General features: G+C 65.1%; 57 protein-coding genes (1 of these 57 cut by a window edge). 25 read left to right on the top strand and 32 right to left on the bottom strand.

The genetic code is table 11. The annotated features are described in order from the left end of the window. The 8 genes in view from ACNI3R_RS17210 to ACNI3R_RS17175 are tightly spaced (at most 38 nt apart) and all read left to right on the top strand, a layout consistent with a single transcriptional unit that may run on beyond the window. Window positions 1–1,307 carry the 3' portion of an XrtA system polysaccharide chain length determinant gene (locus ACNI3R_RS17210; protein ID WP_426185587.1) on the top strand. Its footprint begins 217 nt before the window's first position, so 1,307 of the gene's 1,524 nt are visible here — the last part of the coding sequence; its start codon lies off the left edge, out of view; the stop codon is at window positions 1,305–1,307. Continuing rightward, entirely contained in the window at window positions 1,304–2,398 is a 1,095-nt protein-coding gene (locus ACNI3R_RS17205; RefSeq protein ID WP_426185585.1) for an AAA family ATPase, read from the top strand. Before ACNI3R_RS17210 ends, ACNI3R_RS17205 begins: the two co-directional genes overlap by 4 nt. After that, window positions 2,395–4,002, top strand: coding sequence for a porin family protein (locus tag ACNI3R_RS17200; RefSeq protein ID WP_426185584.1), 1,608 nt, complete (start codon window positions 2,395–2,397; stop codon window positions 4,000–4,002). The genes ACNI3R_RS17205 and ACNI3R_RS17200 overlap by 4 nt, the downstream gene beginning before the upstream one ends. Window positions 4,003–4,040: 38 nt before the next feature. Then, a complete protein-coding gene (locus ACNI3R_RS17195; RefSeq protein WP_426185582.1) occupies window positions 4,041–5,789 on the top strand; it encodes an ExeA family protein in 1,749 nt (582 codons plus the stop codon). 7 nt (window positions 5,790–5,796) lie between these two features. Next, window positions 5,797–6,642 carry an XrtA system polysaccharide deacetylase gene (locus ACNI3R_RS17190; protein WP_426185580.1) on the top strand — a complete coding sequence of 282 codons (846 nt, stop codon included), beginning with the start codon at window positions 5,797–5,799 and terminating at the stop codon, window positions 6,640–6,642. A gap of 2 nt (window positions 6,643–6,644) precedes the next feature. After that, window positions 6,645–7,694, top strand: coding sequence for a FemAB family XrtA/PEP-CTERM system-associated protein (locus ACNI3R_RS17185; RefSeq protein ID WP_426185578.1), 1,050 nt, complete (start codon window positions 6,645–6,647; stop codon window positions 7,692–7,694). Further along, window positions 7,691–8,884 (top strand): TIGR03087 family PEP-CTERM/XrtA system glycosyltransferase, encoded by a 1,194-nt coding sequence (locus ACNI3R_RS17180; protein ID WP_426185576.1) that lies wholly within the window; start codon window positions 7,691–7,693, stop codon window positions 8,882–8,884. Before ACNI3R_RS17185 ends, ACNI3R_RS17180 begins: the two co-directional genes overlap by 4 nt. Window positions 8,885–8,891: 7 nt before the next feature. Continuing rightward, window positions 8,892–10,790, top strand: a complete 1,899-nt coding sequence (locus ACNI3R_RS17175) for an XrtA/PEP-CTERM system amidotransferase (RefSeq protein ID WP_426185574.1) — start codon at window positions 8,892–8,894, stop codon at window positions 10,788–10,790. Between the two features lie 13 nt (window positions 10,791–10,803). Here ACNI3R_RS17175 and ACNI3R_RS17170 read toward each other — a convergent pair whose 3' ends face one another. Both ACNI3R_RS17170 and ACNI3R_RS17165 read right to left on the bottom strand, forming a co-directional pair. Further along, window positions 10,804–11,223, bottom strand: coding sequence for an FKBP-type peptidyl-prolyl cis-trans isomerase (locus ACNI3R_RS17170; protein WP_426185572.1), 420 nt, complete (start codon window positions 11,221–11,223; stop codon window positions 10,804–10,806). A 69-nt stretch (window positions 11,224–11,292) separates the two neighbouring features. Continuing rightward, complete coding sequence (locus ACNI3R_RS17165; protein ID WP_426185570.1) at window positions 11,293–11,958, bottom strand: FMN-binding negative transcriptional regulator; 666 nt, start codon at window positions 11,956–11,958, stop codon at window positions 11,293–11,295. Between the two features lie 112 nt (window positions 11,959–12,070). On the opposite strand from ACNI3R_RS17165, the gene ACNI3R_RS17160 reads away from it, so the two are divergent. Then, window positions 12,071–12,831, top strand: a protein-coding gene (locus tag ACNI3R_RS17160; RefSeq protein WP_426185568.1) for an IS5 family transposase whose coding sequence is annotated in 2 segments (ribosomal slippage) — window positions 12,071–12,395 and window positions 12,395–12,831 — 762 coding nt in all. Because the reading frame shifts where the segments join, the coding sequence is not laid out codon by codon here. Between the two features lie 48 nt (window positions 12,832–12,879). Here ACNI3R_RS17160 and ACNI3R_RS17155 read toward each other — a convergent pair. Further along, window positions 12,880–13,092, bottom strand: a complete 213-nt coding sequence (locus tag ACNI3R_RS17155; protein WP_426185566.1) for a hypothetical protein — start codon at window positions 13,090–13,092, stop codon at window positions 12,880–12,882. A gap of 93 nt (window positions 13,093–13,185) precedes the next feature. Between ACNI3R_RS17155 and ACNI3R_RS17150 the strand changes: the two genes are divergently transcribed. Beyond that, a protein-coding gene (locus ACNI3R_RS17150; RefSeq protein ID WP_426185565.1) for an IS5 family transposase occupies window positions 13,186–13,952 on the top strand; the annotation gives its coding sequence in 2 pieces (ribosomal slippage) (window positions 13,186–13,498 and window positions 13,498–13,952; 768 coding nt in all). Here ACNI3R_RS17150 and ACNI3R_RS17145 read toward each other — a convergent pair. The 4 genes from ACNI3R_RS17145 to fmt form a co-directional block, all read right to left on the bottom strand. Beyond that, window positions 13,949–14,758: an APH(3') family aminoglycoside O-phosphotransferase gene (locus ACNI3R_RS17145; RefSeq protein WP_426185563.1), complete on the bottom strand. Its 810-nt coding sequence runs from the start codon at window positions 14,756–14,758 to the stop codon at window positions 13,949–13,951. The two genes, ACNI3R_RS17150 and ACNI3R_RS17145, sit on opposite strands and share 4 nt — an antisense overlap. Before the next feature lie 20 nt (window positions 14,759–14,778). After that, entirely contained in the window at window positions 14,779–15,711 is a 933-nt protein-coding gene (locus ACNI3R_RS17140; protein ID WP_426185561.1) for a hypothetical protein, read from the bottom strand. Between the two features lie 69 nt (window positions 15,712–15,780). Continuing rightward, window positions 15,781–16,524, bottom strand: coding sequence for a tRNA pseudouridine(38-40) synthase TruA (gene truA / locus ACNI3R_RS17135; protein WP_426185559.1), 744 nt, complete (start codon window positions 16,522–16,524; stop codon window positions 15,781–15,783). Then, entirely contained in the window at window positions 16,521–17,429 is a 909-nt protein-coding gene (fmt, locus tag ACNI3R_RS17130; protein ID WP_426185557.1) for a methionyl-tRNA formyltransferase, read from the bottom strand. The genes truA and fmt overlap by 4 nt, the downstream gene beginning before the upstream one ends. Before the next feature lie 51 nt (window positions 17,430–17,480). Between fmt and recR the strand changes: the two genes are divergently transcribed. The 3 genes from recR (at window position 17,481) to def (ending at window position 19,145) form a co-directional block, all read left to right on the top strand. After that, on the top strand, window positions 17,481–18,077 hold the full coding sequence (gene recR, locus ACNI3R_RS17125) for a recombination mediator RecR (RefSeq protein ID WP_426185555.1): 597 nt from the start codon (window positions 17,481–17,483) through the stop codon (window positions 18,075–18,077). Between the two features lie 103 nt (window positions 18,078–18,180). Continuing rightward, complete coding sequence (locus tag ACNI3R_RS17120) at window positions 18,181–18,531, top strand: hypothetical protein (protein WP_426185553.1); 351 nt, start codon at window positions 18,181–18,183, stop codon at window positions 18,529–18,531. 83 nt (window positions 18,532–18,614) lie between these two features. Beyond that, window positions 18,615–19,145 carry a peptide deformylase gene (gene def / locus ACNI3R_RS17115; RefSeq protein WP_426185551.1) on the top strand — a complete coding sequence of 177 codons (531 nt, stop codon included), beginning with the start codon at window positions 18,615–18,617 and terminating at the stop codon, window positions 19,143–19,145. Between the two features lie 17 nt (window positions 19,146–19,162). Here def and ACNI3R_RS17110 read toward each other — a convergent pair whose 3' ends face one another. Further along, window positions 19,163–19,846: a Fe2+-dependent dioxygenase gene (locus ACNI3R_RS17110; RefSeq protein ID WP_426185549.1), complete on the bottom strand. Its 684-nt coding sequence runs from the start codon at window positions 19,844–19,846 to the stop codon at window positions 19,163–19,165. A gap of 7 nt (window positions 19,847–19,853) precedes the next feature. Next, window positions 19,854–20,585, bottom strand: a complete 732-nt coding sequence (locus tag ACNI3R_RS17105) for an energy transducer TonB (RefSeq protein WP_426185716.1) — start codon at window positions 20,583–20,585, stop codon at window positions 19,854–19,856. A gap of 138 nt (window positions 20,586–20,723) precedes the next feature. Here ACNI3R_RS17105 and ACNI3R_RS17100 point away from each other — a divergent pair, with 138 nt between their 5' ends. Further along, the gene (locus ACNI3R_RS17100) at window positions 20,724–23,030 is read left to right on the top strand and encodes a ribonuclease R family protein (RefSeq protein ID WP_426185547.1); all 2,307 of its coding nucleotides are present in this window, start codon (window positions 20,724–20,726) and stop codon (window positions 23,028–23,030) included. A gap of 24 nt (window positions 23,031–23,054) precedes the next feature. Here ACNI3R_RS17100 and dcd read toward each other — a convergent pair whose 3' ends face one another. From dcd to ACNI3R_RS17080, 4 genes are all read right to left on the bottom strand, one after another. Further along, the gene (dcd, locus tag ACNI3R_RS17095) at window positions 23,055–23,609 is read right to left on the bottom strand and encodes a dCTP deaminase (protein WP_426185545.1); all 555 of its coding nucleotides are present in this window, start codon (window positions 23,607–23,609) and stop codon (window positions 23,055–23,057) included. A 16-nt stretch (window positions 23,610–23,625) separates the two neighbouring features. Then, on the bottom strand, window positions 23,626–24,078 hold the full coding sequence (gene cdd, locus ACNI3R_RS17090; RefSeq protein WP_426185714.1) for a cytidine deaminase: 453 nt from the start codon (window positions 24,076–24,078) through the stop codon (window positions 23,626–23,628). A gap of 10 nt (window positions 24,079–24,088) precedes the next feature. After that, entirely contained in the window at window positions 24,089–24,571 is a 483-nt protein-coding gene (locus ACNI3R_RS17085) for a UPF0262 family protein (protein WP_426185543.1), read from the bottom strand. A 93-nt stretch (window positions 24,572–24,664) separates the two neighbouring features. Next, window positions 24,665–25,165: a MarR family winged helix-turn-helix transcriptional regulator gene (locus tag ACNI3R_RS17080; protein WP_426185541.1), complete on the bottom strand. Its 501-nt coding sequence runs from the start codon at window positions 25,163–25,165 to the stop codon at window positions 24,665–24,667. 135 nt (window positions 25,166–25,300) lie between these two features. Between ACNI3R_RS17080 and ACNI3R_RS17075 the strand changes: the two genes are divergently transcribed. Beyond that, complete coding sequence (locus ACNI3R_RS17075; RefSeq protein ID WP_426185539.1) at window positions 25,301–26,812, top strand: replicative DNA helicase; 1,512 nt, start codon at window positions 25,301–25,303, stop codon at window positions 26,810–26,812. Between the two features lie 266 nt (window positions 26,813–27,078). Here the strand turns inward: ACNI3R_RS17075 and ACNI3R_RS17070 are convergent, their stop codons facing one another. The 14 genes from ACNI3R_RS17070 to ACNI3R_RS17005 form a co-directional block, all read right to left on the bottom strand. Further along, a complete protein-coding gene (locus ACNI3R_RS17070) occupies window positions 27,079–27,843 on the bottom strand; it encodes a phosphoadenylyl-sulfate reductase (protein WP_426185537.1) in 765 nt (254 codons plus the stop codon). Continuing rightward, window positions 27,836–28,261 (bottom strand): DUF934 domain-containing protein, encoded by a 426-nt coding sequence (locus ACNI3R_RS17065; protein ID WP_426185535.1) that lies wholly within the window; start codon window positions 28,259–28,261, stop codon window positions 27,836–27,838. The genes ACNI3R_RS17070 and ACNI3R_RS17065 overlap by 8 nt, the downstream gene beginning before the upstream one ends. Beyond that, window positions 28,254–29,888: a nitrite/sulfite reductase gene (locus tag ACNI3R_RS17060; protein ID WP_426185533.1), complete on the bottom strand. Its 1,635-nt coding sequence runs from the start codon at window positions 29,886–29,888 to the stop codon at window positions 28,254–28,256. The genes ACNI3R_RS17065 and ACNI3R_RS17060 overlap by 8 nt, the downstream gene beginning before the upstream one ends. Window position 29,889: 1 nt before the next feature. Then, complete coding sequence (locus ACNI3R_RS17055) at window positions 29,890–30,186, bottom strand: DUF2849 domain-containing protein (RefSeq protein ID WP_426185531.1); 297 nt, start codon at window positions 30,184–30,186, stop codon at window positions 29,890–29,892. Beyond that, window positions 30,183–30,980, bottom strand: coding sequence for a uroporphyrinogen-III C-methyltransferase (cobA, locus tag ACNI3R_RS17050; protein WP_426185529.1), 798 nt, complete (start codon window positions 30,978–30,980; stop codon window positions 30,183–30,185). Before cobA ends, ACNI3R_RS17055 begins: the two co-directional genes overlap by 4 nt. 101 nt (window positions 30,981–31,081) lie before the next feature. After that, window positions 31,082–31,570, bottom strand: coding sequence for a glutathione peroxidase (locus ACNI3R_RS17045; RefSeq protein WP_426185527.1), 489 nt, complete (start codon window positions 31,568–31,570; stop codon window positions 31,082–31,084). A 5-nt stretch (window positions 31,571–31,575) separates the two neighbouring features. After that, window positions 31,576–32,085, bottom strand: a complete 510-nt coding sequence (locus tag ACNI3R_RS17040) for a MarR family winged helix-turn-helix transcriptional regulator (protein ID WP_426185525.1) — start codon at window positions 32,083–32,085, stop codon at window positions 31,576–31,578. Between the two features lie 89 nt (window positions 32,086–32,174). Continuing rightward, complete coding sequence (rarD, locus tag ACNI3R_RS17035) at window positions 32,175–33,065, bottom strand: EamA family transporter RarD (protein WP_426185523.1); 891 nt, start codon at window positions 33,063–33,065, stop codon at window positions 32,175–32,177. A gap of 93 nt (window positions 33,066–33,158) precedes the next feature. Continuing rightward, window positions 33,159–35,573, bottom strand: a complete 2,415-nt coding sequence (locus ACNI3R_RS17030) for a TonB-dependent receptor (protein WP_426185521.1) — start codon at window positions 35,571–35,573, stop codon at window positions 33,159–33,161. A gap of 247 nt (window positions 35,574–35,820) precedes the next feature. After that, window positions 35,821–35,982 (bottom strand): DUF5818 domain-containing protein, encoded by a 162-nt coding sequence (locus tag ACNI3R_RS17025; RefSeq protein ID WP_426185712.1) that lies wholly within the window; start codon window positions 35,980–35,982, stop codon window positions 35,821–35,823. Between the two features lie 32 nt (window positions 35,983–36,014). Then, window positions 36,015–36,695 (bottom strand): orotidine-5'-phosphate decarboxylase, encoded by a 681-nt coding sequence (pyrF, locus tag ACNI3R_RS17020; RefSeq protein ID WP_426185519.1) that lies wholly within the window; start codon window positions 36,693–36,695, stop codon window positions 36,015–36,017. Window positions 36,696–36,700: 5 nt separating this feature from the next. Further along, window positions 36,701–36,994, bottom strand: a complete 294-nt coding sequence (locus tag ACNI3R_RS17015) for a LapA family protein (protein ID WP_426185517.1) — start codon at window positions 36,992–36,994, stop codon at window positions 36,701–36,703. Between the two features lie 77 nt (window positions 36,995–37,071). After that, window positions 37,072–39,387: a patatin-like protein gene (locus ACNI3R_RS17010; protein WP_426185515.1), complete on the bottom strand. Its 2,316-nt coding sequence runs from the start codon at window positions 39,385–39,387 to the stop codon at window positions 37,072–37,074. 26 nt (window positions 39,388–39,413) lie between these two features. Beyond that, window positions 39,414–39,581 carry a hypothetical protein gene (locus ACNI3R_RS17005; protein ID WP_426185513.1) on the bottom strand — a complete coding sequence of 56 codons (168 nt, stop codon included), beginning with the start codon at window positions 39,579–39,581 and terminating at the stop codon, window positions 39,414–39,416. 152 nt (window positions 39,582–39,733) lie between these two features. On the opposite strand from ACNI3R_RS17005, the gene ACNI3R_RS17000 reads away from it, so the two are divergent. Both ACNI3R_RS17000 and ACNI3R_RS16995 read left to right on the top strand, forming a co-directional pair. Next, entirely contained in the window at window positions 39,734–40,282 is a 549-nt protein-coding gene (locus ACNI3R_RS17000) for a hypothetical protein (RefSeq protein ID WP_426185511.1), read from the top strand. Beyond that, complete coding sequence (locus tag ACNI3R_RS16995; protein WP_426185509.1) at window positions 40,279–41,112, top strand: hypothetical protein; 834 nt, start codon at window positions 40,279–40,281, stop codon at window positions 41,110–41,112. Before ACNI3R_RS17000 ends, ACNI3R_RS16995 begins: the two co-directional genes overlap by 4 nt. Before the next feature lie 236 nt (window positions 41,113–41,348). Here the strand turns inward: ACNI3R_RS16995 and ACNI3R_RS16990 are convergent, their stop codons facing one another. After that, window positions 41,349–41,819: a GFA family protein gene (locus ACNI3R_RS16990; RefSeq protein ID WP_459112868.1), complete on the bottom strand. Its 471-nt coding sequence runs from the start codon at window positions 41,817–41,819 to the stop codon at window positions 41,349–41,351. A gap of 130 nt (window positions 41,820–41,949) precedes the next feature. Between ACNI3R_RS16990 and radA the strand changes: the two genes are divergently transcribed. The 4 genes from radA (at window position 41,950) to ACNI3R_RS16970 (ending at window position 45,665) form a co-directional block, all read left to right on the top strand. Continuing rightward, window positions 41,950–43,317, top strand: a complete 1,368-nt coding sequence (gene radA, locus ACNI3R_RS16985; protein ID WP_426185505.1) for a DNA repair protein RadA — start codon at window positions 41,950–41,952, stop codon at window positions 43,315–43,317. A 12-nt stretch (window positions 43,318–43,329) separates the two neighbouring features. Next, window positions 43,330–43,881 carry a CvpA family protein gene (locus tag ACNI3R_RS16980; protein WP_426185503.1) on the top strand — a complete coding sequence of 184 codons (552 nt, stop codon included), beginning with the start codon at window positions 43,330–43,332 and terminating at the stop codon, window positions 43,879–43,881. Between the two features lie 55 nt (window positions 43,882–43,936). Continuing rightward, on the top strand, window positions 43,937–45,025 hold the full coding sequence (locus tag ACNI3R_RS16975; RefSeq protein WP_426185501.1) for a PA0069 family radical SAM protein: 1,089 nt from the start codon (window positions 43,937–43,939) through the stop codon (window positions 45,023–45,025). Between the two features lie 88 nt (window positions 45,026–45,113). After that, entirely contained in the window at window positions 45,114–45,665 is a 552-nt protein-coding gene (locus ACNI3R_RS16970; protein ID WP_426185499.1) for a hemerythrin domain-containing protein, read from the top strand. A 33-nt stretch (window positions 45,666–45,698) separates the two neighbouring features. Here the strand turns inward: ACNI3R_RS16970 and moaB are convergent, their stop codons facing one another. The 3 genes from moaB to ACNI3R_RS16955 are packed head-to-tail and all read right to left on the bottom strand — an operon-like array spanning window position 45,699 to window position 48,771. After that, window positions 45,699–46,226, bottom strand: coding sequence for a molybdenum cofactor biosynthesis protein B (moaB, locus tag ACNI3R_RS16965; RefSeq protein ID WP_426185497.1), 528 nt, complete (start codon window positions 46,224–46,226; stop codon window positions 45,699–45,701). A gap of 11 nt (window positions 46,227–46,237) precedes the next feature. Further along, a complete protein-coding gene (locus ACNI3R_RS16960) occupies window positions 46,238–48,007 on the bottom strand; it encodes a lytic transglycosylase domain-containing protein (protein WP_426185495.1) in 1,770 nt (589 codons plus the stop codon). After that, window positions 48,004–48,771 (bottom strand): uracil-DNA glycosylase family protein, encoded by a 768-nt coding sequence (locus ACNI3R_RS16955; protein WP_426185493.1) that lies wholly within the window; start codon window positions 48,769–48,771, stop codon window positions 48,004–48,006. The genes ACNI3R_RS16960 and ACNI3R_RS16955 overlap by 4 nt, the downstream gene beginning before the upstream one ends. A 109-nt stretch (window positions 48,772–48,880) precedes the next feature. Between ACNI3R_RS16955 and ACNI3R_RS16950 the strand changes: the two genes are divergently transcribed. Then, window positions 48,881–50,530, top strand: a complete 1,650-nt coding sequence (locus ACNI3R_RS16950; RefSeq protein ID WP_426185491.1) for an electron transfer flavoprotein-ubiquinone oxidoreductase — start codon at window positions 48,881–48,883, stop codon at window positions 50,528–50,530. A gap of 63 nt (window positions 50,531–50,593) precedes the next feature. On the opposite strand, the gene ACNI3R_RS16945 is transcribed toward ACNI3R_RS16950, so the two are convergent. After that, window positions 50,594–50,872, bottom strand: coding sequence for a hypothetical protein (locus ACNI3R_RS16945; RefSeq protein WP_426185489.1), 279 nt, complete (start codon window positions 50,870–50,872; stop codon window positions 50,594–50,596). An 89-nt stretch (window positions 50,873–50,961) separates the two neighbouring features. Between ACNI3R_RS16945 and ACNI3R_RS16940 the strand changes: the two genes are divergently transcribed. The 3 genes from ACNI3R_RS16940 (at window position 50,962) to ACNI3R_RS16930 (ending at window position 54,480) form a co-directional block, all read left to right on the top strand. Next, window positions 50,962–51,327 carry a hypothetical protein gene (locus tag ACNI3R_RS16940; RefSeq protein ID WP_426185487.1) on the top strand — a complete coding sequence of 122 codons (366 nt, stop codon included), beginning with the start codon at window positions 50,962–50,964 and terminating at the stop codon, window positions 51,325–51,327. A gap of 200 nt (window positions 51,328–51,527) precedes the next feature. Further along, window positions 51,528–53,585: a DUF3857 domain-containing protein gene (locus tag ACNI3R_RS16935; RefSeq protein WP_426185485.1), complete on the top strand. Its 2,058-nt coding sequence runs from the start codon at window positions 51,528–51,530 to the stop codon at window positions 53,583–53,585. A gap of 28 nt (window positions 53,586–53,613) precedes the next feature. Further along, a complete protein-coding gene (locus tag ACNI3R_RS16930; RefSeq protein WP_426185483.1) occupies window positions 53,614–54,480 on the top strand; it encodes an energy transducer TonB in 867 nt (288 codons plus the stop codon). The last annotated feature ends 343 nt before the right edge of the window (window positions 54,481–54,823 follow it).

The following is a 54,823-nucleotide window of genomic DNA, read 5'->3' as shown; positions in this document are numbered from 1 at the left end:
TGCGCCAGTCGCTGACGTCGACGGAAATGCTCAAGCGCGTCGTCAAGAACGTCTCCAATGGCGAACGGCCGCTGACCGCCTATGAAGCCCTGTCGCTGATCGGTGCCTTGCGCGGGGGGATCTCGATCACCGCCCAGGGTGAGGACCTGCTGGAGATCAAGACCCGCATCAGCCTCAATGGCATATCGGAGCAGCAGACCGCCTTCATCGTTCGTAGCGTGACACAGCAACTGATCGACATCTTCGTCCAGGAGAATGTGATCGGTTCGAAGACGAACAACGAAGAGGCCTTGCGCTTCCTCGACCAGGAACTGGCGCGGCGCGCCAAGGAACTGGCCGATGTCGACCGCCGCCGCGCGCAGATCACGCAGGACACGCTGGGCGCCCTGCCGGGCACCGGTACGCTTGAACAGCGCATGGACGCCGTTCGCAACGAGATGATCAGTCTCGAATCGAATTTGATGCAGGCTCGCAGTGCGCTCGCGGCGATGAACGGGCAGCTTGCGGCGACCCCCGCGCAGATCCCGGCGGGCAGCATCGGCGGGATGGACACGATCGACCAGCGCATCGCCTCTCTGGAAGGGCAGCTGTCGGAAGCGATTTCGCGCGGCTGGACCGAGAAGCACCCCGACGTCATCGCAACCCGGGCTCAGCTGTCGCAGCTCCGCGCGGAAAAGGCGCGAGGCGGAACCCGGTCGGTCCCGATGACGCCCAACCCGGTCTATGTCTCGCTCAAGTCGATGCAGGCCGAGCGCCAGGGCAATGTCGCGGCACTCGAGGCGCGCAAGCAGCAGCTCGATCAGGCCATAACCCTGATCGGCCAGCGGCAGATCACGGCGCCGGGCCAGCAGATCGACCAGTCCCGGCTCGATCGCGATTATGACGTGCTGCGCGACCAGTATAACAAGCTGCTCGAACGGCGTGAGTCCGCGAAACTGCGGTCGGATGCGACCGGCAAGACCGACGGCGTCCGCTTTCGCGTGATCGACCAGCCTTCCTTGCCGCGCGAGCCGGCTGCTCCGAACCGGACGATGTTGCTGACCGCCGTGCTGATCGCGGGGGTCGTGGTCGGTGCCGGTGTCGGCTTTGCCAAGAGCCAGCTGTCGAGCGTCTTCACCACCACACAGCAGCTCGCCAAGGCCAGCGGCCTGCCGGTGCTGGGTTCGATTTCGGAGGTCATCACCGCCGATACCCGGCTGGTGCGGCGCAAACAGATGATGTGGTTCTCATCCGCAGCGGCCGGTCTTCCCGGTATGTTCATGCTGTTGATGTTGATCGAGTTCATCAAGCGGATCATGGTGTCGTGACCGTGGATGACGACAGCTCCAAGCCGCCTGCCAGGAAGCGCCGCCGTCGCGGGTCGCTGATCGAGCGCGCGGGATCGGTCTATGACTTCGAGGCGGTGCTGCGCGCGCGCGTGGTGATGCCCGATCCCGGCAGCATGGGGCATCCGCCGGTGCTCGACGTGCCGCTGTCGCCTAGCCTTTCGCCCGAGCCGATCAGCCTCGGTGCGGGCGCGGCTCAGGCCCCGGTGCTCGAAGCGCCACCCTCGGTTTCCCTGCCTGCGCCCGAGCCGGAACAGCCCGCCACGCCGCCACCAGCGGCGACCCCATCGGTCCTGCCGGCCGCAGCGCCCGAACCGGTCGCGCTGGCGGCGCCCGAAATCGTCTATCGCACCGCCAAGGTGAATCGCGCCGATCTGATCGACCAGGGCTTTGTCATGCCCGACGCGGCGATCACCGCGCTCGCCGAGGAGTTCCGCATCGTCAAGCGGACGCTGCTGCTCAACGCGATCGGGCCGACCGCCCTGCCAAATGGTCGCCGCATCCTGATCTGTTCGGCGCAGGCGAACGAGGGCAAGACCTTCTGCGCGGTCAATCTGGCGCTGTCGATGGCGAACGAACGCGACATCGAGGTGCTGCTGATCGATGGCGACTTCGCGAAGCCCACTGTGTTGTCGACCCTGGGCATCGAGGGGCCGGTCGGACTGATGGACGCGCTCGCCGACCCCGATGTCGATGTCGAGACGCTGGTCATCAAGACCGATGTCGGCAATCTGTCGGTCCTGCCGTCGGGCAAATACACCAATGAGGCGACCGAACTGATCGCCGCCGACCGGACCCGGCAGATCATCGAACGCCTGTCGACCAAGCCGAATCGCATCATCCTGTTCGATAGCCCGCCGGCGCTGGCGGCGTCGCCGGCGTCGGTGCTGGCCTATCATGTGGGGCAGGTGCTGCTCGTCGTGCGCGCGGACAAGACCGGCGAGGCGGAGTTGCGCGACGCGGTGCTGCTGCTCGGCGGCTGCGAGGAGATCCAGCTTCTGCTCAATGGCGCGCGCTTCGCGCCCAATGCCCGTCGTTTCGGCAGCTATTACGGCTACGAAGCACCGCGATGAGGCGGCCGACAGCGCAAGCTCTGCTGGGTCTCTTCGCCGGAGGGGCCGCCTGTGGTGCTGCCCATGCCGAACGCCCGCAGATCGGCGCCTTCTTCGACATCCAGCAGGTGGTCCAGTCCCAACTCAGCGGGCAAGGCGTCGAAGATCTCACCTACACCGAGGTTTCGGGAACGCTGGCTGCGCAGATCACCAACCGTCGCGTGACCGTATCAGGGACCTATCGGCTCGCTTATCGCATCCCCGAAATGGGCGATACGCAGCAGTCTTTCGTGCAGGACGGGGTGATGCAGGCGCAGGCCGTCGTCATCGAGGAATGGCTCACGGTGCAGGGCGGCGGTATCGTCACGCGCAGCCGCATCGATCCGAGCGGCCCCGCGCCGCCAACCAATTTCGGCAGCGGCCGCAACCTCACCCAGACTTATTCGGGCTATATCCAGCCGATGCTCGCCCACCGGATCGGCGACCTCGGCTTCTCGGCCAATTATCGTTACGGCTATACCAAGAACAAGAGCGATGGGGGCACCTTCTCGACCGGTCCCGTTACCGATCGCTTCGACAGTTCTGTTTCGCAGCAGGCGCAGCTGTCGCTGGGCATGGAGCGCAGCGCGCTACCGTTCGACTGGAAGCTCAGCGGCGAGGTTCGGGCCGAGGACTTGTCGAACCTGGACCAGCAGCTCCGGGCTCTCAACATCATCGGCGAGATCAAGCTGCCGGTGGCGCGGACGATCGCGCTCGTCACCAGCGCCGGCTACGAAAAGACTCGCACCACCGAGCGCGAGGCGCTGATCGACAGCCTGACCGGCCTGCCGGTGATCGGTCGCGGCGGCGGCTTCGTCTCCGACGTCAGCAAGCCGCGCGTGCTCACCTATGACGTCAATGGTATCATTGCCGATGCGGGGGTGATCTGGCGACCCAGCCGTCGCTCCCGCTTCGAGGCGCGTGCCGGCTATCGCTATGGCGGCTTCTCCGTCACGGGTCTGGTCGAAATGAAGCCGAGCGAGAAGACCGGCCTCACCCTCATCGTCAGCGATCAGATCCAGAGCTTCGGGCAGGGGCTGACCAGTGGTCTGGCCAGTTCCCCCGTCAATCTCGATCTCGGCCAGGCGATCGATCCGACGAGCTCCTTCCAGAACTGTCTGTTCGGCAAGGCAGCGGGATCGGGGCGCTGCATCGGCGGCTCGCTCGGGCAGGCCTCCGCAAACATGTATCGCGAGCGCGGGGCCAGCATCATCTTCACCCGCGCCTTGCGCCAGTGGAATGTCTCCGCCGGGATGGGCTATACCCGCCGCAACTATATCGACGATCCGAACGCCGTGGTGTCGCTCGCAGGCGTCGTCGATCAGAGCATTTTCGGCAATTTTGCGGTCGGCGGACAGCTCACCCGGCAGTCGGGCGTATCCTTTTCTTTTACCGGCAACATGTTTAAGAACGGTCAGGTGGGGGCATCCGACGTGCTGTCGGGTTCCGCCAGTGCGAATTATTTCCGCACATTTGGGCGCGGGATACAGATGCAGGCGAGTGTGGCGGTAGATGCGTCGAAGCAGGATGGGCTCACGGCTGATGTCTCCGGGCGTGCGCAAGTCGGCCTGCAATATCGCTTCTGATATGATCGTTTTCCCATCCAGCAAGAGGGAGGGTCGCTTTGGACCATGATCCCTATGGCCTGACGGATCGGCCGTTCCAGCTGACGCCGGATCCGCGCTTCTATTTCGAAAGCGCGACCCACCGCAAGGCGATGACCTATTTGGGCTATGGCCTGGCGCAGGGCGAAGGCTTCATCGTCGTTACCGGCGAGGTCGGCACCGGCAAGACCATGCTGGTCGGTCGCCTGATGGCGACGATCGACCGCTCGCGCCTGACCGCGATCAACCTGGTATCGACCCAGCTCGAGGGGGAGGACATCCTCCGTATCGTCGCGCTGGCGCTGGGGGTTGCGACCGATGTCGCCGCCAAGGGCCAGCTGCTTGCGCGGATCGAGCGTTTCCTGCACGAGCAGGCGCGTGGCGGGAAGCGGACTCTGTTGATCGTCGACGAGGCGCAAAACCTTCCTATTTCCGCGCTCGAAGAGCTGCGGATGCTGTCCAATTTCCAATATGGCGGACAGGCCCTCCTGCAGATATTCCTGCTGGGCCAGCCGGAGTTCCGAGACGCGCTGGCGCAACCCCGGTTCGAGCAATTGCGCCAGCGGGTGATCGCCACTCACCACCTGACCGCCATGGGCCCCGAAGAGGTCGCCCCCTATGTCATGCACCGGTTGGCCTGCGCCGGCTGGAAGGGTACGCCGCGCTTCGCCCAGGATGCCTATGATGCCTTTCACCGGCTGTCGGGCGGCATTCCGCGCCGGCTCAATATGCTGGCCGGGCGCGTCATGCTTCAGGGCGCGATCGAACGCCTGACCGACATCGACGGCGAGGTGGTCGACGACGTCGCCTCGGATCTGGCCAGCGAAAGCATCATGCCCGCCCAGGGGCCGCAGCCGCGCGCGCAGGCGATGCCGTCCGATCTGGACCCGGTCTTCCCGCCTTCCGAATCCGAGCCTGCGCCGCAACCGGCGGTGTCCATGTCAGTGCCCCCGCTGGCGACGCCCTTCCCGGCTCCGGAGCCTGTGCCCTATGCGCCGCAGGAGCCTTCGGCGTCTTTCGTCGCACCGGTGCCGCCGGCGCCAGCCGAGCCTTCGCCACAGGCGATGCGACCATCTTATACCAGCTATGCCCCGCCGGAAGAGGAGGAGCGTCCCGGCTCTCCCTCAGACCCGTTGAGCGGGCTGGCTGCCGATCCCCTGGCGGCCTTGCGCGGACATTTTCCGCCGCCCACGATCGAGCAGCCGCCTCGTTTCGATGGTAATGTTCCGCCCGAGCTCAGTCGGTCGGTCGCGGCCGAACCGCCAGCCGCGCCATCGGTGCCGAGCTGGGCTGTCGAACAGCCCGCCGAACAGGCACCCGAATGGCCTCCGGTTTCCGCTTCGACGCCGGAAACCGCGCGGCAGCCGATACCCGAACCTGCGCGGCAGCCCGTCAATGCCCCCGTGTGGAAGGTCGAACAGGACTGGACGACGCCGTCTTCGGAGGCAGCTGCGCCTCCTGCCTCGGCGATGCCGCCCTTTCCCCCTCCGCAAATAGCCGAACCCCCGGTTCCGCAGCCCGCGCCGACGCCGGTTTCGCAACCGGTTAGCGTCGAACCGACGCCCGCCACCGATCCGGCGTTGGTCGACCATGCCGCGCGTAACGCAGAGCTGGAAACGCGCTTGGCCGAGCAGGAGGCGATCCTGCGTCGCACGCTGACCCTGCTTGTCGAACTGGTCGAGACGGATCCTCAGCTCAATCCGCAACCTGCCGCCCCCGTTTCGGTGCCGCTGCGGCGGCCGGACGGCGGAGGGCAGGGGCCGGCCTGACCGGGCGATGGTGACCAACGGCCTTTCGGTCGACATAGAGGACTGGTTCCAGGTCGGAGCATTCGAAAAATGCATCCGGCGGGAGGACTGGGATAATCTGCCGTCGCGTGTCGAACGCAATAGCGATGCCGTCATCGATCTGTTTGGCCGCGCCGGGGCCAAGGCCACATTCTTCACTTTGGGCTGGGTGGCGGAGCGCTGCCCCGGGCTGATCCGCCGAATCGTCGCAGCGGGCCATGAGGTCGCCAGCCATGGCTGGGACCATGTGCGCGTATTCACCATGACGCCGGCTCAGTTTCGCGAGGATTTGCGCCGTACGCGCGGGGTTCTCGAGGATCTCGGCGGCTGCCGGGTGGTCGGCTATCGTGCGCCGAGCTTCTCTATCGACGCGCGCACGCCCTGGGCGCATGAGATATTGGCGGAGGAAGGCTATGCCTATTCCTCCAGCGTCGCGCCGGTCGTGCATGACCATTATGGCTGGCCGGAAGCCCCGCGCTTCGCCTTCCGACCCATGGCCGGGGCCGATCTGATCGAACTGCCGGTGACCACCGCCCGTTTCGGCGGTCGGACGGTCGCGGCCGGTGGCGGTGGCTTCTTCCGTCTCTTCCCTTATGCATTCTCGCGCTGGGCGATCCGGCAGGTGAATGCGGAAGGGCGGCCCGGCATCTTCTATTTCCACCCCTGGGAGATCGACCCGGGACAGCCGCGCGTGACGCACGCCCCGCTGCGGTCGCGGCTGCGCCATTATGCCCGGCTGTCCGCGATGGAGGGCAAGCTGGAGCGGGCGATCGGCGACTTCGCGTGGGATCGGATCGACCGGATCGTAGGCGCAGAAGCGGCGAGGGCGGCCTGACCATGGCGGAAATCGGTCGTGCCGACCTGTCCGATCGGGGAACGTGCCGAGCGATCGAGCGCTATGTCGCCGATCATCCCGAGGGCAGCTTCTTTCATCGACCGGGCTGGAGCGTCGCTGTCGAGCAGTCCTGCGGGCAGGAGGCTCATTATCTCGTCGCGCGGTGCGAAGGCCAGCTATGCGGGGTCATGCCGCTGTCGGAGGTGCATTCGCCGCTGTTTGGCAGAGCGCTGGTGTCGGCTGGTTTCGCGGTTGGCGGCGGACCGATCGCCGACGATCGCGCGACGGTCGATGCGCTCGCGGAGGCCGCCTGGGTGCTTGCGGGGCGTTTGTCCTGTCCCTCGCTCGAACTGCGCGGCGGGACCGCTCCGGATGATCCCGCCTGGCATGTCGAGCAGGGCGTCTATGCCGGCTTCGTCAGGTCGCTCGCGGAAGATGACGACCAGGAACTGCTCGCTATCCCTCGCAAGCAGCGGGCCGAGGTGCGGCGGGCGCTCGGTTTCGATCTGACGGTCGCTATCGGGCGGGACGAGGCGGACCGGCGCGATCATTATGCGGTCTATGCCGAAAGCGTCCGCAATCTGGGCACGCCGGTCTTTCCGCGCGCATTGTTCGACGCGGTGCTCGATGCCTTTCCCGAAGACGCCGATATCCTGACGATCCGCCACGAGGGGAAGCCGCTCGCGAGCGTGCTGAGCCTGTACCACAAGGGGGCGGTGCTGCCCTATTGGGGCGGCGGTACCACGGATGCCAGGACGTGGCGGGCCAATGATCGGATGTATTATTCGCTGATGCTCCACGCCCGGCAGCGGGGGTGTTCGCGATTCGATTTCGGCCGGTCGAAATTCGGCACGGGTGCCTTCGCATTCAAGAAGAATTGGGGGTTCGAGCCGCAGCCGCTTGCCTATGCGGTCCGCACGGCCGACGGGCAGGCACCCCGGCAGATCAACCCGCTGAACCCCAAATATCGGCTGCAGATCGCGCTGTGGCAGCGGCTGCCGCTGGCGGTCGCCAACCGCATCGGGCCCTGGATCGCGCGGGGGCTGGGATGACCGGCGAAATCCTGTTCCTCGCCCACCGCATCCCTTTCCCGCCCGATCGCGGCGACAGGATTCGCAGTTTTCACATGCTGCGCCATATCGCGGCGCGGCGCCCGGTTCATTTGCTCGGCTTCGTGGACAATGAGGAGGATCGCCGGCGGGCGAAGGAATTGCTGCCGATGCTGGCGTCGCTCCACATCGAGATCCGCAGCAAATCACGTCTGCGCGCCGGGCTGGAAGCGCTGGTGCTCGGCGAGCCGGTGTCGATCGCGGCGTTCGGGTCGCGCCGCATCATGCGCATGGTGGACCATCTGCTCGCCGAACGGCCGATCGACACGATCTTCGCCTATTCGGGTCAGATGGCGCAATATGTGCCCGACGACCGGATCGGCCGCCGCTTCGTGATGGACTTCGTCGACGTCGATTCGGAGAAATTCGTCGCATACGGAAAGGCCGGCCGGGGGCCGCTGGCCTGGATCAACCGGCGCGAGGGGCGCCTGCTTGCCGAATATGAGGACAGCGTCGGCCGCTGGGCGGACGTCAGCCTGTTCGTCAGCGAGGCCGAAGCCGCGCTGTTCCGCAAGCGGGCGGGTCTGTCGACCAGCCATGTCCGTGCGCTCGACAATGGGATCGATCATCGGAAATTCGCACCCGACGGTTTCCCGCGGGTGGAGGGTGCCGAGCCGATGCTCGTCTTCACCGGACAGATGGATTACCGGCCCAATGTCGACGCGGTGTGCTATTTCGCGCGGCGCACCTTCCCTGCCATCCGCGCCAAGCATCCGGCCACGCTGTTCGCGGTCGTCGGACGCAACCCGACGCCTGCCGTGCGCGAACTCGCCAAGCTGAAAAATGTCATCGTCACCGGCGAAGTGCCCGACGTGCGACCCTGGCTCGCTGCGGCTTCGGTCGTCGTCGCGCCGCTCGATATCGCCCGAGGCGTGCAGAACAAGGTGCTCGAGGCGATGGCGATGGCGCGCCCGGTGGTCGCCTCTCCTGCCGCGTTCGAAGGGATCGACGCCGAACCGGGCAAGCATCTGATCGTCGCCCATGGCTATGAGATGGCGAATGCCGTCAGCCATATGCTGACTCACCCCGACGAGGCGGCTGCGATGGGGCGGGCGGCTCGCCAACAGATCATAAATCGCTATGACTGGGATGCGCAGCTCGCGGCGCTCGACGGCCTGCTGGGGATCGGCTGAACATTCTATGTGCGGTATTGCCGGCATCTATCATCTGCAGACGGCCAAGCCCGTCGATGCGGCACGCGTCCGTGCGATGACCGATGCGATCGCCCATCGCGGTCCCGACGGCGCCGATCTTTGGGTGGCGCCCGGCGTAGGGCTCGGGCATCGACGCCTCGCGATCATCGATCTGGCCGGCGGTGCACAGCCGATGCAATCGGCCGACGGACAGGCTGTCATCACCTATAATGGCGAGGTCTATAATTATCGCGAGGTCCGCGCCGCGCTGCAGGCCTGCGGGCGCCAGTTCCGGACCAACAGCGATACCGAGGTCATCGTCGAGGCGTGGCGCCAATGGGGACCCGACTGCCTGTCGCGCCTGAACGGGATGTTCGCCTTTGCGATCCATGATCGCGAGCGCGGCTGTCTGTTCCTTGCGCGAGACCGGCTCGGGGTGAAGCCGCTTCATTATGCCGAGCTGTCCGACGGCAGCGTGGTGTTCGGATCCGAGCTCAAGGCGCTGCTCGCGCATCCCCTCTTCCGGCGTGCTCCCGACTTCAGCGCGATCGACGATTATCTCGGGCTGGGTTATGTGCCCGACGATGCCTGCATCCTCGCCGGTGTGCGCAAGCTGCCGGCCGGCCATTATCTGATGCTGCGCCGGGGGCAGGGGCTGCCCGCGCCGATTGCCTGGTGGGACGTCAGCTTCGCCGATCGCGCGCGCGGATCGGCTGCGTCGCTATCGGACGAGCTCACCGCGCTGATGCGCTCCGCTGTCACTGATCGGATGGTGTCGGACGTGCCCCTCGGCGCCTTTCTGTCCGGCGGGGTCGACAGTTCCTCGGTCGTAGCGCTGATGGCAGAGGCGAGCCCGCAGGCGGTGAAGACCTGTTCGATCGGCTTCGATCATCCCGATTATGACGAAACCCGCTATGCGGCGCAGGTGGCCGAGCGCTTCGCCACCGATCATCGGACGCGGATCGTATCCTCGGAGGATTATGGGCTGATCGACCGGCTGGTCGAGGCGTTCGACGAGCCCTTTGCCGACGCCTCGGCGCTGCCGACCTATCGGGTGTCCGAACTGGCGCGCGAGCAGGTGACCGTGGCGTTGTCGGGAGATGGTGCAGACGAGGCTTTTGCCGGTTATCGGCGCTATGTCTTCTTCCGGAACGAGGAACGCGTGCGTTCGGTGATGCCGGCCCGCCTGCGCACCGGCCTGTTCGGCACGCTCGGCCGCCTCTATCCCAAGCTCGACTGGGCACCGCAATTTCTGCGCGCGCGATCGACCTTCGCCGAACTCGGCCTGTCGAGCGAAGAGGCCTATGCCGGGGCGGTCGGCGTGACGGCGCGCGAGGCCCGCCTGGCCCTTTACACCGATCGGGCAGTGCGCGACCTGCAGGGGCATCGCGCGGAGGATCGCTACATCAAGGCGATGCGCGACGCGCCGGCGCGCGATCCGCTCGACCGGGCCCAATATGCCGACCTCAAGATCTGGCTGCCGGGCGATATCCTGACCAAGGTCGATCGCGCCAGCATGGCGGTGAGCCTGGAAGCGCGCGAGCCGCTGCTCGATTATCGCCTGATCGAATTCGGCGCGCGTCTGCCGCAAGCGATGCGGGTTCGGGGAAGGACGGGCAAATGGCTGATGAAGCAGGCGATGCGCCGCTATTTGCCCGACGAGATCCTCTATCGCCGGAAAATGGGCTTTTCCACCCCGATCAGTGCCTGGTTTCGCGGGCCGCTTGCCGCCGAGGCTCAGCGGATTGCGCAAGGGTCGGCGCTGATCGAAACGGGCTGGTTCGACGTCGCCGCGCTCGACCGTATCGTGACCGAACACAAAGGCGGCCGGGTCGATCATGGGCGGCTGCTGTGGCAGTTGCTGATGCTCGATCGCTCACTGACGCGGCTGTTCGGTATCGGCTGATCGGGCCGCGTGGCTATTTGACGTCGAGCAATTCGATCTCGAACATCAACCAGCTGTCGGGCGGCACCGGGCCCTTGCCCTTGCGCCCATAGGCTTGGGCGGGCGGGACGATCAGCGTACGCACACCGCCGACCCGCATCCCGACGAGCCCGTCATCCCAACCCCTGATGACCAGACCGTCGCCGAGCCGGAAGCTGAGCGGCGTACCGCCATGTGAAGAGTCGAACTTCCGCCCGCGCTCATCCTTCGGCTGATCGTAGAACCAGCCGGTGTAATGGACGGTGAGCGTTTTTCCCTTGCGCGCCTCGGCACCGGTCCCGGTTTCCAGATCCTCACCCCGAAAAATCTCGGCGGCGTCGACCGGCTGGGCAAGGGCTTGGGCGGTCGGGGCGAGGTCAGCGCATAGGAACAGAAGCGGCAGAAGGCGACGCATCACAAATGTGGATCCTATTTCGTCAGGCTGTGGCGAACATTGAAGTAAGCAATAAGCTCTTCTACCAGCTTAATTTTTGTTCGCCGTGGCTGCGACGATGTCGGCCATGCGATCCGCGCCATCATTTCTAAGGCCTTGCTCGACGCCGATACGGTTGAGCATGGGCTGGTTCTGGCTCGCCTTCCATTTACCATCGATATGCTCGATCGCAATTTCCAGCCCCACTATACCCTTCAGTTGACCGGCAATGAAATCTGCCGGGGCGTCACTTGGACTCCACGGTTCCGCGCGGCCCTGCTCATGCTCGGACGTAAGTTCGTCCAGCTGAGCGCTCAACCACTGGTCGTCATCGATCACGACCGGCTGGCCACGGACTTGAACCACGATGTAGTTCCAAGTGGGTACCACCCTTCCATGCTCATGCTTCGTCGCATACCAGGATGGGCTGACATAGGCTTGAGGGCCTTGAAAGATCACCAGCGTCGGTGGCGCTTGCCGCAGATCCGACAGTTGATCATTGGCTTTCGCGATATGCGCTCGCAGGACAGCGCCACGTGCACCGACCTGAAGCGAGAACGGTACCAGATTGGCAATGAGCCCAGAAGATCCGCTGGTCACAAGGGTCGCTAGGGGGTGCGCACGAATGGCGCCGTGCAGGACTGGGAGTCGATCTTCCCGGAAGGCAGGTGGGCAATACACGCGACCCGAATAAGCCAGGTGGTCGACGTTCGCCAAGGGTCTTATGCAAATAGCCGGCGTCCCCCGTCGGCGGCCTAGGCTGTAGTGATATTTTAGGGATTCCCATTGGTGGCGGGTTCTGACTCAACGCTGGTTTTTGGAGGCTGGCGTGGAAGGCGAGGTACTTCGGGACGATCAATGGGAACGGCTGCGGGAGTTTGTTCCGGGAGGCCGCAAGGGTCGACGTGGCCCTCGCAGCGATGGCTGTCGTTTTCTGGATGCGTTATTATGGTTGGCGCGCTCGGGTGGACGCTGGCGTGATCTGCCAGAGAAGTTCGGCCCCTATCAGACCGCCAAGCGGCGCTATTATCGCTGGGTCGAGCAAGGCGTCATCGATCAGATTTTCGAGGCTGTGTCGGATGATCCCGACATCGAATGGCTCGCGATCGACGCGACGGTGATCCGTGCCCAGGCTCAAGCGGCCGGGGCACGGGTAAAAAGGGGGGCGCTCAAGCCCAGGCTCTCGGTCGATCCAGAGGTGGTTTCGGTACCAAAATCCACGCCATAGTCGACGCCCTTGGTCTGCCGATCCGCTTCACCCTCGGCCCTGGTCAGCAAAACGACATGGCGCCGGCCTGCGATCTGATCCGCGGCATTCCGGCCGACAAAGTTTTGGCCGATCGCGCTTACGATGCCGATAGCTTGCACGACCTCATCTACGAGCAAGGGAGCGAACCGGTCATCCCACCTCGCCGACACCGTAAGCATCAGCATCGCTACGATCGCATCGCTTACAAACAGCGTTGGGGCATCGAGGGCTTCTTCGCCAAGCTCAAACAGTGGCGCCGTATTGCAACCCGCTACGACAAACTCGCCGCCAATTTCCTCGGCTTCGTCAAACTCGCCAGCATCATGCTTTGGCTCAAATGACTAAAATGTCACTACTGCCTAGGCCGTGAACTCATAAACTGAATGGGCTTACGGCTGAGTCGAGCTTTGCTTTCCAAGCACGCGATTTACCGCGTCGGCCCAATCCGCCCGCTGAGCGGGATCGATTTCCAGGCTACCGAGCAATGCGGCAAGATCTTCGGAAGTGCGGTCACCCCGCTCCCAATATGCTTCCAGAAATTCCTGCATCGCGGCAAAGCCGGTCGCGAGGCTCAGAAGTTTCGTGCCGACATGCTCGCTCATGGGTTGTATGTTGCACCTCTGGACAGCGGCCGCAACGTAGTCGAGCCGAGTAGCCTCTTTCATATCGCGCAGGGTTCTGATTCATGCGTTGGCATGAGCCGATATGATCTGACCGACTTCGAATGGCGCGTGATCGAGCCGCTGCTGCCCAACAAGCCAAGGGGTGTCCCGCGTGTCGATGACCGTCGTGTGCTGAACGGCATCTTCTGGGTGCTGCGCTCCGGTGCGCCATGGCGCGACCTGCCCGAACGCTACGGTCCTCGCACTACCTGCTACAACCGCTTCGCGCGATGGCGGAAGGCAGGTGTCTGGGATCGGATGATGGATGCCATCACCGTTGCGCATGACGGTGACATCCAAATGATCGACAGCACCTCTGTTCGCGCTCACCAACAGGCCGCGACCGCAAAAAGGGGGATCGAGATCATTGCCTCGGTCGTTCCCGAGGCGGCCTCACCACCAAAATTCACGCGGTCGTCGATGCGCAAGGTCTCCCGATCCGACTCTGCCTGACAGCCGGGCAGGCGCACGACGGGCAGGCTGCTGGCACGCTGCTCGATCATCTCGGGCCGCGCACCATTGTGCTGGCAGACAAGGCTTACGATGCTGACCGCATCCGTGAACTGATTGAAGGGCAAGGCGCCACGCCGAACATCCCGCCCAAATCCAATCGGAAATGGAAGCCCTGCTTCAGCAAGCGACTCTATCGCGAGCGAAACCTAATCGAGCGGTTCTTCTCCAAGTTGAAGCACTTCCGCCGCGTCGCCACTCGTTATGACAAACTCGCTGCCAACTTCCTCGCCATGGTTCAACTCGCCTCAATGCGGCTGTGGCTGCGCTCTTATGAGTCTACGACCTAGAAGAACTCGTCAAGTGTCAGGTGGAACTCGATCCGGCGCATGTCCAGCTTTTCGATGCCATAACGCTGGAGGAAGCCCTTCTGCAGATCGGCGCCGAACTCGCCGAGACAGTTCCAGGCGATGGCGATGTCCTGATAGCGGTCGGCCACGCCGAGCCGGCCCACATCGATGCAGTGAAGCGGTCCATGCGGGGGCAGGATGAGGTTGTCGAGCGAATAGTCGCCGTGGGTGACCACCAGATCAGAACCGTCGGGTGTCAACGTCGACAGGCGCTCCCACAACGCCTCCGGCGTCTGGCCGAGACGATCCTCGTCGAAGTCGTCTTCGTCGACCAGCCCTTGTTCCATTCGCTTCTGAGCACAAGCGAGGCGAAACGCATGGTCCGCATCGAAGGGGCAGTCGCGCGCCGGGATGGCATGCAACCGGCGCAGATGGTCGGCCAGACTATCGACGACGCTATGGATGGTGGCTTCGTCGCCCCGTTCGAGCAGTTGATAGGCGGTGAGCCTCGGCACGGCGGCGGTGAGTAGCCAAGATTCCGACTCCGTCGAAAGAAAGCCGGTGATCGCCGGTACTTCGATACGCGTCTGCAACCAGTGCAGCCGTGCATACTCGTCGATCACGTCGTTCGCCTGCGGCCCCCGACCGTATTTCAGGTAATGAAGCGGACGCCGATCGGCATCGGTGAGGCAGTACACCTCGCATCCCGATTCCCCGACCCGGTCGCTATGCCAGATCAGGCCGTCGGTCTGTGTGGCGATGCCGGCAGGGACCGGGATGGGTGAGCAGGCGTCATGACGGTCCACGATCCAATGCCTCCGAAAAGTCAGGTGCAGGCGTCGTCGAGCTGCGCGACCAGTCCGTCCAGCTGGTCCGGGCCGGCGACCCGTCCGATCCGATAGGCCGGCACCGACAGGAGGCGCATCATATGCTGCATTTGCCATTGGGTGAGGCCCATGCGGCGCATCGCTCCCGGCCGGTAGATCAGGTCCTTCGACCATGGAAGCAGATCGGTCGGGCGCAGCCGTGTCAGACGTCCGTCATGGGCCGTGTCGGGGTCGATCATCACGATCGCATGCAGCGGCAAGGGCTGCGCATGAAAGGCCTCTGCCACCGGCAGTTTGAACTTTTCGACGTCGCCGGTGACCCGTTCCAGGCCGGTCGCGTCGATCTGCATACGGTCCAGCGCATCCTGCCAGAGCTTGACCCGCGGAAAGCTGGGAAGGGCGACAGGCGCGCCATCCTCGGAAAGGTCGAGAAGCGTCACGTCGTCGGCTAGCATCGCCCGGCCCCGGTCGATCAGCATGGCCGCGAGCGTCGACTTGCCGGCACCCGACCGGCCGCTGAACGCGACGACGCCGTTGCCGAATCGAAGACAGGCAGAATGCAGGGGAAAGAGGCCCCAGCGCATCGCGGCAATCGCGAAGACCGTTCCGTACAAATAGGTCCGGATCGCAGGATCATCGGGATTGGTTTCCGGCTCGATCGTGATCGTCCGGCCATCGGGCGCTATGGTCCAGGCGGCTGTGCCCCCGACATGAAGACGGCAGTGACCGTCCAGTGCAACCTGCAGGGCCTGAGTTCTCGCGACGACGTCATGGAGTGATGGTGCGGCGCCAAGGCGTATCACGAGATCGCTCTCTCCGGCACCGTCCCATGCCGGCAGATCGGGCAGCGCGATCTCGCTGGAGATCCTGCGCAGCGCATAGGAATGCTGATGCATCTCCTTCAGGGTGGGCAAGGGCTGAGGACGGGTCAAGCAAATCTCACGACTACAGTCTGTAGAGGTCTTCCGTGACGCAGGCAGTCCTCGAAGGCAAGCAGGGGATCAACCGGGGTAGACCGCTTCGACGAAGTATAACCCGTCTGGTGGCGCGTTGAGGCCCAGCCGGGCGCGGTCGGCAGCGGCCAGCGCGTCTGCCAGATCGCCCTGCGACCAGCGCCCCTGGCCGACCAGCGCGAGGCAGCCGACCATCGAGCGGACCTGGTGGTGGAGGAAGGAGCGCGCCGCTGCCTCGATCTCGACTGTCTCGCCCAAGCGGCGGACATCGAGCCGGTCTAGCGTCTTGACCGGGCTCTCCGACTGACAATGCGCCGAACGGAAGGTGGTGAAATCGTGCCGGCCGACAAGCAACTGTGCCGCTGCATGCATCGCATGTTCGTCGAGCTGCGTGGCCAGCTGCCAGGCCAGTCCGCGGTCGAAGGTCAGCGGCGCGCGCCGGTTGACGATGCGATAGATGTAGCGGCGGCCCATGCAGGAAAAGCGGGCGTGCCAGTCATCGGGCACCTCCTCGGCGGCAAGGATCGACACCGGATCCGGCCGCAGATGCGCGTTGAGCGCTTCGCCCAAACGAAAGGCGGGGATCGGGCGTTCGATGTCGACATGCGCGACCATCGCACGTCCATGGACACCCGCGTCGGTTCGGCCTGCGGCGTGGACCGCCGGGGTTTCGCCGGTCGTCGCGGTGACTGCCTCCTCGATCGCCTGCTGAACGCTCGGCCCGTGCGCCTGACGCTGCCAGCCCATGAAGGGCCGCCCGTCGAACTCGATCGCCAGGCGGAAGCGGGTCATGCGATGACGGTGCCGACGGCAATGGCGAAGCCGCGCAGCAGCTCCTCCGTGGTCATCGCCGCCTTGCCCGCGCGCTGGACGCGGGTCGGCCGGATCGCGCCCTCGGCGCAGGCAATGGTCATTCGTTCGTCGAGCACGGTCCCGCACGCGCCGCGCATGTCCGCGCTCACCGAGCAGGCGAGGATCCGGATGCGCTCTCCGCCAAGCTCGAACCACGCGCCAGGCGCCGGATTGAAGGCGCGCACCTGCCGTTCGACGTCGATTGCCGGGCGGGTGAAGTCGATCCGCGATTCGGCCTTGTCGATCTTGGCGGCATAGGTGACGCCGTCATCGGGCTGCACGATCGGAGGATAGGCTTCGACCTTGTCGAGCACATCGACCATCAGCAGGGCGCCGGACCGGGCCAGCTCGTCGGTCAGATCGCCGGCCGTCTTGTGCGCGATGGGGGTCCGCAAGGTCGCGAGCATCGGGCCTGTGTCGAGGCCGCGTTCCATCTGCATGATGGTGACGCCGGTCTCATCGTCGCCGGCCAGGATCGCGCGCTGGACGGGGGCCGCGCCGCGCCAGCGCGGCAGCAGCGAGCCATGGACGTTGAGGCAGCCGAGGCGCGGCGCGTCGAGGATCGGCTGCGGCAGGATCAGGCCATAGGCCGCGACCACTGCGGCATCGAGGTCGAGCGCGGCAAAGTCCGCCTGGGCCTCATCGTTGCGCAGGGAAATGGGGTAGCGAACCTCCAGTCCCAACGCCTCGGCACGCTTCTGGACCGGGGACGGCGTGAGGCCCTTGCCCCGACCGGCAGGGCGTGGCGGCTGGCAATAGACGGCGACCACGTCGTGGCCCGCGTTCACCAGGGCGTCGAGCGTGGGGACTGCGAAGTCCGGGGTTCCCATGAAGGCAATGCGCATGCCCCTCTGAAACGCTTGCCTTGGCAACATGCAAGCCCATATCGAAGGGCAATGTCGTCTCCCGAAATAGAAGCGCTCACACAGGCGCTGGCCAGGCTGCCGGGCCTGGGGCCCCGTTCGGCCAGGCGTGCCGTGCTGCACCTGCTGAAGAAGCGCGAGATCGCGCTGGAGCCGCTGCTGCGCGCGCTCGACTCGGTCAATGCGCGGCTGACCGATTGCCATATCTGCGGCAATGTCGACACCACCGACCCCTGCGGCATCTGCACGGACACCCGGCGCGATTCGCGGATGCTGTGCGTGGTCGAGGAGGTGGCCGATCTCTGGGCGCTCGACCGCTCGCGCCTGTTCCCCGGACGCTATCATGTTCTCGGCGGACGGCTTTCCGCGCTCGAAGGGGTTCGCCCAGAGGATCTGACGATCGACCTGTTGATCGGGCGGGTGGCGGCCGGGGGCGTCGATGAAGTCGTGCTCGCCATGAACGCGACGCTGGAGGGGCAGACGACCGCGCATTACATCGCCGATCGGCTCGAAACCTATCCAGTGCGGCTGACCCAGCTCGCGCATGGCCTGCCGGTCGGCGGCGAGCTCGACTATCTCGACGAAGGCACGCTGGCGCAGGCGCTGCGCGCGCGTCGGCCGGTCAGCTGACGGCCCATATTCTCAAATTCGTTCGGACAGCGTTCAGCTTTCTTCCGTAAAAATGATCGCGACCTGTCTCCAGCTCGGGTCAGCCATGCTGAAGGAGAGCAGGATGAAACGCGTCTTCATGAAAGCGATAGCGGCGCTCGCGCTCACCGGCTCGATCGCCGCGGCCGTCCCTGCCGAGGCCCGCCCTGGCCGATGGGGCTATGATCGCGACTATGGTCGTCACTGGGATCGCGGGCGCGATCACTACCGGTGGGACCGTGGTTATCGTGACCGTGGATATTGGCGGGGACCGCCTCGCCGCTATTATTATGCACCGCCGCCGCGTTATGGCTGGGGTGGTGGCTGGGGCCCCCCGCGCGGCTATTATTACCGCGATCGCGATCGTGGTGGCGACGTGCTGCTCGGCGCACTGGCCGGGGTGGCGATCGGCGCGGTGATCGCCGACGGGCGGTAGGCTGGTATTTGGGTCGCCCGTCGCCATGAGCGGCGGGCGGCCTTTTCCTTGACGATTCGGCCCCGCATACCTAGCTCGGCGCTATGGCCATTCTTCCGATCCTCGAAACGCCGGACCCCCGGCTGCGCACTATCTCGCTTCCCGTGGAGAGCGTTGACGACGACGTGCGTGCGCTGATCGCGGACATGTTCGAGACGATGTACGACGCCCCCGGCATCGGCCTGGCCGCGATCCAGGTCGGGGTGCCGAAGCGGATCCTCGTCATCGACCTGCAGGAAGAAGAGGACGCCGAGGGCAAGCCGATTCGTAACCCGCGTGTGTTCATCAACCCCGAATTGTTCGACCCCTCCGACGACTATGGCGTCTATACCGAGGGCTGTCTGTCGGTCCCCGACCAGTTCGCAGACGTCGAACGGCCGGCGGTCGTCCATGCCCGCTGGCTCGACGAACAGGGCAAGGCGCATGAGGAGCGGCTGGACGGGCTGCTGGCCACCTGTCTCCAGCATGAGATGGACCATCTCGAGGGCATATTGTTCATCGATCATCTGTCCCGGCTGAAGCGCGACATGATCCTGAAGAAGCTCGACAAGGCGCGCCGCAGCCGGGTCGCCTGACCGGCCGTGCCGGGCGCTCAGGCGTCCGCCCAGCGCCGCAGCAGATTGTGATAGACGCCGGTCAGCCGGATCACCGTATCATCGCCCTGGCCGCGTTCGGCGGCGACGTTCTGGATGGCCGAATCGAGGTCGAACAGGGTCGACCGGGCGCCGTCGTCGCGCACCATGCTCTGGATCCAGAAGAAGGAGCATAGCCGCTCCCCGCGCGTCACCGGGGTGACCCGGTGCAGGCTCGACGCCGGATAGAGGATCATGTCGCCGGCCGCGAGCTTGACGCTGTGCGTGCCCAGCGTGTCTTCGACCACCAGCTCGCCGCCGTCATAGTCCTCGGGGTCTGCCAGGAACAGCGTGGCCGACAGGTCGGACCGGATGCGGAAATCGCTGCCGCGCTTGATGCGGATCGCATTGTCGACATGCGTCCCGAATGCTTCGCCTTCGCCATAGCGGTTGAACAGCGGCGGATAGACCTTCAGCGGCAGGGCAGCCGCAACGAACAGCGGACAGGTGCCTAGCGCGTCCAATATGATCGCGCCGGCCTGCCGGGCGGCCTCGCTGTCTTCAGGCAACTGGCGGTTGCGCTTGGCGAGAGCGGACTGGTGTCCGGAAGTGGCATTGCCGTCGATCCAGTCGGCCTGTTCGACGAGGTTGCGGACCTGTGCGAGGTTGTCGCCCGACAGCAGGTCGGGAATGGCGATCATCATGTCTGGGTCAGCTGCGCAGGACGAAGGGGATCGGCATCAGCCCGCGCACTTCGACGGGCGCCCCATCGCGCAGCATCGGCTGCCAGCGCCAGCGGCGCGCAGCCTCTAGCGCGGCCTTGTCGAGCCGCTCGAAGCCGCTGCTTTCGGCGACGCTGACTTGCTGGACGCGCCCGTCGGTGCCGATGAGCAGGCGGAGGACGACCGTGCCCTGCTCCTTCTTGCGGCGCGATTCGGTGGGATAGCGGGGCGGCTCGCCCTCGATCATCCGCTCATCGAGATTGGCGACGCTGACCGGCCCCGCCGGCGGTGCGGTGATGGCGGCCGGGCGCGGCGGCGGCGGAGCGGGCGACGTCACGACGGTCGGCGGCGGGGCCATGGCCGTCTGGACGATCGGGGGTGGGGTAACGACGGGCGATTCCACGGGCCGCTCGACCGCCGGCTGCGGCTCGGGCTGCTCGATGGCGGGCGGGGGCGCCGGTTCGGCGATGAGTTCGACGACCAGCGGCACGGGCTTGACCTTGGCCATCGGGATCACGTCGAGCTTCACGAGCGCGAACAGGACGATCGCGTGGAGGGCGAGGATGGTCAGGATTCCCGCCCAGTTCGGCCGGCGGTCGGCGCCATAGGTCGAGCGATCCGGCAGCGCTTCCAACGCGGATGGCGCAGCGCGCGCGGGGACGGCGTCGAAGAACAGTGCCTCGGCGCGTTCGACATCCTGCTTGCTGAGCGTCGCGTGCATCGTCACCTGCCCACTCCCGGAAGAACACCCTCGCTAGTACAGTAAATAGTGAGAATCAATCGCATTAGCATTTGATTCGGATCAAGGCTTGCCTACGCGATGCGTGACGCGGGGCCACTCTCCCTCTATGGGTGGCGGATGCCCCGTCAAAAAACCTCCGGTCTGCCCAGCCGCGACCAGATCCTCGATTTCATCGTCAAGTCCGAGACGCCGGCCGGCAAGCGCGAGATCGCCAAGGCCTTCGGACTGCATGGTGCTGCCAAGATCGAGCTCAAGGCGCTGCTCAAGGACATGGCGGACGAGGGGCTGATCGACAGCGGTCGCGGGCGCGCCTTTCACAAGATGGGCGGCATTCCCAAGATGACCGTGTTGCGGATCACCGACGTCACCGACGAGGGCGTCCCGCTCGCGGTGCCCGAGACCTGGCACGGCGAACATGGCCCCCCGCCGCAGCTCCGGGTGAAGGAAGCGCGCGGTCGCAAGGGTCCGGCGCTCGGCGTCGGTGATCGCATCCTGGCTAGGACCGAGGAAGCCGGACGCGGCTGGATCGCCCATCCGCTCAAGAAGCTCGAACGTGGCGAGGCGCTTCTCCTCGGCGTGCTCCATCGCGATGGCGATCGACTCTGGCTGCGCCCCGTCGACAAGCGCGAGAAGCGCGACACGCTCGTTTCCGATGCGGGCGGTGCGGAGCCGGGCGATCTGGTGCTCGCGGAAAAGGCGGGCCGTCCGCCGCGCATCACCGCGCGGGTCACCGAGCGGCTGGGCGATCCCTTCGCGCCACGCTCCTTCAGTCTGGTCGCTATCCACAAGTTCGGCATTCCCGATGTGATGCCGGAAGCGGTGATCGAAGAGGCCGAACTGGTCCGCCGGTTGCGGCTGGGTGGCGAGCGCGAGGATTTGCGCGACCTGCCGATCGTCGCGATCGACCCCGCCGATGCGCGCGACCATGACGATGCGATCTGGGCGACGCCTGACGACGACCCCGCCAATCGCGGCGGCTTCAAGGCGATCGTCGCCATCTCCGACGTGTCCTTCTACGTCCGGCCCGGCTCGGCACTCGACCGCGAAGCCAAGAAGCGGGGCAACAGCGTCTATTTCCCCGATCGCGTCGTGCCGATGCTGCCCGAGGCGCTGTCGGCGGGCATCTGTTCGCTCAAGGCAGGCGAAGAACGGGCGGCGATGGTCTGCCACCTCACGGTCAAGGCCGACGGCACTCTCGCCGGCTGGCGCTTCTCGCGGGCGGTCGTCCGGCTCGCTGCCAACATCGCCTATGAGGATGCGCAGGCGGCGATCGACGGCAATCCGATCGAGGGCGGCTGGGACCAGAGCCTGACCGATACCGTGCTCAAGCCGCTCTGGACCTGCTGGAAGGCGCTGGCGGCTGCGCGTGACAAGCGCGAACCGCTCGATCTCGATCTGCCCGAACGGCGCGTGGTGCTCGACGAGAAGGGCCGTATCCTGTCTGTAGCACCGCGTGAGCGGCTCGACGCGCACCGGCTGGTCGAGGATTATATGATCGCGGCAAACGTCGCGGCGGCCAAGGCGCTCGAGGCGAAGAAGGCCGCGGTGATGTACCGCGACCATGAGCCGCCGAGCCGCGAGAAGCTGGTCGCGCTCAAGGACTATCTCGCGACGTTCGACATGGAGTTCGCGCTGGGGCAGGTCGTCCGGCCTTCGACCTTCAACCAGATACTCAAGCGGGTGACTGACGATAAGATTCGTCCGCAGATCATGGAGCAGGTGCTGCGCAGCCAGACGCAGGCCTATTATGCGCCGGCCAATGCCGGGCATTTCGGGCTGGCGTTGGGCAGCTATGCCCATTTCACCAGCCCGATCCGCCGCTATGCCGACCTGCTCGTCCACCGCTCGCTCGTCGGGGCCTATGGTCTTGACGCCGGCAAGGTGGAGATCGAGGGTTCGGGGCGGACCGGCGACATCGTTCCCCGCACCGCGCTGACGCCAGAAGAGGGCGAGCGGATGACGGCGATCGGCGAACTGATCAGCAAGGCCGAGCGGCGCGCGATGGAAGCCGAACGCGACACGGTCGACCGCTATGTCGCAGCCTATCTGTCGACCAAGGTCGGCGAGCTGCTCGATACGCGGATCACCGGCGTGCAGTCTTTCGGCTTCTTCGCGACGGTCGAGGGTTTCGGTGGGGACGGGCTCGTGCCCGTATCGACGCTGGGCGCCGAACGCTTCCGCTACGACGAGAAGGCGCAGGCGCTGGAGGGCGAGGAGAGCGGCGAACGCTACACGCCTGGCATGCGGATCCGGCTGCGTCTGGTCGAGGCGGACCCGATCAACGGATCGCTGCGCTTCGAACTGGAGGAAGGCGCGAACCACCTGCCGATGCGCGGCCCGCGCGGTCCCCGCAAGGGCGGACGTCCGATCGTCGGCCGTCGCGGTCGGCCAGGCAATATCCGCCACAACGGGCGCCGCCGCTGAACCGGGCCGGCGGCGTTCCGGCCGTCAGAGGCGCGGCAGCGTCACGCCCTGCTGGCCCATATATTTGCCCATCCGGTCGGCATAGCTGACCTCGCACGGCTCGTTGCCCTGCAGGAACAGGAACTGGCAGGCGCCCTCATTGGCGTAGATCTTGGCCGGCAGGGGCGTGGTGTTGGAGAATTCCAGCGTCACATGTCCCTCCCAGCCGGGTTCGAGCGGGGTGACGTTCACGATGATCCCGCAGCGCGCATAGGTCGACTTGCCGAGACAGATGACGAGCACGTCGCGCGGCACGCGGAAATATTCGACGGTGCGCGCCAGGGCGAAGCTGTTGGGCGGGATCACGCAGACCTCGGTCTCGCGGTCGACGAAGCTGTTGGCGGCGAAATTCTTCGGGTCCACCGTCGCCGAATCGACATTGGTGAAGATCTTGAACTCGGGCGCGACGCGCGCGTCATAGCCATAAGAGGACAGGCCGTAGCTGATGCAGCCGTCGCGGCGCTGGGCCTCGACGAAGGGCTCGATCATGCCATGCTTCGTCGCCTGTTCGCGGATCCACTTGTCCGACATGATCGACATGAAATGCGAACCCCTCTTATCTGATGCCCAGGTCGGCAGGACCGAAAGCATGCGGCAGCAGCTCGGAAGCCCGGAAATGGCGGAAGGCGCTGCCATCCGCCGACGCACAATAGACGTCGATATCGGTCCCCGACAGGTCCGCCGCCTCGTTGATGATCTGGCGGCACCGGCCGCACGGCGTGACCAGCCCCTGACCGCTGATCGTCCCGTCCTTCGCAAGCGCGCCGCCGATGACGCCGATCGCGGCGATGTCGCGCAGCCGGCCCTGTGCACTGGCGCTCGCAATCGCCACGGTCTCGGCGCACAGCGACAGGCCGTAGCTCGCATTTTCGAAATTGGTGCCGGTGACGACCGATCCGTCGGTCAGCAGCACGGCGGCGCCGACTCCGAAATGGGAATAGGGCGCGTGCGCATGTCGCGCGGCTTCGCGGGCGGCCTCGACGAGCACCCGGCCCGCCACTTCGTGCATGTCGACCGGTTCAGCCACGGATGTGCAGCACGCAGATGAGGGTGAACAGGCGCCGTGCGGTGTCGAAATCGACATCGATCTTGCCCTCCAGCCGATCCTTGAGCAGCTGCGCCGCCTCATTGTGGATGCCGCGGCGCGCCATGTCGACGGTCTCGATCTGCTGCGCGGTCGACGTGCGGATCGCCTGGAAATAGCTGTCGCAGATAGCGAAATAGTCGCGGATAGGCCGGCGGAAGCTGCCAAGACCGAGAATCAGCGTTTCGAGCAGGTCGTCGCTCTCCGCAGCGATATCGATCGCCAACCGGCCTTCCTCGACGCGCAGCTTCACCTTGTACGGGCCGGCATAATCCTGCGGATAGGGGCGCAAAGGCTTGAAATAATTCTCCTCGAGCAGGTCGAAGATCGCCACGCGACGTTCCTGCTCGACATCGGCGTTGCGCCAGATGATCGTCTTCTCGTCGAGATCGATGGCAATGATGCGCGGGTCGGACATTGTTTCGGCCCTTAGCGCCCGTCGCCCGGCTTGGCAAAGCGAAGCATGCAGAACCGTGGTTCTGCATGCTTCCAGTTGCCTCGGGGGAGGATCTCAGTCGACGGTGGTCGCGGCGGGCGGAGCGGGCTGGGAAGCTGCTCGCGGCGATTGGGACAGGCGTTCGTCTTCTTCGCGGATGTGGTCGCGGACGATCGAGAGCAGTTCGGCCAGCGTCTCGCGCTGTGCGGGATCGAGCGGAGCGAGCACGCGCTCTTCCAGCGTGCTGGCGATTCCCGACAGCTCGTTGACGATCGGCGTCGCCTTCTGGGTCAGGTGAATGCGCCACACCCTGCGGTCGGTGGGGTCGGCGCGCCGTTCGACCAGACCGGCCTCGGCCAGGCGATCGACCATCCGGCACAAGGTGATCCGCTCGACGTCGAGCATTTCGGCCAGTTCGCTCTGGGTGGGGCCCTCGGCATTGGCGAGGCTGATCAGGACCCGCCATTGCGGGCGGGTGATGCCGCGCGAGCGTGCGCGCGCGTCGAACCAGTAGCGCGACCGACGGGCGATGTCGTGCGTCAGAAACGAAATGCGCCGATTCGATTCTGTATGCATACTTACATTATGTCGGCGAACATTAAGCCGTGCAAGCATCTGGATCGAAGCCATCCACAGAAAGACCCAGAGCTTTTTGGCGCAGGCGGCCACCCTCCGCTTGCGGCGACGCGCCGGGGAGCGGATAACCGGGCCATGGCTGAACCAATCCGCATTCCGACACCGGCTCCGGCCGAGGCCCCTACGATGCCGCAGAACATCGACGCGGAGGCGGCGCTGCTCGGCGCGATGATGCTCGACAACCGCATTGTCGAGGATGTCCAGGTCCGCCTGCGGCCGGAGCATTTCTTCGAGCCGCTGCACGGCCGGATTTATGAGTCGATTCTCCGTCTGGTCGACCGCAACATGCTCGCTACGCCCGTCACGCTGAGGCCGCTGTTCGAGGGCGACGCCGGCATGCGCGAACTGGGCGGCCCCTCCTATCTCGCCCAGTTGACCGGCAGCGGCGCGGCGATCATCGGTGCGCGCGACTTCGCCCAGCAGATCTACGATCTGGCGCTGCTGCGTGCGCTGATCGGGGTCGGCCGCACTATGGTCGAAGGCGCCCTCGACACCTCGGAGGAGGTCGATCCCAAGTCGCAGATCGAGCAGGCGGAAATCGCGCTCTACAAGGTCGCCGAACAGGGCGGCGAAGAGGGCAGCGTCAAGAGCTTCGCCCAGGCGACCAAGACCGTGATCGAGACGGCGAGCGCCGCGCTCAATTCCGGGGGGCATGTCGCGGGCCTGACAACGGGGCTCGAGCGGCTGAACGCCAAGATCGGCGGCCTGCACCCGTCCGACCTGATCATCCTCGCCGGCCGTCCGGGCATGGGCAAGACGTCGCTTGCGACCAACATCGCCTTCAACGTGGCGGCGCGCTACATGCGCGACCAGCAGGACGGGATCAGCCCGTCGGTTGGTGCGCCATGCGCCTTCTTCAGTCTGGAAATGTCGGCCGACCAGCTGGCGGGTCGTGTGCTCTCCGAGCAGGCCGAGATCAGTTCCGAACAGATCCGCATGGGCAAGCTCAGCCATGCCGAGTTCACTGCCTTCGCGCGGGCCGCGCAGGAACTGGAAACGCTGCCGCTCTACATCGACGATACTCCTGGCCTGACGATCGCGGCGCTGCGCACCCGCGCACGGCGCCTGAAGCGGCAGAAGGGCATTGGCGTGATCGTCGTCGACTATCTCCAGCTGTTGCAGGGATCGGGCAAGAACTCCGACGGCAACCGTGTGCAGGAGATTTCGGAGATCAGCCGCGGTCTCAAGACGTTGGCGAAGGAACTCAGCGTGCCCGTCATCGCTCTGTCCCAGCTGAGCCGTGCGGTCGAGCAGCGCGAAAACAAGAAGCCGGTGCTCTCGGATCTGCGCGAATCGGGCTCGATCGAGCAGGACGCCGACATGGTCTGGTTCGTCTATCGCGAGGAATATTATCTCAACCTGATTCGCCCGAAAGAGGCCTCCGCCGGGGCTGGAGACAGCGCTGTCGACGTGACCGCGTTCGAGGACTGGCAGCTCAAGATGGCGCGGGCGCACAATCGCGCCGAACTGGTGATCGCCAAGCAGCGTCACGGCTCGACCGGCACCATCCCCATGAAATTCGAGAGCAAGTTCACCAAGTTCTCCGACCTGGCGGACGATTACTACAATCCGAACGATTATGAGTGAGTCGTTCTTGTTGCGGTGCAACGCAGTCTGACGCGCATTTTCGCCGCCATTGCGGCTTTGCGCAGGTGACAGAGCGCGGAAAAGGTGGTTTTCTTGCTTGGCACCCGGAATAGCGGGGCGTTGGGGAAGAGGATGCTGCGATGTCCTACATCGATCGCACTATGGATCAGCTTCTGGTGGCCGCCATCATGTGCGTGCCCTTCTACATGGCCTACAAGATCGGCGTGTTCCTGATCGACTGAGGCCGGCGCGGGCGCTCGCCAGGATCAGAAGACGGGCTCGTCTCCGGGGCTGGTCAGCGGCTCGCCATGGATGCCGCACTCGACCTTGTCCCAGCCGCGCCAGCGGCCGGCGCGGGGGTCTTCGCCCGGCTTGACCACGCTGGTGCAAGGCGCACAGCCGATCGACAGATAGCCTTTCGCCTCCAGCGGGTGGCGCGGCAAATCGCGGCTATCGAACCAGGCGTCGAGATCGGGCTTGCCCCAATCCGCGAGCGGGTTGAACTTGATCCGGTCGCCGTCGAGTTCGAACCGGGCGATGCCCGAGCGGGTCGATGCCTGAAAGCCTTTGCGACCTGTGATCGACGCATCGAAGCCGCGCATCGCGGCAGCGAGAGGGACGACCTTGCGGATTTCGCAGCAACCGTCGGGATCATAGGACCAGCGCAGGCCGGTCATGTCCTTGGCCTCGATCACCGCCGGGTCCGGGGTGATGTTGCGCACGTCGCGAAGCTGGAGCCGCTCGACCAGCAGGTCGCGATAGGCGAGCGTCTCGTCGAACATCTTGCCCGTGTCGAGAAAGATCACCGGCGTGGCTGGATCGGCCTCGGCGACGAGGTCCAGCAGCACGGCGGATTCGGTACCGAAGGAAGATACGACCGCGACGCGGCCGAGGAGCTTCTCCTCGAGCACGGCCTTGATCATGTCCGCCGTGGGGACGCCTTCGAAACGCGCGTTGAGCGCGGCGACGTCCGCCGCGGTGAAGCGGGGCGCCGTGTCGATCCGGTCGATACTGCGCGCCGGTTCAGCCATGCCGCCGGGCCCACACGGGCGCGCGTCCGTCTACCGTCTTCTGATAGACATGGGGCTGGAGCGAGAGGAGCTTGTCGAGCACATCCTGGTCGATCTCGGCGTCGCTCAGGAAGGCGTCGAAGCCACAGCGGCGCATTGGACCGATCTGGTCGACCAGCACATCGCCGGCCGCCCTCAATTCGCCGGTATAGCCGGCCTCGCGCAGGATGCTGCCGATCGAGTAGCCCCGGCCGTCGCGGAATTTGGGGAATGACACCTCGATCAGCGACAGGCGCGACAGATGCGGGATCAGCGCGCGGGGATCGTCGGTCGGCTCCAGCCGCACGGCGGTTGCGTTCGACTGGCCCAGAAAGCCGTCCAGCGTGACGGCCGGCTCTTCATGGGTCTCGTCGTCGCGAAACCGGATGAGGTCACCCATAGATCGCCTCCTTGAACGGGGCTTCGCCAACCCGGCGATAGGTATCGACGAAGCGCTCGCCGTCGGTGCGCAGCGTAGTGTAGACGTTCACCGCCTTCTCGATCGCGTCGACGACGCCGTCTTCGGAAAAGCCGGGGCCGATGATCTTGGCGAGGCTGGCATCCTCCGCGCCCGACCCGCCAAAGGAGAGCTGGTAATTTTCCTCGCCCTTCCGGTCGACGCCGAGAATGCCGATATGGCCGGCATGGTGGTGGCCGCAGGCGTTGATGCAGCCCGAGATCTTCAGCTTGAGCTCGCCGAGATCACGCTGGCGTTCGATCGCACCGAAACGCTCCGAAATCTTCTGCGCCAGCGGAATCGAGCGGGCATTGGCGAGGCTGCAATAATCGAGGCCGGGGCAGGCGATGATGTCGCCGACCAGATCGAGGTTCGGCGTCGCGAGGCCGGCCGCGTCGAGCTTCTGCCAGATCGCATAGAGGTCGCTCTTGCGGACATGCGGCAGGACGATGTTCTGCGCATGGGTCACGCGCAGCTCGTCGAAGCTGTAGGTCTCGGCGAGATCGGCCATCAGGTCGATCTGCGCCGAGCTGGCGTCGCCCGGAATGCCGCCGGTCGGCTTGAGGCTGATGTTGACGATCGCATAGCCCGGCGCCTTGTGCGCCACGACCTGCTGGTCGAGCCACAGCGAGAAGTCGGGATCGCTGCGATCGATCTCGTCGCTCAGGCCGCTCTCGAAGGCGGGGGGCGCGAAATGGGCGGCGATGCGGTCGAACTCGGCCTGCGGGGCGTCGAGGCCGAGGGTGCGGGTGTGGAGAAACTCCTCCTCGACCTGGCGACGATATTCGTCGGCCCCGATCTCGTGCACGAGGATCTTGATCCGCGCCTTGTAGAGATTGTCGCGCCGGCCATGGCGGTTATAGACGCGCAGGCAGGCTTCCATATAGGCGAGGAAGTCGGCCTTGGGCAGGAAGTCGCGGATCACCGGAGCGATCATCGGGGTCCGACCCATGCCGCCACCGACGAACACGCGGAAGCCGTTTTCGCCCGCGTCGTTGCGATGGATCTGCAGGCCGATGTCGTGCAGGCGCACCGCAGCACGATCTTCTTCCGATCCGATCACCGCGATCTTGAACTTGCGCGGCAGATAGCTGAACTCGGGGTGGAAGGTGCTCCACTGGCGCAGCAGCTCGGCCCAGGGGCGTGGATCCTCGATCTCGTCCGCGGCCGCGCCGGCATATTGGTCGGACGAAATATTGCGGATGCAGTTGCCGCTGGTCTGGATGGCATGCATCTCGACCGTCGCCAGCTCGGCCAGGATATCAGGCGCGTCGGCCAGCTTGATCCAGTTATACTGAAGGTTCTGCCGCGTGGTGAAGTGGCCGTAATCCTTGTCGTACTTGCGCGCGATATGCGCGAGCATGTGCATCTGTTTGCCCGACAGCGTGCCATAGGGGATGGCGACGCGCAGCATATAGGCGTGCAGCTGCAGATAGAGACCGTTCATAAGCCGCAGCGGCTTGAACTGGTCCTCGGTCATCTCTCCGCTCAGGCGGCGGCGCACCTGGTCGCGGAACTCCTCGACGCGGGCGTCGACGATCGCCTGATCATATTGGTCGTACTGATACATGTCAGATCACCCAGTCGCCGATGGTGGGGTCGGCCGGCTTGAGGCCGAGGTCGGGGCGCACCGTCGGGCCGACGGCGCGAATGCGGTCCTTGATATGCGCGGGGCGGGGGCCTTCGCCGGTCATCTGCGCCTGGATGACATAGGGCCCGTTGACGTGGCGGGCGGCTTCTTCGCGCGCGGCGATCGCCTCGCCCTGCCCGTCGACGTCGACCGCATGTTCGAGGTGGCGCGACCAGCCATCGCCGGTCCACCAGATCACGTCGCCCGTGACCAGATCATTGCCCGTCAGAATCTTCACGCTTCGTCTTTCATCCGTTCGGCCTGCGCCGCGAAGGCGGCGAGGCGGTTTTGGGCATCCGACAGCAGGACCACTTCGCCGACGACGATGATCGCGGGGCTTTCGACGCCCTCGCGTTCGACCAGGTCGCCGAGATCGGCCAGCAGCGTGCGCATCGCCCGCGATCCTTCGAGCGTGCCCTTTTCGAGCACCGCGACGGGCATGTCGGGGGCGACGCCGTCAGCCATCAGCTTGTCGGCGATCATCGACGCGGTGGTGACCCCCATATAGATCACCAGGGTGCGCCCCTGCCCGGCGAGACCGGACCAGTCCTGCTCGCTCAGCCCCTTGCAGGTGCCGGCAACGAAGCTGACCGCGCTCGACCAGTCGCGGTGCGTGAGCGGCAGCATCGCTTCCGCAGCGCAGCCCAGTGCCGAGGAGACGCCGGGAATGACCTCGACCGGCAGACCGGCGGCGCGAACCGCCTCGACCTCTTCGCCGCCGCGACCGAACACGAACGGATCGCCGCCCTTCAGCCGCACGACGACCGAGCCGGCCTTCACATGGGCGATGATCAGCGCGTTGATCGCGTCCTGGGGCAGGGTGTGCCGGTCGCGCTTCTTCGCCACCGAAATCCGCTGGGCGGTGTCGGGTGCATAGTCGAGAACGCGCGGATCGATCAGCCCGTCATGGACGACGACGTCGGCGGAACGCAGCGCATCGACTGCGCGCAGCGTCAGAAGGCCGGGGTCGCCCGGGCCTGCGCCGACAAGAATGACGCGCCCACGCGCATCGGGATCGAGCAAGGATGCCATGTCCGCCAAATGGGGCTTGCCGTCCCAAGGCGCAATTCAGCGTTGCTTGGGGGGCAACCAAGTTTTCTTTGTTCAAACGCTTAGGCGGGAGGACGCCGCTTTCAGGCGCCGTCGAGCAGATCCTCGATATCGCTCTTGATCGCCTCGGGCTTGGTGGTGGGCGCGTAGCGGCTGACGACCTGGCCGTTGCGGTCGATCAGGAATTTGGTGAAGTTCCACTTGATCCCCTCGGTCCCCAGCACGCCCTTCGCCTTGCTCTTCAGCCAGGCATAGAGCGGGTGGGCGTTGGGGCCGTTGACGTCGACCTTCGCGAACATCGGGAATTTGACGTCGTAGCTGGTGCGGCAGAAGGTCGCGATCTCCTCCGCGTCGCCGGGCTCCTGCGCCCCGAACTGGTTGCAGGGGAAGCCGAGGACGACGAGACCCTTGTCCTCCATCTCCTCGTGGAGCTTTTCCAGCCCCTCATATTGCGGCGTGAAACCGCATTTGCTGGCGGTGTTGACGATCAGCAGAACCTTGTCGCGATACTGGTCGAGCGAGACCTCGCTGCCGTCGATCGCCTTTGCCGAAAAATCATAGACCGTGCTCATCCGTGTCACCCCTGCTTGCGGACGTGCGGCATGCGCGTCTTCTCCTCGGACGGTACCAACCCCTCCAGCACCGCCCAGAATCCCGTTACAGCATTTTGGCCCGCCTGCGCATAGGCCACCGACAGTCGCTCGCGCAGCGCCTCGAACAGGGATGCTTCCAGCGCGGCGCCCGCCTCGGTCACGCGCAGCAGGCGCTGGCGGCGATCCTCGCGACCAGGGCGCGTCTCGACCAGCCCGCGATCGTGAAGCTCGTTGAGCACGCGACCCAGCGACTGCTTGGTGATGCCGAGGAGGCGGAGCAACTCGCTGACGGTGATGTCGGGATTGCGCGCGATGAAATAGAGCGAGCGATGATGGGCGCGGCCCAGCCCCTGCGCCGCCAGCCCCTCGTCGATGCCGCGCAGCAGATGGCTGTAGCCGAAATAGAGGAGCTCGACGCCGCGCCGGATTTCCGGCTCGCGCAGAAACAGCGGGGATGCGGCCCTGAAGCCTTCGGGTGCGGTGGGGCCGGCCATGGCGACGCTATATGCTCTCCGTTCTTTCGCCGATGCGCGTAATGAAAATGCGCGCCGATGTCATCGTCTGAAATTATCGCGCCGTGATCTCATTCCGGTGGAGCAAGAACCGTTCGGCTCCGGTGCAGAGTCGCTGCGACGTAAAGGGCGAGGCCGGCCCATATCAGCCCGAAGGAGAGAAGATGGATCGGCAGCAATGGCTCGCCGAAGACATGGATCGCTATCAGCATCTGCAGCGTCGGACCGATATATTGGAGCAAGCCGAGATCCGAATAGCGGATCCTGTTCGCGGCACCGGCGAAGAGCAGCAGGGGCAGGGTGGTCGCAACGCCGCTCAGCGCGAGCAGCCAGAAGGCCGGGGGCGTCGCGCCGGGCGCCAGTTGCGGCATAGTCAGCAGCCAGATCGCCGCGAAGGGCGCCAGCAGACCCGTTTCGATCAGCAGCCCTTCGACCGGCCCGAGCGCGATCTTCTTGCGGACCAGGCCGTAAAGGCCGAAGCTCGCCGCCAGTCCGAGCGGGATATAGGGGATGCTGCCCTGATAGACGGCGAGTGCGAGCACGCCGAAGGCGGCGAGAAGAACAGCCGCCGTCTCCATCCGTCCAAGGCGTTCGCGGAAGAAGATCATGCCGAGCACGATGTTGAGCAGCGGATTGATGAAATAGCCGAGGCTCGCCTGCAGCGCATGGCCACCGTTCACGGCATAGATGTAGAGCAGCCAGTTGGATGCGATCAGCAGAGTCGAGGCGACCAGAGCCATGAGGATGCGAGGCTGGCGCAGCGCGGCCAGGGCTGCCGGCAACCGACGCAGCAGCAGTGCCAGGACGACGATGGTGACGAGCGACCAGAGGACGCGCTGGGCGAGGATCGCCGTCGGAAAGAGCGGTGCCATGGCGCGGATGAACAGGGGAAGCAGGCCCCAGATCGTATAGGCGCCGATACCCATGAGGACGCCGAGACGCGCTTGCGATGTGCCGTTCATCCGCTTCGCCTATGAGCGCCCGGCCGGAAAGGCAATCGGCCAGCGTCCCGGAAGACGCTGGCCGACGGCGGGGGGCAACAGAAGAGGCGAGTGTTAGAACGTCGCCTTGATCGTGGCGCCGAAGGTGCGCGGATCGCCGGTCTGTCCGGCGATCAGGCCGGTGTTGCTCGGCGCGGTCTGCAGCAGCTCGAAATAGTTGGTGTCGAACGCGTTGCGGACCCAGCCGAACACATCGAAGCTCTCGGTGCGGAAGCCCGCGCGGAAGTTGGTCACGTTGTAGCCGTTGACCAGGGTATATCGCGACGGCGACGGGTTGGACTGGAAGTTCGAGCGGTACTGGCCGTCCACGCCGAAATAGATCTGGCCTTCCTTTGCGAGCAGTTCGATCGGAGCATTGACCTCGGCGCCATAGGACACCGAATATTTCGACACGCCCGGCAGGCGCTGGCCCGAGATGTTGCAGTTGGCGGGGCTGAGCGATCCCGGTACGCCTGCAGCACCCGGCGTCTGGCCGGCGCCGACGGTGGTGCCGCCAGCCAGTTCGGGCGGGCAGGGCGCGTCGACGAAACGCACATATTTGGCGTCGGTGTAGGCGCCGTTCAAATAGGCGTTGAAGCGTTCGCTGGGGCGGATCGAGAAATCGGTCTCGATGCCCTGCGAGCGGACCTTGCCGGCATTGGCCAGATAGCCGCGCAGCACGCCGAGCTGGCCGTTGGTGACGGTCGCCTGGTAGTTCTTGATGTCGGTGCGGAAGGCCGCGACGTTGAAGGTCGCCTTGCGGTCCCAGAACTGGGTCTTCAGGCCTATCTCGAACGAGTTGACCGATTCCGGCTTGATGTCGGACTGGAGCGGATTGCCGGCGGCGTCGGTCGGCAGGCCGTTCTGGTTGATGCCAAAGGTCTTGAAGCTCTTGGCGTAGGTCGCATAGGCGAGGATGCCGGGCGCCAGCTTGTAGTTGACGTTGAAGTCATAGGTGAAGTTCCAGGCGCTGTCCGACGGCGCGCTGGTCTGCGGCGAGAAGACGCCGCACTGGGCCGCGCCGATCGGGTTGGTCGCGGCGCTCTGCGGGCAGGTCAGGATCGCGCCGGCACCCGTCGTCACCACGCGCCGATAGAAGCCCGACTTCTTGTCGTAGTTGAGGCGCGCGCCGGGCTGGATCGTCAGCTGGTCGGTCACCTTCCAGCTGAGCTGGCCGAACAGGGCTGCGCTGGTGGACTTCAGCCATTGCGTGTTGCGGGCGGTCAGGCCGTTCAGGACGCTCGGATCATTGGCGAGCGCGCCGGTCAGGTTCCAGCGGCTCGACGCCGCGCCCTGCTGCTCGAGGCCCTGGGTATCGATGCGCTGCTTGAAGCCGAACAGGCCGACGACGAAGTCGATCCTCTTGCCGCTATAGTTGTAGCGGAACTCCTGCGAATATTGGTCCTGCTGCGACGGATTCTGCGAGCGCGAAACGATCGGGAGGCCGGTGAAGTCGCGATCGTTCTCGGGCTTCCAGTCCCAGAAGCGCCAGGCGGTGACCGATGTCAGCGTCCCGCCGCCGACATCCCACTTCACCTTGGCCGAAACGCCGCCGATTGTGTTGCCGGCATTGAGGTTCGCATCGATGTCGGTCAGGCGGTCGAACGGATTGCGGCTGACGACGCGATAATTTTGGGCGGCGGCGAGCGCCTCATATTGGCGCGCCAGCGCGCGCTGGGTGGTGCCGACGCGGACGAAGACCGTGCCGCAGCATTCCGCGTCCTGCTTGCTGTAGTCGCCCGACAGGGTGACGCTGAGGTCCTCGGTCGGCTGGAACAGCAGCTGCGCCCGCAGGCCGAGATTGTCCTGCGCGTTGATCCACTGCTTGGAGGTCACATTGTAGATGGTGCCGCGACGCGAGGTGGTCGCGACGGCGACGCGCGCGGCGATCTTCTCCGACAGCGGTCCCGACAGCGCGGCCCTGGCCTGCTTGAAGGCGAGATTGCCGACGGTCACCTCGGCCTTGCCCTCAAAGTCGAAGGTCGGCTGGTTGGTGGTGATGTTGATCGCGCCGGCGGTCGTGTTCTTGCCATAGAGCGTGCCCTGGGGGCCGCGCAGCACCTCGACCTGCTTGACGTCGAGGAAGTCGAACACCGCTGCGGCAACGCGGGCGTTGTAGACGTCGTCGACATAGATGCCGACGCCCTGTTCGAAGCCGTCGCTGGTCAGGCCGAAGGGCACGCCGAGGCCACGGATGTTGACCGCCGTGTTGCGGGGGTTGGACGAATAGACCTGCAGCGTCGGCGCAATCTGCTGCATCCGCAAGATGCTGAAATTACCCGTATTCTCGATCTGGTTCACGCTCACGACCGAGATGGCGAGGGGAACGTCCTGGGCCGTTTCCTGACGACGGCGTGCCGTAACGACGATGTCCTCCCGCGATGCGTCGCCGTCCGCTTCCGCAGCGGGGACCGCCGATGTCGACTGGGCATAAGCCGGCGTCGCGAGAACGGCGACGACCGCCGCTCCCGCCAGGAGCTTGTTGCGCATGAACTGTCCCTTTCCTCTGTTCTTCGATCGTAGCCGTCTCTCCCCAGAAGGCGGCGGCCCTGACCGCAGCCCCTGCCCCGGGGGGAGTGCCTGCCGCCCACGCAAGGGGTGGATCAGCCGGCGATGCAGCCTGTTTAACTCTACTGAAGAGAAAGAGAAGAAAGTTTTTCTATCATATGAGTAGTGAAAATAGATCGCAGCTAAACATCTGATTAAAATAGAGATTACTTCAGATTATCGATTGCGATCAGGCAGGCTGGACGCCGTCGGCCTCAAGCATAGCTTCATCGTAGAGCCGTCCGACGATCCGCACGCGCTTCTCGACCAGGTCGACCGGCGTGCGCGCCAGTTCGAGTCTCAGGAGCCGTCCGTCGTCGGTCTTCAGGGTAAATCCGCCGCCCTCGCGCAGCAGCAGGCCGGTCTCTTCGACCCGGTGCGGGGTCAGAGCGTCGCCTCGATCGCCCGGGCGGCCTGGTCGGGATCCTCGGCCTGGGTGATCGGGCGGCCGATGACGAGGATCGACGCGCCCTGGTCGAGCGCCTGGCGCGGGGTCATGACGCGCTTCTGGTCGGCATGGCTCTTGCCGTCGGCAGGACGGATGCCGGGAACGACGAAGAAACCGCTCGGCCAGAGCTTCTTGGCCGCCTTGACCTCATTGCCCGAACAGACGACGCCATCGAGCCCGGCCTGCTTCGCGAGCAGGGTGAGCCGTTCGACCTGCGCGTGAGGATCGCCGTCGACCCCGATTGCGGCGAGATCGTCCTGATCGAGGCTGGTCAGCACGGTCACGGCGACGACCTTGGTGCCGGCGGGTGCCGCCGCCTTGGCATCTTCCATCATCGCCAGGCCGCCCGCCGCATGGACGGTGAGGATCGCGGGCTTCAGTCCCGCTAGCGCCTGCACCGCCTTGGCGACGGTGTTGGGGATGTCGTGGAGCTTGAGGTCGAGGAAAATCGGCAGATCGAGCGCCGCCATCTCCCGCACACCGGCCTGGCCGTGGGCGCTGAAGAATTCCAGGCCGAGCTTGATGCCGCCGACATGGTGGCGGACCTTCGCCGCGATGTCCTTCGCCTTGACGATGTCGGGCGTGTCGATGGCGACGTAGATCGGGCTGCGGCTCATGCTGGTTATTCCGTCAGGGGCGTGTGCGGCAGCGCCGTAGCCGGGACGATCGGCGCCGCCAAGGCGCTATTGCGTTCGAGTGTGTCGATGCGCCGGTTGAGCCGCCAGATCCGCGCCCGGTGGACGACGAAGGTCGGCAGGAAGCCGATCAGCGCGCCCATCAGCAGGAGAACGGGCAATTTCACGTCGGCGGTCAGACCAGCCCAGAGGGTGATCGAGACCGCCGTCCAGTTCCGCGACGCGAACACCGCCGCGACGACGGCGAGGATCACCCAGAACAAGGTCTTCAGAAAATGCATGCGTCGCTTGTCCCCCAGCGATGCGACGCGGTCAACCCATGGAAGTGGCGCGCGCGGTGTCTCACAACCGGCCGCGCTCAGCCGATCTCGCGCTCGATCTCTGCGATCTGCGGACCGATCGCACTCAACCGCGCGCGCTCCTCATCCAAGATCGCGTGGAACAGGCTGCGCTTGAGATGCCGGACCTCTTCGTCCGTAAATCCGCGATCCTCGGGCAGGGTCGACATCAGCACGTCGATCATGCGCTCGGCTCCGTGGAGCCGGCCCCACAGATAGTCATTCTCGCGATAGGCGCGGCAGAAGAAGGCGCCGAACAGGTTGAGCTCGATCCCCTTGAGCGTGGCGGTGGCGCCGCCCTGCCGGATCGAGCCCGCATCGTCGGGCGAAATGCGGTCGACCTGGATCGAATGAAATTCTTGCGCACCCTGCGCCCGGATCAGCGACAGGGTGGCCAGATCGTAGAAGCCGAAGCCGAGATAGGCGAGCAGCAGCGCCCGGCGATCGCGCCGGTCGAGCCGGGGCAGCACCGCCGCGATCGCCCGGTCGGTCTCGACGTCGAGGCTTTCCAGATCGCGAATGGAGGCGATACTCGACAGGGCCGTCTCCGGATCCTCGGCGAAGCGGCGCGCTGCGGCGACGACCGGCGGCTCATAATGATCGCGCATCTGCAGCGCCAGATAGGGGGCGAGCGACGCATAGATGGCATCGCGTGCCGCCTGTACGCCCACATGGTCGCGGCCGCCATGCGCGCTCTCGATCTCGGTCAGGCGATCGGCGAGGAAGCGCAGCCGCCTTATGCGAAAACCCAGATCATGCTGGCGGAAGAAGGCGACGATCGCATCGCTGGTGTCGCCGCCGCGCAGCGCGTCGGGTTCCTCGAAACCGCGTTCGGCGAGCAGCGCCGAGAGCGTCCGGCGAATGCCCAGTTGCTCGCTCGACTCCTCGATCTCGGCGAGCAGGGCGATCGTCGACGCCAGTTCCTCGACGATCGTCGTGAGCTTCAGCTGGCCATAGCCAGCATAGGCGAACCCCGCCTGGCGGGCGGCCTGAGCATGGGCGCGTTGCCGCCACAGGCCGATCCGCTCGGCGCTGGGGCGATAGATCAACAGCTGACGCCCCATCGCGGAATCGACCGCTGCATCCACTTCTGGGCGGATCGCCTCGATGATCCGGCGCGTCTGGGCGATCCGCACCGAACGTTGCTCGATCAGTTCCAGATTCTCGCGGATCGGCTGCTCGCGCGGGATGGTCGAGATGGCGCCGAAGATGGTGGAGAAGAAGCCCGGCAGCCGGACGATGCCGTCGCTGTGCCGCTCGGGCGGCGCCTGCACATTGGCGGTGGGATCGAGATAGAGGAAGCGCCGGTCGACCTCGCGGCGCGCGGGCCGGTTGCGCAGCGCCTCGATCGCCGGGCGGAAGGGCGCGTTGGCGAGGACCGACCCGTCGATCAGCACCAGATCCTCGGGGCTGCCGCTGACGGCGGCGCGCGGGAAGATGCGGTGGAGAAAGGCCTCGCGGCCCGGCCAGTCGCGCTTGCGCGCCTTCAGCACCGTGTCGAGCTCGGCGACGTTGAACGGCGGGAAGGCGCCGGGAAAGCTGGCGGTCGCGCGCGCGGCGAAGGTCAGCTCAGCCGGATCGGCCAGCTTGCGTCCATCGAAGCCGCGGTCGGTGAAGCCGATGGTCAGCCGGTGCTCGCGCTCTTCCGCCTGCTCGGGGCTGTGCAGGCGCAGGCGCTGATTATGGCCGTGAAAGTCGGTGATTGTGACCGAGACGTCGAGCGGCTGGCGCGGCGGCAGCAGGGGAGGACCCGCCTGGCTCTTCGCCATGGCATCGAAGGCGTCGAGGATCAGGTGCGAGAAGGTAGGGCCGCCGAAGGGCGGATTGAACCAGCGCGCCCGCACGAAGCCGGACAGCTTGCGGCGCACTTCCGCGCGGGTCTCGGGCGCGACGGTGCGCTCGACCGCACCGCCGCGTCGCCGGGCGAGCATCCAGGCGATGGGCACCGCCCAGATCTTGGAGAAGCGCGACAGCGGGCGCGCATCGGGATCGAGCAATATGTCGACGTCGGCCTTGTCGAGCCACAATTCGGTCAGCGGCTCGAGCGATTGCCCGGTCGAGATCGCATGGCCGAGAAAGACGCCGTTCATCCCGCCCGCACTGGCGCCGGCGATGATGTCGATCAGCACGCGCAGGCGCAGGCCCTTTTCGGCCTGGATGCGTTCGAGGATGTTGCGATAGATGGCCTCACTGCCGAGCGCGCTGGCTGCTCCGTCGTGGAAGGCACGGCTGGCGCGGACGAGGCGCCACAGCTCCTTCGTGATCCCATGCATGTAGACGGCAAGGCTGACTCCGCCATAGCAGACCAGCGCGAGCCGCAATTCCTTCTCCCGCATGACAGCGGTTTAGCGGCTGGCGGGGATCAGAGCCAGCCGCAATCCTTGAGCATCCGCCGCCGCTCCTGCTCGGTCGCCCGATCCCAGGCGCGCTGCCGCGCCTGCTCGTCCGGATCGGGCATTCGCCGTTCGCCGCGCGTCAGCAGTGCTGCGAGCCGGGCTCTCGCTCGTTCTTCGCGGGGATCGCTTGTCATGACCGTGGGGATTACGTACTCCTTTTGTTCGAGCGTTCAAGTACGTGTCTTCACATCTCCGGCTCGGCCAAGCAGCGTAAGGTCACTGGCGCATTGCACATTTTTGTGGTTGATCAGGCGATCAGGCAAATTGGCGAGGTGATGCTTTGTATTTGAGATTAATCGTCATCAGCTTTATCGGCTCAATGCCGCTTGTGTCTGCGGCAGCGTTAGCTGCTGATAACCCTCGATTGCCTGATCCTGGGAGTATCGAAGTTCCGGATATTTCCACGAGTGATCCGAAGGTTATATCCAATGGATACAAATTCTTCGTCTTCCATAATCCATCGGTAGATTTTGAAACGGCCTACTCAGATATTGCTGAATGCCGTAGCTTTCTTCCGGCCGGAATGGGGCGCGCTCTGCCAGGATTTACGCCGTGGATTGCAGCGCCAAAGCCTGATGAAAGGGTTGCCCAATTTCCCCATCAGTATGGCCTCATAGGGGCCGGAATCGAAAGTATCGTCGCGCCGAAAATGCAACGAGGACAAGATGCGACCATATCGCGTCGCTGCCTGGAACTACGTGGATATGTTAGATACGCTGTGACCGAAGCCATCTGGGACACATTGAACGATCCCAAAAACGCTCTCGCAGTTGCCATGCAGGCTAAGGTGGCCATAGGGCCCAAGCCTTCGCAGCCAGAAATCATCGATCAATGACTAAGTGGATAACCATTGCGCTTGCACTTCTTGCGAGCACCTCCCCGGTGGCGCTTCCCGCACGCGAAGCAAAGGGCGTTATCGAATTGCGCGCAGTGCCGGTGGCCCTCGATCCTTCCAAAGCCTATCTTCTTTTCCGATCGAGTCGGGCAAAGTCAGGCATGCTTGGCATCGAAAACACATTCGTAAGGGTGCCTAGTCTGGCAGAAACCGAAGCGTGGCTGTCTGCTCGAAAGGTGGCCTACGAAGCAGCGCTACCTGATTTGCATAAGAAGGCTAAGGGCGAACCGGTTCCAACGATAGACGAATTCTCTTTCGACTATGACGGCCCGGACAACAGCTTTTCGACGCATACTGACAGGTTCCTCGTCGATGGCGCAGAGCTTCGAACGTTCTTGTTGGAGGTTCCGGCCGGGGAGTATGTTGTTTATGGAGTTTCTGTCGGCGGCCGCGCGCTAATCACATGCAATTGCTTGGGAACCGTGGCCTTCGATGCTCGCCCTGGAGTAATAGTCAATATCGGTACGCTTTATGCCGATAAGGTACACAAACAATCCCCGCTGACCCAACTTGAATCGAATGTTGGACCGTCGATGTTCCGTTACGGTTGGATCATGGGACAAGCGCTGGTTCCGCCTAAAAATGGCGAGCCTACACCCGAGGTTCTACGCACATTTCCTGTAGAGAATGCTCGATTTCGGGCAATTGGCCCATTTCACGATCGACACGCGGTAAACGTCAATCGATTGGCGCCAATACCGGGGGTGCTGGCTTATGATCATGGCAAAGTCGTCGATCTGAATCCCGCACAGGCTGCGGCAGCCCGCTGATGGTCTCCATGGCACCGCGTATCTCCTCTTCCAAAGAGCGGTCGATAGACGTTTAGTGGCAGCCGCCGTTCGCCGTTCGCCGTTCGCCGCGCGTCAGCAGTGCGGCGAGCTGCGCGCTCGCTCGTTCTTCGCGGGGATCGCTTGTCATGCTGATGGCGGCTTGTTCATTATTGCCCAATTTCTCAGACGGCTTGCCTGCGATGCAGTCATGGTTGCGCGTTCGCAGCGAATGCCCTTCATTTCCGTCCAGACGGCCAATCGCTGGTGTCGAAGTCCGGATGTTGGAAGGAGACGATGCTCGCCAGATGAGCAGCCGCCCTTGGCTCATCGATTGGATGCTCCGGCAAATTGGCTAAGGCTTGGAAGTTGGCAACACGCTCGGGCGAGGCAAGTTGCTCGCTCAGTTCTATCAGTCGCGGCTCGTCGAAGGCGCCGATCGCGAAACTGATGTGGGTTCCCCCAAATTCAAAGGTGAGCGGCGTTCCGCACTCCCGACAGAAGCCCCGGCGCACCTTGTTCGAACTCTGGAAATGGCTTGGCTGTCCACGAGTCCACGTCACTGCGTCGAGCCGAGCCCCGACATAAGGCCCAAAGAGCCCGCCCGTTGCTTTCTGACACATCCGGCAGTGGCAAATATGGGCGTCGTCCAGAAGGCTCTCGACGCGGAAGCGCACTGCGCCACACTGACATCCTCCAGAACTCGCCATAGTGTGTAGCCTTTCGCACCCGCTGCCATCCGTGCGAAGCCGAAGCCTGTCCCTGCCCGCACCTTGCTTGTCATGATGGTGGGGATGATGTACCCCTTTTGTTCGATATTCAAGAGGACTCCCCCGATCGATGGCGAAGCCGCAGAAGCGTTATGTCTGTCAGGCCTGTGGCAGCGTGGCGACGCGCTGGCAGGGGCAGTGCGCCGACTGCGGCGAGTGGAACAGCCTGGTCGAGGAGAGCAGCAAGGCGACGGTCTTCTCGGCCAAGCATGACCTTCGGACGGGCGGGCGGGCGATCCAGATGGTCGGGCTCGACGCCGATATCCCGCTGCCCAAGCGCTGGAGCACCGGCATCGCCGAGTTCGACCGTGCGATGGGCGGTGGGATCGTGCCGGGTTCGGCGACGCTGATCGGCGGTGATCCGGGCATCGGCAAGTCGACTCTGCTGCTGCAGGCGGCAGCGCGGATGGCGATGGCGGGGCAGCCGGTCGCCTATATTTCTGGTGAGGAAGCGGCCGATCAGGTGCGGCTGCGCGCGCGCCGCCTCGGCCTCGGCCAGTCGCCGGTGCAGCTGGCCTCGGCGACCTCGGTGCGCGACATCCTGACCACGATGGAGCAGGCGCCGCCGTCGCTGCTCGTGATCGACTCGATCCAGACGATGCACAGCGACCAGATCGAAGGCGCGCCGGGCACGGTCAGCCAGGTGCGCGCCTCCGCGCAGGAACTGATCCGCTTCGCCAAGGAGCGCGGCACCGCCATCGTGCTGGTCGGCCATGTCACCAAGGACGGCTCGATCGCCGGCCCGCGCGTGCTTGAGCATATGGTCGACACGGTGCTGAGCTTCGAGGGCGAGCGCAGCCATCAATATCGCATCCTGCGCGCAGTGAAGAACCGCTTCGGCGGCACCGATGAGATTGGCGTGTTCGCGATGGCGGAGGAGGGGCTGAGCGAGGTCGCCAATCCCAGCGCGCTGTTCCTGACGGCGCGCGGGGAGGGGGTGAGCGGGGCCACCGTCTTCCCGGCGATGGAGGGGACCCGGCCGGTGCTGGTCGAGATCCAGGCGCTGACCGTGCGGCTGCAGAGCGGGGCGACCCCGCGCCGGGCGGTGGTCGGATGGGATTCGGGTCGGCTGGCAATGATATTGGCGGTGCTCGAGGCGCGCTGCGGGCTGAGCTTCTCGACCGCCGAAGTCTATCTCAACATCGCGGGCGGCTACCGCGTGTCCGATCCCGCCGCCGATCTGGCGGTCGCGGCCGCGCTGGTGTCGGCGCTGGCCGAACGACCGGTGCCGATCGACTGCGTGCTGTTCGGCGAAATCGCCCTGTCCGGAGAAGTGCGCAGCGTGGCGCATGCGCCGCTGCGGCTGAAGGAAGCGGCCAAGCTCGGTTTCACCCAGGCCTGGGCGCCTGCGGCCAAGGATCCGCCGGGCAAGGCAATGCGGCAGGAGAGCTTTTCGAGCCTCGGCGCGCTCGTTGACCATATCCTCGGCCGCCGGTAGCAAGCCGGGCCTATGTATGGATTGACCGGCCTCGACATCATCGTCCTGCTCGCTATCTTCGGCGGGGGGCTGTTCGGCGTGCTGCGCGGCTTCGTGTCCGAGGTGATCTCGCTCTTCTCCTGGGTCGCCGCGATCTTCGCGCTCAAGCTGTTCCACGCGCCTGCGACCAAGATGGCGATGGGATTCGTCGGCAATTCCAGCGGGGCGAGCGTGCTCGCCTTCGTGCTGATCTTCCTGATCGTCTATGCTGGCGGCAAGCTGGTTGGTGCCTCGCTGGGGCAGCGGATGCGGACCTCGGTGCTGGGGCCGCTCGACCGCGTGCTGGGCTTCGGCTTCGGCGCACTTAAGGGGCTGATCATCGTCACGCTCGCCTATCTGCTGATCAACCTCGGCTATGACACGCTCTACGGTGCCTCGTCGGAGCGGCCCGGCTGGATGCGCAACTCGCGCACCCACCCCCTGCTCAACGCCACCGGGCGCGCGATCGTCGACTGGGTCGGCCATCGGCGCAAAGCCGGCGGCTTGATCGGCGACGACAAGACCGCCTCCAAAGCCACGCAATAAGACCCAAGCGGCGCGCAGCGCTTGCGGTGCTGCATGTTCTTGTTATGTTCTATCCATGCCCGACTCGTCGAAACCGCTGCCACCGCCCGTCCACGGGCGCGGCGCCGCCAGTGGCGGCCTGAGCGGGCGCTTCGACGATCGGGCTCGTGAGAGCGACGGAGACTGGCTCGATGCGCGCGAAAGCATCGACGGCGAGGGCCCGGTGCTGCGGACCGAGGTGACGCTGGAGAAGCCCCGGACGATCATCACGCACAATCGGTCGCCTGACATTCCGTTCGATCGATCGATCAATCCCTATCGCGGCTGCGAGCATGGCTGCATCTATTGCTTCGCGCGACCGACCCACGCCTATCACAATCTGTCGCCCGGGCTCGACTTCGAGACCAAGCTCTTCGCCAAGCCCGACGCACCCGAGCTTCTGCGGCGCGAACTGGCGCGGCCCGGCTATCGTTGCGAGCCGATGGCGATCGGGACCAACACCGACCCCTATCAGCCGGTCGAAGCGCGGATGCGCATCATGCGCGGGCTGCTCGAGGTGCTGGCCGAGCATGACCATCCGGTCGCCATCACCACCAAGTCTGCGCGCATCGTTCGCGACATCGACATTCTCGGGCCCATGGCGGCGAAAGGCTTGGCGGCAGTGATGATGTCCGTGACGACGCTCGATCCGCTTGTCGCCCGCCGGATGGAGCCACGCGCTTCGGCGCCAGCGCGCCGGATCGTAGCGATCGAGGCGATGGTGAAGGCCGGAATCCCGGTGTCGATCAGCGTATCGCCGGTGGTGCCCGCCATCACCGACCATGAGATAGAGGCGATCGTCGAAGCCGGGGCGAGGGCTGGTGCGAGCGGGGCCTTCTCTATCGTCGTGCGGCTGCCGCACGAGGTGGCGCCGCTGTTCCGCGAATGGCTGGCCGTCCACTATCCCGACCGCGCCGCGCGGGTGATGGCGCTGATCGGCGATATGCGCGGCGGGAAAGACAATGAGGGCGCCTTCTTCGATCGCTTCCGGCCCAAGGGCGCCTATGCCGCCACGCTGCTTGCGCGCTTCCGGCTGGCCTGTCGCAAACAGGGGCTTAACGGCGCGCGTTTCGCGTTGCGCACCGATCTCTTCCGTGCGCCGGGCCAACAGCTCGCCCTGTTCTGACCGGCGTTAAGAGGTTGTTTCACCTGCGATTCCGCAACCGCGACCCTGCTCGTTCGTTTTTCGCCCAACAGAATGAGGAGAGAGTACCATGTTGGAAGACAAGACGACGCGGGGTTTCGCGATCGGTGCGGCAGCGGGCCTGACCGCAGGCCTCGCCGCCAATGCTGTGCGCAAGATTTTCGTCCAGGCGCCGACGATGATGGCAGGCGAGTGGGACGAGGCTCTGGCCGCCGAACATAAGGCGGTGCTGGCGCTGTTCGACCAGTTGGAAGCGACCGACAATGACCATAAGGTGCGTCGGGCGATGCTGCTGACCCAGATTGGCCATGCGCTCGCCAAGCATGCGATGGAGGAGGAGAATGCCGTCTATGCGGTGCTGCGCACACATGGACAGGCGGCCGATGCCGACAAGCTCAACGGCGACCATGGCTATGTGAAGCAATATCTGTTCGAACTGGGCGAGATGGACAGCGCCCACCCCCAATTCCTCGCCAAGGTCGGCGACTTCCGCGCCATGCTCGAGGACCATATGCAGGAGGAAGAGAACAAGATCTTTCCGCGCCTGCGCGGTCTGCTCAGCGATGAGGAGAGCACCAAGCTGACCCGTGCGATGAACCAGGAAGGCCTGAAGCTGGCGTAACGCATGACCGGGGCCGGCGCGTGCCGGTCCCGCTCAGCGCTCGGTCAGGCGCGGCATCAGCTCGACGAAGTTGCAGGGCATGTGGCGGCTGTCGAGCTGATAGACCAATATATCGTCCCAGCCGTCCTTCACCGCGCCGGTCGAACCCGGCAGCGCGAAGATATAGGTGCCGCGCGCGACCCCGGCGGTGGCGCGGGACTGGATCGTCGAGGTGCCGATCTTGGCATAGCTGAGCCAGCGGAACAGCTCACCGAAGCCGGGAATTTCCTTGTCCCAGACCCGCGCGAACGCCTCGGGTGTGACGTCGCGTCCCGTCACCCCGGTGCCGCCGGTCGTGATCACGCAGTCGACTTCGGGGTCGTCTATCCAGCCGTGCAGCCGCGCCACGATCAGGTCGACGTCGTCGCGGACGATCGCACGGTCCGCCAGCACATGGCCGGCGCCCTCGATCCGCGCCGCCAGCGTATCGCCCGATTTGTCGGTCGAAAGATCGCGGCTGTCCGACACGGTCAGGATGGCAATGCGCACCGGGTGGAAAGGCAGGTCTTCCTTGATCGGCATCTTGGCCCCCGTCAGTCGGCCGCGGCGGTCGAGCCGATCGCCGTCAGGCGGACGGCCGGCTGGCCGGGCAGGCCCGGAAAGCGCGGCCACATACCCTGCGCGATGGCGGTCATGCTGACCGGCTTGGCGCCCGAATGCTGCTGATACATCCAGTAATTCCGCAGGACGATCGCGACATAAGCGCGCGTCTCGACGAAGGGGATCGATTCGATGAACAGCAGCGGGTCGGCCAGATTGCGGCCCCGCGCATTCCAGTTCGCCACCGAATTGGGCCCGGCATTATAGGCGGCGATCACCTTCGGCAGCAGCCCGCCGGTGGCGCCCGCATTGTCCGCCAGTTCGCGCAGATAGGCCTGGCCCAGTTCGAAATTGGTGGTCGGCTGGAACAGCGAACCCGTGTCGACCGAACGGCCGAGATGGCGGGCGACCATCTGCGCGGTGCCGGGCATCAGCTGCATCAGGCCGCGTGCGCCCGCCGAGCTGACGGCATCGGTGCGGAAGCGCGATTCCTGCAGCGCATGGGCGAAGACCAGCGACTTGTCGACCCGCCAACCCGATTCCGGGGTCCAGGCCGGCATCGGATAGCGCGCGGCCGGAGAAAGGCGCGCGCCCGACGGGCCGTTCTGCGCCAGCCAGATCTGCGCTGCCGGGAGGTTGAGGCGGGCGGCAAGATGGATCAGCGATTCATGGTCGCGGCTCTGCCCGATCCGCGCCTGATGGCGGAGCATCGTCTCGGCCAGGGTCGTTTCGCCGATCTCGGCCAGCGCCGTCGCGCGGCGGACATTGGGGATGGTGCCGATTGCGGCCCAGTCGCCAGCGGTCAGCTTGACTCCGCCGTCGCGGCCATCGTCGATGCCGAGCGCGGCCTTGGCGATCAGACCGTAGAAGGTTTCGCCCATGCGCGCGGCGGTGCGCAGGCGCGGCTCGATCCGCTCGGGGTGCTGGCAGGCCATGTCGGCGCGGCTGGCCCAGAACAGGCCGGCGGCCATCATCTCCGGGTCGCGCGCGCGGCTGCCGACCTCTTCGAAGGCCATGCCGGCGGCGGCGCAGTCCCTCTGGCGCCAGGCGGCGAGCCCAGAAACCCAGCTCGCCTGCACCGCCCAGTCGCCCGTTCCGACGCGGGCGAGGTCGGCGACGCGGCGCGCATTGGCGTCGTCGCCGGTCAGATAATAGGACCAGGAGGTCCGCTGCAGCCATTCGGCCTGCGCCTCGGGCGATAATTCGGGCAGCTTCGCCTGGACCAGCGCCTCACCCTCGCTCGGACGGTCGTCGCGGAGCAGAGGCAGCGCCTGCTGGGCAAGTGCGGCGGCCGCCCGGTCATTCTTCAGGCTGCGCGCGGTCTGACGCCGTGACGGCCCGGCGAAACGGACGAGGTCACGCGCCACGGGAAGGCCTGGGGCGGATAGGCCGCGCTTGGCCGCAATCGCCGCGACGTCCGGCGCCTCGGGCAGGTCGGCCGCACCGGTCAGCAGCGCGGCGAGCCGGTCGTCGGCCGCCTTGGGTGACCCCTTGGCCAGGATCAGTTCGGCCTGGGCCACGTCGGTCAGCGGGCCGTTGGGCAGGGCGTCGATCCCGGCCTGCGCGCTGGTCCAGTCGCCCGCACGGATCGCGGCGAAGATCGAGCGATAGGCGGTCTTCTGCTCGGCGGTGAGGCCGGAGGCGATCGCCAGCGGCTGCGCGGCCGCTGCGAGCCCCGCCGCTGCGGTCGGTATCACCGTCTGTGCCGTGGCGAGAGACGGCGCGAACAGCATCGAACCGGCGAGGAGAAGGGATCGCATCATGAAAGCAACTTCATCAACAATTGGAGGTCTTCCCAGGCGCGGCGCTTCTGCTGCGGGTGCTGAAGCAGCGTCCGGGGATGGAAGGTGGCGACCGCCTTGATCGCGCCACCGGGGATCTGGACATCGTGGACCGAGCCGCGCGCCTCGACGAAGCCCTTGCCAAGGAAGGCGCGCGAAGGTTGTTCGCCCATCAGCAGCAGCGCGCGGGGGCGGGCCAGCGCGACATGGTGCCGCGCGAGTTCGCTGAACAGCACGCCCATCGCGCGGTCGACGACCCCGCCGGTCGGCCAACCCGGCGCCATGGCGCTCAGATAGAGCGACTGGCGGTCGCGGTCCACGGCGCCCAGCATCTTGTCGAACAACTCGCCGACCGGGCCGGACAGCAGGCGGCCATTGGCGGGGTCGACCTGCTCGGGCAGATCGACCAGCACCATCAGGCCGGAGGCCGGATCGCCCATCGGCGCGACGCGCGCGGGCAGCGGCATCGCAATCTTCTCGCTGGTCGCCAGCCATTGCTGGAAGGCGGGCAGCGTATCGGGGAAAGAGGCCGGCGGAGCGGAGCGCTCGGGCGCGACGGGTGCCGCCGCAGGGCGGGCGGGCGGCTCCATCATTGGGGTATTCGGGGTTCTCTCGACCGGGCGCTCGACCCGGGCAAGCCAGTCGCACGGCTCGTCGGCCGCCAGGACATCGAGTCCGGCGTCGCGCCACCAGCCCATCAGGCTGGCCAGTTCGGCTGCCGAGGCATGATTTCCCCCAAAAACCATAAGTCTGACTAAAGGAATGGGTTGACGAGGGCGTCAATCTGCGGGCAGCGCCTTTGGGGCATGACGTTTTTTTGATGCGATGACCGGATAGGCAGGACGAGGACCAGACATGTCGCAGCGCGAATCTATGGCTTATGATGTCGTGATCGTAGGCGCCGGGCCGGCAGGCCTGGCGGCGGCGATCCGCCTCAAACAGCTGGCGATCGAATCGGGCCGCGAAATCGCGGTCTGCGTGCTCGAAAAGGGCTCCGAGGTTGGCGCGCACATCCTGTCCGGCGCAGTGGTCGATCCGATCGCACTGAACGAGCTGTTGCCCGACTGGAAGGACATGGACAGCCCGCTGACCGTGCCGGTGACCGAGAATCATCACTGGATCCTGACGGCGAACCGGCAATATTCGATGCCGCACATCGCGCTGCCGCCCTTCATGAACAACAAGGGCACCTACACGCTGTCGCTCGGCAATCTGTGCCGCTGGCTGGCGGGGCAGGCCGAAAATCTCGGCGTCGAGATATTCCCCGGCTTCGCCGCCGCCGAGATCCTCTACAATGAGGATGGCTCGGTAAAGGGCGTCGCGACCGGCGACATGGGCGTCAGCCGCACCGGCGAGCACAAGCCCGACTATCAGCCGGGCATGGAACTCCACGCGAAATACACCTTCTTCGCCGAGGGCGTGCGCGGCCATCTGTCGAAGATGCTCAAGGGGCATTTCGACCTCGAGGCGAACTGCGAGCCGCAGACCTATGCGATCGGCATCAAGGAGCTGTGGGACATCGATCCGGAGAAGCATGAGCCGGGCCGCGTGATCCACACCCAGGGCTGGCCGCTGACCGACGAGGTCGGGGGCGGCTTCCTCTACCATCAGGCGAACAACCAGGTCGCGCTCGGCTTCGTGGTCGGGCTCGGCTACAAGAATCCGCACCTCTACCCGTTCGAGGAATTCCAGCGCTGGAAGCAGCATCCGGCGATCCGCGCGATCCTGGAGGGTGGCCGCCGCGTCTCCTATGGTGCGCGTGCGATCAACGAGGGCGGCTGGCAGTCGATCCCGAAGCTGGTCTTCCCGGGCGGCGCGCTGATCGGCTGCTCGGCGGGCTTCGTCAACGTGCCGCGCATCAAGGGCAGCCACACCGCGATGAAGTCGGGCATGCTCGCCGCCGAGGCCGCGTTCGAGGCGCTGTCGCACGAGCGCTCGTCGGACGAGCTGGCCGCCTATCCGGCCGCGCTCGAGGACAGCTGGGTCGCCAAGGAGCTCAAGACCGTCCGCAACGCCGAGCCGTTCATCGCCAAGTTCGGCCCCTTCGCGGGCACGATCATGGCCGGCGCCGACATGTGGATGCGCACGCTGGGCATCGGCCTGCCGTTCACCCTCAAGCACCACAAGGACAATGAGGGCCTGTGGCGCGCCGACATCGCGCCGAAGATCGACTATCCGAAGCCCGATGGCGTGATCAGCTTCGACCGCCTCTCGTCGGTGTTCCTGTCGAACACCAACCATGAGGAGGACCAGCCGGTCCACCTGCAGCTCAAGGATCCGAGCGTCCCCGTCGACATCAACCTGCCGCTCTACGATGAGCCTGCGCAGCGTTACTGCCCGGCGGGCGTCTATGAGATCGTCGGCAAGGAGGAGGGTGCACCGCGCCTGCAGATCAACGCGCAGAACTGTGTCCACTGCAAGACCTGCGACATCAAGGACCCGACCCAGAACATCAACTGGGTCACGCCCGAAGGCGGCGGCGGCCCGAACTATCCGAATATGTGATCGTCAAAGGGCCGGGTCTTCCGGCCCTTTTTCGTAAGAGCGCAGGAATGGGCCGGCGCACGATCAGCGCGCGCAGGCGCGATAGTCGCCATTCTCGCAGGCTTCGACCCGCCGGCGCCATTGCTCGCGCTGCCGCTCGTACCGCTCCTGCGCCGCGCGGTTGGTCTCGCGGACGCGCGCGTTGGACCGGTCGCGGGCATCGACCCTCGCCTGTGCCTCCCGGTTGAGCTCGATCGTGCGCAGCCGGTCGGCGCGATGCTCGGCATCCTCCTCCTGCGCGGCGAGCGGCGCCGCGAGCGTGGACAGGATCAGGACCGACAGGGACAGCAGGCGAGGGGGCATGGTCAGAGGATGCCCGAAGGCGGCTTTCCGTCGGCTGAACGGCTGCGCCCGCTTGCTTTGCGCCCGCCGGCCCGATATGCGCGCCTGCGATGAACACTCCGCGCAAGACATTGTCGCTCAGCCGGGTCGTTGCCCCGGAATCGGGTCCCGAGCTGTCGCCCGAGGCGCAGCTGATCGCCCAGGCGATCCGGCGCAAGCTCTGCATCACCGCCGTCTACAACAAGACCGCCATGGTGATCACGCCGCACATTCTCTACACCAAGCATGACGACCCCTTCATCGATGGCGTCGTCACCCTGCGCGACGGCAAGGTCCCCGCAGAGCCCAAGCTCGGCACCTTCAAGCTCGCCGGCCTCAACAGCGTGATGCTGACCGCCGACAGCTTCGATCCGCACGCGCTGTTCGATCCGACCGACGCGAAATATGAAGGCGTGACGCTCGCGAAGCTGGGGTGAGCACCGTGCTCGGATCGCGTCCACTTACGTGCGACGCGGCATCGCTAGCCTGGATTTGCCCAAAACCCGGCTCGGAAGCAGCCCAACGCCTGGATAGAGCGCCGCATCCATCCGAAATTAACTACTCCAGAATATCGCCGATGCGAGCTTTCTATCCGTTTGATTGGTGATTATTGTCGCGTTGTCCGACATGCTCGCCAATGGTGACTATCTTGCGCTCCCCCTTTTTCATTGCCGTGCCCGCGCTGCTCTTTTTCGGCGTGGCTCACGCGGATCAGGGGGCAAGCAGGATCGGTCCGGTACCGGGATGGGTCCGGGCATCGGAGCCTTTGCCGGTTCCGAAAGGCGCGAATGGCGCATTATTCTTTCGACGTCAGGATGTGCTGATACATCTTGGTCCGAGGGGTGCCGAGCAATATGTCGGCTACCGTACGAAAATCCTCCAGTCCAACGCGCTCGAAGTCGGTAACATTGCCATCTCCTGGAATCCGGCGGCGGGCGAGCCTGTCGTGCACAGCGTTACCGTCTATCGAGGCGACCAGATCATCGATGTCCTGAAGGCGGCATCGTTCGAGATATTGCGCCGCGAGGACCAACTCGAGACTGCCATGATCGATGGCGTCCTGACGGCAACATTGCGGGTACCGGACTTGCGGGTGGGGGATGAATTGGAGGTGAGCTACACCCTCCACGTCAGTGACCCTACGCTCGGGACCAATGATGCGGGCGTATTGCTGGTGGGGCCGAGCCCAGCCCCGGGGCGATACCATATCGGCCTGAGCTGGGATGAAGGGCGTAAACCCGCCACAAAAATCGGCTCGGGCATGAGCGCGGCGGCCCGGTTTGCCGATCGAGCCCTTGACATAGAATTGGATAATCCAGGCACGCTCGTCCCACCCAAGGATGCGCCGCCGCGTTTCCAATGGCAGCGAACGCTGGAGTATAGCAGTTTCTCTGACTGGGCGGCCGTATCGCGTCGCCTTTTCCCGCTATTTGCCGACGCGGCCAAACTGGCGGCGGAGTCTCCGATCAAGAGCGAGGCAAGCAAGATTGCCAGGGCAAACAAAAGCGTGCTCGGGCGGGTCAGCGCTGCGCTCAAGCTGGTGCAGCAGGACGTCCGCTATGTCTATGTCGGGCTGGGCAACGGAAATCTGACGCCGGCCACGGCAGACGAGACCTGGCGTCGCCGCTATGGCGATTGCAAGGCCAAGACCGTTCTGCTCCTGGCCCTTCTGCACGAACTGGGTATCGAGGGGGTACCCGTGCTCGTCAGTAACGCGGGCGTCGATGACGGCATGGACGAGCGCTTGCCCAGCCCGCGCCTTTACGACCACGTGCTGGTGCGCGTCCGGATCGATGGGGTCTGGTACTGGCTGGATGGCACTATGCCGTCCGTCGTCGGACCCGGCACGGAAGCGATTCTGCGATATCGATGGATATTGCCATTGACGGCGGAAGGCAATTCACTCGAACCTGTCGCGTGGCGGCTGCCGACCCGCCCGGAAGAGATCACGCTGACGAATATCGATGCGCGGGCCGGTTTCGACCAGGATGCTCGGGTCGTCAACACGACGATCCTCCGCGGTATTGGCGGAGTCCAGCAGCAGGTTTCGTTCTCGAGCATTCCCTCGGGCCAGCTCGTTCAGCTATTTCGTCAGAACCTTCTCGGAGGCAGCTGGCAGACGATCGACGACGTCAAATGGCGTTATGACGAACAGGCGCAGGCGAGCATCCTGACGATCACCGGCACCTGGAAGATCGACTGGGAAGACGATGGCGATGGAGGCAAATCGCTGGCGTTGCCTGGCGGTGGTTTCAGCCCGCCTGAGCGGCGTGGCCGTGCCGCCGACCAGGATCAGGAGGCCCCCTATTACAACAAACCCGATTTCGATTGTTATGTGACGACCGTTCGTCTTCCTGTCACGACGCGCTCCAGGCAGTGGGCGTCCAAGCCGGGTTATGACACACACATCTTCGGGCGAAATTATTATCGGGCCTTCGGCTTGCGGGACGGGGCCATACGCATGATCCGGGGCTCGCGGATCGAGCAGGAGGAAATAGACGCGGCCACTGCCCGGCGTGATAATGCGCGCATCGCCAAGTTCGACAACAGCATGGGGTATATATTCTACAGCCCGTTTACGCAGAGCGAGCCGATCGCGAGCGACATCGACGTGCCCGCGACCGACGAGATCGACTGGACCGCGGAGAATGTCCCCTGTGTTGCGCCTCCGGCGCGCAACAAGGCACCGGCATAGTCGTATCGATCCGGCGGAGAAAATGTGGATGAAGACGGCAAGATTCGCTTTGCTACTATGGTCGACGCTGGCCTGCGCCGATATCGCCATAGCCGGTCCGGCCAAGGGGAGGGCAACGCCGCTGACACCCGAAGGCTCGCCGGGTGAGTGGGTCATGCCGGAGGACTATCCTATCCCCGCGCTGCGTTTTGGGATGACTGGAACCACGGCGTTTGAACTGGGGGTGGACGCGACTGGGAAGCCCGTGAGTTGCGAGATCACCGAAAGCAGCGGATTTGATCTACTGGACCAGTCCGCATGCAAAGCTTTGCTGGCCAAGGCCAGATTTTCGCCCGCGCGTGATCGCACAGGTAAGGCAAGGGCGGGCAGTTATCGAAATCGCGTTAGATGGGCGACCCCAGGTGCGGCGGCCGTGATCAGTGAAATCTGGACGTCGATGTTGCTGACTGTCGATCAGACGGGGCATCCGACCTCGTGTAAATTTGTCATCATCTTTCCTGCTGCTGGGGACGGACTCGACGGGAAGCCCTGTGGCACTCGGGAAGCGATACCGTTTGAGCTTGGTCTCGCTATTCGAGGTAGTTATTCGGGTCCCTCTGCCGAGATCGAAATGCAGAATGCGGACATCTTCACGCCCGAGCTTCGCGACCGGTTGCTTGCCCCGCGCTCTGGCTATCAACAGCGTGCGCTCAATATCTATCGTTTCACCGTCGGCACGGACGGCAGAATAAAGACCTGCAACTATGTCGAACAGCGCGGCGACGCCGGGCTGGTGACGGACTATTGTCGTGAAGTTCAAAACGCCACTTATGACCCGCCCTTTTCCGCCTTCGACAAGGACGGTGTCGCAACAGGTTGGCACATCATGAGAGTATTGCTGAAGAGCGCCCCCTAGTTTGGCGATACCCGCCTACCGCAAGCCGCTTGATGATATTCTGGTGACAGATGTTCTGGATATTCTGGTGACAGTGCATTAATTGATGCGGCCGTTCACCCGATCCCTGTACCCGAACACCCCGATTCTCTGCGCGGGGCGCTGTCGAAGGTTCACCGCGCATATGCCTGAAGGATTGATGCGCGCGAACAGCGGACGGAGAACACGGTGACGCTGCGTTCAAATCCCCGTACTACCGACTTACTTCGGTTTGCATCGAGTTTAGTATCGTGCCCCCCGTTATACGCTGGGGCGAGATCCGAAGCCAGGCAAGCCGGGCCAAAGCCAAGGAAATTAAGTGGAG

This window comes from Rhizorhabdus antheiae (assembly GCF_049889055.1).
Taxonomy (GTDB): Bacteria; Pseudomonadota; Alphaproteobacteria; order Sphingomonadales; family Sphingomonadaceae; genus Rhizorhabdus.
The sequence above is the reverse complement of the archived record's forward strand: the minus strand, read 5'-3'. Positions and strand labels throughout refer to the sequence as shown.

Coding starts and splice junctions, on each gene's coding strand:
- ACNI3R_RS17200 (WP_426185584.1), top strand. CDS start 2,395: ATGAGGCGGCCGACAGCGCAAGCTCTGCTGGGTCTCTTCGCCGGAGGG.
- ACNI3R_RS17190 (WP_426185580.1), top strand. CDS start 5,797: ATGGTGACCAACGGCCTTTCGGTCGACATAGAGGACTGGTTCCAGGTC.
- ACNI3R_RS17185 (WP_426185578.1), top strand. CDS start 6,645: ATGGCGGAAATCGGTCGTGCCGACCTGTCCGATCGGGGAACGTGCCGA.
- ACNI3R_RS17180 (WP_426185576.1), top strand. CDS start 7,691: ATGACCGGCGAAATCCTGTTCCTCGCCCACCGCATCCCTTTCCCGCCC.
- ACNI3R_RS17175 (WP_426185574.1), top strand. CDS start 8,892: ATGTGCGGTATTGCCGGCATCTATCATCTGCAGACGGCCAAGCCCGTC.
- ACNI3R_RS17170 (WP_426185572.1), bottom strand. CDS start 11,223: ATGCGTCGCCTTCTGCCGCTTCTGTTCCTATGCGCTGACCTCGCCCCG.
- ACNI3R_RS17155 (WP_426185566.1), bottom strand. CDS start 13,092: ATGAGCGAGCATGTCGGCACGAAACTTCTGAGCCTCGCGACCGGCTTT.
- truA (WP_426185559.1), bottom strand. CDS start 16,524: ATGACCCGCTTCCGCCTGGCGATCGAGTTCGACGGGCGGCCCTTCATG.
- fmt (WP_426185557.1), bottom strand. CDS start 17,429: ATGCGCATTGCCTTCATGGGAACCCCGGACTTCGCAGTCCCCACGCTC.
- recR (WP_426185555.1), top strand. CDS start 17,481: ATGTCGTCTCCCGAAATAGAAGCGCTCACACAGGCGCTGGCCAGGCTG.
- ACNI3R_RS17120 (WP_426185553.1), top strand. CDS start 18,181: ATGAAACGCGTCTTCATGAAAGCGATAGCGGCGCTCGCGCTCACCGGC.
- def (WP_426185551.1), top strand. CDS start 18,615: ATGGCCATTCTTCCGATCCTCGAAACGCCGGACCCCCGGCTGCGCACT.
- ACNI3R_RS17110 (WP_426185549.1), bottom strand. CDS start 19,846: ATGATGATCGCCATTCCCGACCTGCTGTCGGGCGACAACCTCGCACAG.
- ACNI3R_RS17105 (WP_426185716.1), bottom strand. CDS start 20,585: ATGCACGCGACGCTCAGCAAGCAGGATGTCGAACGCGCCGAGGCACTG.
- ACNI3R_RS17100 (WP_426185547.1), top strand. CDS start 20,724: ATGCCCCGTCAAAAAACCTCCGGTCTGCCCAGCCGCGACCAGATCCTC.
- dcd (WP_426185545.1), bottom strand. CDS start 23,609: ATGTCGATCATGTCGGACAAGTGGATCCGCGAACAGGCGACGAAGCAT.
- cdd (WP_426185714.1), bottom strand. CDS start 24,078: ATGCACGAAGTGGCGGGCCGGGTGCTCGTCGAGGCCGCCCGCGAAGCC.
- ACNI3R_RS17085 (WP_426185543.1), bottom strand. CDS start 24,571: ATGTCCGACCCGCGCATCATTGCCATCGATCTCGACGAGAAGACGATC.
- ACNI3R_RS17080 (WP_426185541.1), bottom strand. CDS start 25,165: ATGCATACAGAATCGAATCGGCGCATTTCGTTTCTGACGCACGACATC.
- ACNI3R_RS17075 (WP_426185539.1), top strand. CDS start 25,301: ATGGCTGAACCAATCCGCATTCCGACACCGGCTCCGGCCGAGGCCCCT.
- ACNI3R_RS17070 (WP_426185537.1), bottom strand. CDS start 27,843: ATGGCTGAACCGGCGCGCAGTATCGACCGGATCGACACGGCGCCCCGC.
- ACNI3R_RS17065 (WP_426185535.1), bottom strand. CDS start 28,261: ATGGGTGACCTCATCCGGTTTCGCGACGACGAGACCCATGAAGAGCCG.
- ACNI3R_RS17060 (WP_426185533.1), bottom strand. CDS start 29,888: ATGTATCAGTACGACCAATATGATCAGGCGATCGTCGACGCCCGCGTC.
- cobA (WP_426185529.1), bottom strand. CDS start 30,980: ATGGCATCCTTGCTCGATCCCGATGCGCGTGGGCGCGTCATTCTTGTC.
- ACNI3R_RS17045 (WP_426185527.1), bottom strand. CDS start 31,570: ATGAGCACGGTCTATGATTTTTCGGCAAAGGCGATCGACGGCAGCGAG.
- ACNI3R_RS17040 (WP_426185525.1), bottom strand. CDS start 32,085: ATGGCCGGCCCCACCGCACCCGAAGGCTTCAGGGCCGCATCCCCGCTG.
- rarD (WP_426185523.1), bottom strand. CDS start 33,065: ATGAACGGCACATCGCAAGCGCGTCTCGGCGTCCTCATGGGTATCGGC.
- ACNI3R_RS17030 (WP_426185521.1), bottom strand. CDS start 35,573: ATGCGCAACAAGCTCCTGGCGGGAGCGGCGGTCGTCGCCGTTCTCGCG.
- pyrF (WP_426185519.1), bottom strand. CDS start 36,695: ATGAGCCGCAGCCCGATCTACGTCGCCATCGACACGCCCGACATCGTC.
- ACNI3R_RS17015 (WP_426185517.1), bottom strand. CDS start 36,994: ATGCATTTTCTGAAGACCTTGTTCTGGGTGATCCTCGCCGTCGTCGCG.
- ACNI3R_RS17010 (WP_426185515.1), bottom strand. CDS start 39,387: ATGCGGGAGAAGGAATTGCGGCTCGCGCTGGTCTGCTATGGCGGAGTC.
- ACNI3R_RS17005 (WP_426185513.1), bottom strand. CDS start 39,581: ATGACAAGCGATCCCCGCGAAGAACGAGCGAGAGCCCGGCTCGCAGCA.
- ACNI3R_RS16995 (WP_426185509.1), top strand. CDS start 40,279: ATGACTAAGTGGATAACCATTGCGCTTGCACTTCTTGCGAGCACCTCC.
- ACNI3R_RS16990 (WP_459112868.1), bottom strand. CDS start 41,819: ATGGCGAGTTCTGGAGGATGTCAGTGTGGCGCAGTGCGCTTCCGCGTC.
- radA (WP_426185505.1), top strand. CDS start 41,950: ATGGCGAAGCCGCAGAAGCGTTATGTCTGTCAGGCCTGTGGCAGCGTG.
- ACNI3R_RS16980 (WP_426185503.1), top strand. CDS start 43,330: ATGTATGGATTGACCGGCCTCGACATCATCGTCCTGCTCGCTATCTTC.
- ACNI3R_RS16975 (WP_426185501.1), top strand. CDS start 43,937: ATGCCCGACTCGTCGAAACCGCTGCCACCGCCCGTCCACGGGCGCGGC.
- ACNI3R_RS16970 (WP_426185499.1), top strand. CDS start 45,114: ATGTTGGAAGACAAGACGACGCGGGGTTTCGCGATCGGTGCGGCAGCG.
- moaB (WP_426185497.1), bottom strand. CDS start 46,226: ATGCCGATCAAGGAAGACCTGCCTTTCCACCCGGTGCGCATTGCCATC.
- ACNI3R_RS16960 (WP_426185495.1), bottom strand. CDS start 48,007: ATGATGCGATCCCTTCTCCTCGCCGGTTCGATGCTGTTCGCGCCGTCT.
- ACNI3R_RS16955 (WP_426185493.1), bottom strand. CDS start 48,771: ATGGTTTTTGGGGGAAATCATGCCTCGGCAGCCGAACTGGCCAGCCTG.
- ACNI3R_RS16950 (WP_426185491.1), top strand. CDS start 48,881: ATGTCGCAGCGCGAATCTATGGCTTATGATGTCGTGATCGTAGGCGCC.
- ACNI3R_RS16945 (WP_426185489.1), bottom strand. CDS start 50,872: ATGCCCCCTCGCCTGCTGTCCCTGTCGGTCCTGATCCTGTCCACGCTC.
- ACNI3R_RS16940 (WP_426185487.1), top strand. CDS start 50,962: ATGAACACTCCGCGCAAGACATTGTCGCTCAGCCGGGTCGTTGCCCCG.
- ACNI3R_RS16935 (WP_426185485.1), top strand. CDS start 51,528: ATGGTGACTATCTTGCGCTCCCCCTTTTTCATTGCCGTGCCCGCGCTG.
- ACNI3R_RS16930 (WP_426185483.1), top strand. CDS start 53,614: ATGAAGACGGCAAGATTCGCTTTGCTACTATGGTCGACGCTGGCCTGC.